The sequence below is a fragment of the Salmonella sp. SJTUF14076 genome, assembly GCF_015534835.1.
Taxonomy (GTDB): Bacteria; Pseudomonadota; Gammaproteobacteria; order Enterobacterales; family Enterobacteriaceae; genus Salmonella; species Salmonella enterica.
The window spans coordinates 115344-171275 of sequence record NZ_CP064675.1; the positions used below are offsets into that span (position 1 = coordinate 115344).

66 protein-coding genes and 1 pseudogene (2 of these 67 running past the window's edge) are annotated in these 55932 nt (G+C 49.0%); 33 read left to right on the forward strand and 34 right to left on the reverse strand.

What is annotated here, in order from left to right; all coding sequences use genetic code 11:
* The 6 genes from pcoD to HU143_RS23255 form a co-directional block, all read left to right on the forward strand.
* On the forward strand, window positions 1–411 hold the end of the coding sequence (pcoD, locus tag HU143_RS23230; protein ID WP_229692861.1) for a copper resistance inner membrane protein PcoD. It extends 468 nt beyond the left edge of the window; 411 of the gene's 879 nt are visible here — the last part of the coding sequence; its start codon lies off the left edge, out of view; its stop codon occupies window positions 409–411.
* Between the two features lie 54 nt (window positions 412–465).
* Entirely contained in the window at window positions 466–1146 is a 681-nt protein-coding gene (gene pcoR, locus HU143_RS23235) for a copper response regulator transcription factor PcoR (RefSeq protein ID WP_001188930.1), read from the forward strand.
* Window positions 1143–2543: a copper resistance membrane spanning protein PcoS gene (gene pcoS, locus HU143_RS23240; protein WP_001211180.1), complete on the forward strand. Its 1401-nt coding sequence runs from the start codon at window positions 1143–1145 to the stop codon at window positions 2541–2543. Before pcoR ends, pcoS begins: the two co-directional genes overlap by 4 nt.
* Window positions 2544–2760: 217 nt before the next feature.
* Entirely contained in the window at window positions 2761–3195 is a 435-nt protein-coding gene (gene pcoE / locus HU143_RS23245) for a copper resistance system metallochaperone PcoE (RefSeq protein WP_000723069.1), read from the forward strand.
* A gap of 376 nt (window positions 3196–3571) precedes the next feature.
* Entirely contained in the window at window positions 3572–4390 is an 819-nt protein-coding gene (locus tag HU143_RS23250; protein ID WP_000193209.1) for a DUF4942 domain-containing protein, read from the forward strand.
* Window positions 4387–5592, forward strand: coding sequence for a hypothetical protein (locus tag HU143_RS23255; RefSeq protein ID WP_001572381.1), 1206 nt, complete (start codon window positions 4387–4389; stop codon window positions 5590–5592). The genes HU143_RS23250 and HU143_RS23255 overlap by 4 nt, the downstream gene beginning before the upstream one ends.
* 279 nt (window positions 5593–5871) lie before the next feature.
* Here the strand turns inward: HU143_RS23255 and HU143_RS23260 are convergent, their stop codons facing one another.
* Genes HU143_RS23260 through HU143_RS23270 form a run of 3 tightly spaced genes read right to left on the reverse strand, consistent with a single transcriptional unit; the run spans window position 5872 to window position 8869 of the window.
* Entirely contained in the window at window positions 5872–7191 is a 1320-nt protein-coding gene (locus tag HU143_RS23260) for a DUF1173 family protein (RefSeq protein WP_000078514.1), read from the reverse strand.
* A gap of 22 nt (window positions 7192–7213) precedes the next feature.
* A complete protein-coding gene (locus tag HU143_RS23265) occupies window positions 7214–7381 on the reverse strand; it encodes a hypothetical protein (protein ID WP_000220758.1) in 168 nt (55 codons plus the stop codon).
* A 60-nt stretch (window positions 7382–7441) separates the two neighbouring features.
* Window positions 7442–8869 (reverse strand): DNA cytosine methyltransferase, encoded by a 1428-nt coding sequence (locus HU143_RS23270; RefSeq protein WP_000833382.1) that lies wholly within the window; start codon window positions 8867–8869, stop codon window positions 7442–7444.
* 214 nt (window positions 8870–9083) lie between these two features.
* Here HU143_RS23270 and HU143_RS23275 point away from each other — a divergent pair, with 214 nt between their 5' ends.
* The 6 genes from HU143_RS23275 to HU143_RS23300 all read left to right on the forward strand — a co-directional run bounded on the left by HU143_RS23275 (window position 9084) and on the right by HU143_RS23300 (window position 13080).
* Window positions 9084–9599: a thermonuclease family protein gene (locus HU143_RS23275; protein ID WP_001572389.1), complete on the forward strand. Its 516-nt coding sequence runs from the start codon at window positions 9084–9086 to the stop codon at window positions 9597–9599.
* Between the two features lie 2 nt (window positions 9600–9601).
* Window positions 9602–10498: a hypothetical protein gene (locus tag HU143_RS23280; RefSeq protein WP_000975182.1), complete on the forward strand. Its 897-nt coding sequence runs from the start codon at window positions 9602–9604 to the stop codon at window positions 10496–10498.
* A gap of 47 nt (window positions 10499–10545) precedes the next feature.
* Window positions 10546–10953: a hypothetical protein gene (locus HU143_RS24710; RefSeq protein WP_001572392.1), complete on the forward strand. Its 408-nt coding sequence runs from the start codon at window positions 10546–10548 to the stop codon at window positions 10951–10953.
* 694 nt (window positions 10954–11647) lie between these two features.
* On the forward strand, window positions 11648–11845 hold the full coding sequence (locus HU143_RS23290) for a hypothetical protein (protein WP_000710701.1): 198 nt from the start codon (window positions 11648–11650) through the stop codon (window positions 11843–11845).
* A 336-nt stretch (window positions 11846–12181) separates the two neighbouring features.
* Window positions 12182–12643 (forward strand): hypothetical protein, encoded by a 462-nt coding sequence (locus HU143_RS23295; RefSeq protein WP_000185304.1) that lies wholly within the window; start codon window positions 12182–12184, stop codon window positions 12641–12643.
* A 29-nt stretch (window positions 12644–12672) separates the two neighbouring features.
* Complete coding sequence (locus HU143_RS23300) at window positions 12673–13080, forward strand: hypothetical protein (RefSeq protein ID WP_000074418.1); 408 nt, start codon at window positions 12673–12675, stop codon at window positions 13078–13080.
* Between the two features lie 50 nt (window positions 13081–13130).
* Here the strand turns inward: HU143_RS23300 and HU143_RS24715 are convergent, their stop codons facing one another.
* The 3 genes and pseudogenes from HU143_RS24715 to HU143_RS23315 all read right to left on the reverse strand — a co-directional run.
* Window positions 13131–13658, reverse strand: coding sequence for a hypothetical protein (locus tag HU143_RS24715; protein ID WP_001027750.1), 528 nt, complete (start codon window positions 13656–13658; stop codon window positions 13131–13133).
* A gap of 166 nt (window positions 13659–13824) precedes the next feature.
* Window positions 13825–14211 carry a hypothetical protein gene (locus tag HU143_RS23310; RefSeq protein WP_181728339.1) on the reverse strand — a complete coding sequence of 129 codons (387 nt, stop codon included), beginning with the start codon at window positions 14209–14211 and terminating at the stop codon, window positions 13825–13827.
* A gap of 73 nt (window positions 14212–14284) precedes the next feature.
* A pseudogene (locus HU143_RS23315) lies at window positions 14285–16036 on the reverse strand (Tn3-like element TnAs1 family transposase); the annotation flags it as partial.
* A gap of 3 nt (window positions 16037–16039) precedes the next feature.
* Between HU143_RS23315 and HU143_RS23320 the strand changes: the two are divergent.
* Window positions 16040–16432, forward strand: a complete 393-nt coding sequence (locus tag HU143_RS23320; RefSeq protein WP_001351729.1) for a cysteine hydrolase family protein — start codon at window positions 16040–16042, stop codon at window positions 16430–16432.
* A gap of 137 nt (window positions 16433–16569) precedes the next feature.
* On the forward strand, window positions 16570–17454 hold the full coding sequence (locus tag HU143_RS23325) for a DMT family transporter (RefSeq protein WP_000058717.1): 885 nt from the start codon (window positions 16570–16572) through the stop codon (window positions 17452–17454).
* Between the two features lie 31 nt (window positions 17455–17485).
* Here HU143_RS23325 and tet(A) read toward each other — a convergent pair whose 3' ends face one another.
* Entirely contained in the window at window positions 17486–18685 is a 1200-nt protein-coding gene (tet(A), locus tag HU143_RS23330; RefSeq protein WP_001493765.1) for a tetracycline efflux MFS transporter Tet(A), read from the reverse strand.
* A 105-nt stretch (window positions 18686–18790) separates the two neighbouring features.
* Between tet(A) and tetR(A) the strand changes: the two genes are divergently transcribed.
* A complete protein-coding gene (tetR(A), locus tag HU143_RS23335) occupies window positions 18791–19441 on the forward strand; it encodes a tetracycline resistance transcriptional repressor TetR(A) (RefSeq protein WP_001493764.1) in 651 nt (216 codons plus the stop codon).
* A gap of 31 nt (window positions 19442–19472) precedes the next feature.
* On the opposite strand, the gene HU143_RS23340 is transcribed toward tetR(A), so the two are convergent.
* Complete coding sequence (locus HU143_RS23340; protein ID WP_000844627.1) at window positions 19473–19715, reverse strand: transposase; 243 nt, start codon at window positions 19713–19715, stop codon at window positions 19473–19475.
* Window positions 19716–19847: 132 nt separating this feature from the next.
* On the opposite strand from HU143_RS23340, the gene HU143_RS23345 reads away from it, so the two are divergent.
* On the forward strand, window positions 19848–20552 hold the full coding sequence (locus tag HU143_RS23345) for an IS6-like element IS26 family transposase (protein ID WP_001067855.1): 705 nt from the start codon (window positions 19848–19850) through the stop codon (window positions 20550–20552).
* 613 nt (window positions 20553–21165) lie between these two features.
* Here the strand turns inward: HU143_RS23345 and HU143_RS23350 are convergent.
* From HU143_RS23350 to HU143_RS23380, 7 genes are all read right to left on the reverse strand, one after another.
* Window positions 21166–21591 carry a hypothetical protein gene (locus HU143_RS23350; RefSeq protein ID WP_001043843.1) on the reverse strand — a complete coding sequence of 142 codons (426 nt, stop codon included), beginning with the start codon at window positions 21589–21591 and terminating at the stop codon, window positions 21166–21168.
* 253 nt (window positions 21592–21844) lie between these two features.
* Window positions 21845–22660 (reverse strand): HNH endonuclease signature motif containing protein, encoded by an 816-nt coding sequence (locus HU143_RS23355; protein WP_053276223.1) that lies wholly within the window; start codon window positions 22658–22660, stop codon window positions 21845–21847.
* 12 nt (window positions 22661–22672) lie between these two features.
* Window positions 22673–23083 carry a hypothetical protein gene (locus HU143_RS23360; protein ID WP_000985911.1) on the reverse strand — a complete coding sequence of 137 codons (411 nt, stop codon included), beginning with the start codon at window positions 23081–23083 and terminating at the stop codon, window positions 22673–22675.
* 101 nt (window positions 23084–23184) lie between these two features.
* Window positions 23185–23391, reverse strand: a complete 207-nt coding sequence (locus HU143_RS23365) for a hypothetical protein (RefSeq protein WP_000134171.1) — start codon at window positions 23389–23391, stop codon at window positions 23185–23187.
* 60 nt (window positions 23392–23451) lie between these two features.
* Window positions 23452–24777: a type II toxin-antitoxin system HipA family toxin gene (locus tag HU143_RS23370; protein WP_000088046.1), complete on the reverse strand. Its 1326-nt coding sequence runs from the start codon at window positions 24775–24777 to the stop codon at window positions 23452–23454.
* Window positions 24778–24781: 4 nt separating this feature from the next.
* Complete coding sequence (locus tag HU143_RS23375; RefSeq protein ID WP_024136327.1) at window positions 24782–25075, reverse strand: helix-turn-helix transcriptional regulator; 294 nt, start codon at window positions 25073–25075, stop codon at window positions 24782–24784.
* A 603-nt stretch (window positions 25076–25678) separates the two neighbouring features.
* Window positions 25679–26110: a hypothetical protein gene (locus tag HU143_RS23380; protein ID WP_011152969.1), complete on the reverse strand. Its 432-nt coding sequence runs from the start codon at window positions 26108–26110 to the stop codon at window positions 25679–25681.
* Window positions 26111–26443: 333 nt separating this feature from the next.
* Here HU143_RS23380 and HU143_RS23385 point away from each other — a divergent pair, with 333 nt between their 5' ends.
* From HU143_RS23385 to HU143_RS23395, 3 genes are all read left to right on the forward strand, one after another.
* The gene (locus HU143_RS23385; RefSeq protein WP_001151575.1) at window positions 26444–26785 is read left to right on the forward strand and encodes a hypothetical protein; all 342 of its coding nucleotides are present in this window, start codon (window positions 26444–26446) and stop codon (window positions 26783–26785) included.
* Between the two features lie 91 nt (window positions 26786–26876).
* Complete coding sequence (locus tag HU143_RS23390; RefSeq protein WP_000398480.1) at window positions 26877–27068, forward strand: DUF7706 family protein; 192 nt, start codon at window positions 26877–26879, stop codon at window positions 27066–27068.
* A 49-nt stretch (window positions 27069–27117) separates the two neighbouring features.
* Window positions 27118–27399 (forward strand): hypothetical protein, encoded by a 282-nt coding sequence (locus HU143_RS23395; protein WP_000077926.1) that lies wholly within the window; start codon window positions 27118–27120, stop codon window positions 27397–27399.
* A gap of 340 nt (window positions 27400–27739) precedes the next feature.
* Here the strand turns inward: HU143_RS23395 and HU143_RS24735 are convergent, their stop codons facing one another.
* The 8 genes from HU143_RS24735 to HU143_RS23430 all read right to left on the reverse strand — a co-directional run bounded on the left by HU143_RS24735 (window position 27740) and on the right by HU143_RS23430 (window position 34181).
* On the reverse strand, window positions 27740–27871 hold the full coding sequence (locus HU143_RS24735) for a hypothetical protein (protein WP_000374059.1): 132 nt from the start codon (window positions 27869–27871) through the stop codon (window positions 27740–27742).
* Window positions 27872–27961: 90 nt separating this feature from the next.
* Complete coding sequence (locus HU143_RS23400) at window positions 27962–29203, reverse strand: vWA domain-containing protein (protein WP_001053338.1); 1242 nt, start codon at window positions 29201–29203, stop codon at window positions 27962–27964.
* A gap of 428 nt (window positions 29204–29631) precedes the next feature.
* A complete protein-coding gene (locus HU143_RS23405) occupies window positions 29632–30207 on the reverse strand; it encodes a TerD family protein (RefSeq protein ID WP_000301242.1) in 576 nt (191 codons plus the stop codon).
* Between the two features lie 67 nt (window positions 30208–30274).
* Window positions 30275–30853: a tellurium resistance membrane protein TerD gene (terD, locus tag HU143_RS23410; RefSeq protein WP_000116677.1), complete on the reverse strand. Its 579-nt coding sequence runs from the start codon at window positions 30851–30853 to the stop codon at window positions 30275–30277.
* A 48-nt stretch (window positions 30854–30901) separates the two neighbouring features.
* Window positions 30902–31942, reverse strand: coding sequence for a tellurium resistance membrane protein TerC (gene terC / locus HU143_RS23415; RefSeq protein ID WP_000255079.1), 1041 nt, complete (start codon window positions 31940–31942; stop codon window positions 30902–30904).
* Window positions 31943–31964: 22 nt separating this feature from the next.
* Entirely contained in the window at window positions 31965–32420 is a 456-nt protein-coding gene (locus HU143_RS23420) for a tellurite resistance TerB family protein (RefSeq protein WP_000007448.1), read from the reverse strand.
* Window positions 32421–32442: 22 nt separating this feature from the next.
* Window positions 32443–33600 (reverse strand): TerD family protein, encoded by a 1158-nt coding sequence (locus HU143_RS23425; RefSeq protein WP_001054787.1) that lies wholly within the window; start codon window positions 33598–33600, stop codon window positions 32443–32445.
* Entirely contained in the window at window positions 33600–34181 is a 582-nt protein-coding gene (locus HU143_RS23430; RefSeq protein ID WP_042634303.1) for a TerD family protein, read from the reverse strand. Before HU143_RS23430 ends, HU143_RS23425 begins: the two co-directional genes overlap by 1 nt.
* 323 nt (window positions 34182–34504) lie before the next feature.
* Between HU143_RS23430 and HU143_RS23435 the strand changes: the two genes are divergently transcribed.
* The 13 genes from HU143_RS23435 (at window position 34505) to HU143_RS23495 (ending at window position 47913) form a co-directional block, all read left to right on the forward strand.
* Entirely contained in the window at window positions 34505–35563 is a 1059-nt protein-coding gene (locus tag HU143_RS23435) for an ATP-grasp domain-containing protein (protein ID WP_001035162.1), read from the forward strand.
* A 9-nt stretch (window positions 35564–35572) separates the two neighbouring features.
* The gene (locus HU143_RS23440; RefSeq protein ID WP_001285478.1) at window positions 35573–36715 is read left to right on the forward strand and encodes a phosphoribosyltransferase domain-containing protein; all 1143 of its coding nucleotides are present in this window, start codon (window positions 35573–35575) and stop codon (window positions 36713–36715) included.
* Window positions 36708–37481, forward strand: coding sequence for a hypothetical protein (locus tag HU143_RS23445; protein ID WP_001040059.1), 774 nt, complete (start codon window positions 36708–36710; stop codon window positions 37479–37481). The genes HU143_RS23440 and HU143_RS23445 overlap by 8 nt, the downstream gene beginning before the upstream one ends.
* 1 nt (window position 37482) lies before the next feature.
* Entirely contained in the window at window positions 37483–38562 is a 1080-nt protein-coding gene (locus HU143_RS23450) for a cysteine protease StiP family protein (RefSeq protein ID WP_042634304.1), read from the forward strand.
* Window positions 38562–39518 carry an HpcH/HpaI aldolase/citrate lyase family protein gene (locus tag HU143_RS23455; RefSeq protein WP_000797366.1) on the forward strand — a complete coding sequence of 319 codons (957 nt, stop codon included), beginning with the start codon at window positions 38562–38564 and terminating at the stop codon, window positions 39516–39518. Before HU143_RS23450 ends, HU143_RS23455 begins: the two co-directional genes overlap by 1 nt.
* A 10-nt stretch (window positions 39519–39528) precedes the next feature.
* Entirely contained in the window at window positions 39529–40737 is a 1209-nt protein-coding gene (locus HU143_RS23460; protein ID WP_000506887.1) for a DUF4236 domain-containing protein, read from the forward strand.
* 17 nt (window positions 40738–40754) lie between these two features.
* Window positions 40755–41222 carry a tellurium resistance protein TerW gene (gene terW, locus HU143_RS23465; RefSeq protein ID WP_001176767.1) on the forward strand — a complete coding sequence of 156 codons (468 nt, stop codon included), beginning with the start codon at window positions 40755–40757 and terminating at the stop codon, window positions 41220–41222.
* Between the two features lie 462 nt (window positions 41223–41684).
* Entirely contained in the window at window positions 41685–42323 is a 639-nt protein-coding gene (locus HU143_RS23470; RefSeq protein WP_001388628.1) for a vWA domain-containing protein, read from the forward strand.
* A 22-nt stretch (window positions 42324–42345) separates the two neighbouring features.
* Entirely contained in the window at window positions 42346–42987 is a 642-nt protein-coding gene (locus HU143_RS23475) for a TerD family protein (protein ID WP_000116681.1), read from the forward strand.
* Window positions 42987–43625 carry a vWA domain-containing protein gene (locus tag HU143_RS23480; protein WP_001253658.1) on the forward strand — a complete coding sequence of 213 codons (639 nt, stop codon included), beginning with the start codon at window positions 42987–42989 and terminating at the stop codon, window positions 43623–43625. The genes HU143_RS23475 and HU143_RS23480 overlap by 1 nt, the downstream gene beginning before the upstream one ends.
* An 85-nt stretch (window positions 43626–43710) precedes the next feature.
* Window positions 43711–44751 carry a TerY-C metal binding domain-containing protein gene (locus HU143_RS23485; RefSeq protein WP_001253653.1) on the forward strand — a complete coding sequence of 347 codons (1041 nt, stop codon included), beginning with the start codon at window positions 43711–43713 and terminating at the stop codon, window positions 44749–44751.
* Window positions 44751–46388 carry a PP2C family serine/threonine-protein phosphatase gene (locus tag HU143_RS23490; RefSeq protein WP_000081622.1) on the forward strand — a complete coding sequence of 546 codons (1638 nt, stop codon included), beginning with the start codon at window positions 44751–44753 and terminating at the stop codon, window positions 46386–46388. The genes HU143_RS23485 and HU143_RS23490 overlap by 1 nt, the downstream gene beginning before the upstream one ends.
* Window positions 46389–46413: 25 nt before the next feature.
* Window positions 46414–47913 (forward strand): helix-hairpin-helix domain-containing protein, encoded by a 1500-nt coding sequence (locus tag HU143_RS23495; protein WP_001284313.1) that lies wholly within the window; start codon window positions 46414–46416, stop codon window positions 47911–47913.
* 166 nt (window positions 47914–48079) lie between these two features.
* On the opposite strand, the gene HU143_RS23500 is transcribed toward HU143_RS23495, so the two are convergent.
* Window positions 48080–49162 carry a hypothetical protein gene (locus HU143_RS23500; protein WP_001232449.1) on the reverse strand — a complete coding sequence of 361 codons (1083 nt, stop codon included), beginning with the start codon at window positions 49160–49162 and terminating at the stop codon, window positions 48080–48082.
* Between the two features lie 360 nt (window positions 49163–49522).
* Entirely contained in the window at window positions 49523–49735 is a 213-nt protein-coding gene (locus HU143_RS23505; RefSeq protein WP_001285422.1) for an Hha/YmoA family nucleoid-associated regulatory protein, read from the reverse strand.
* A 170-nt stretch (window positions 49736–49905) separates the two neighbouring features.
* Here HU143_RS23505 and HU143_RS23510 point away from each other — a divergent pair, with 170 nt between their 5' ends.
* Window positions 49906–51081 carry a tyrosine-type recombinase/integrase gene (locus HU143_RS23510; RefSeq protein WP_000795947.1) on the forward strand — a complete coding sequence of 392 codons (1176 nt, stop codon included), beginning with the start codon at window positions 49906–49908 and terminating at the stop codon, window positions 51079–51081.
* 21 nt (window positions 51082–51102) lie between these two features.
* Here HU143_RS23510 and HU143_RS23515 read toward each other — a convergent pair whose 3' ends face one another.
* The 9 genes from HU143_RS23515 to HU143_RS23555 form a co-directional block, all read right to left on the reverse strand.
* A complete protein-coding gene (locus HU143_RS23515) occupies window positions 51103–51447 on the reverse strand; it encodes a hypothetical protein (RefSeq protein ID WP_001805195.1) in 345 nt (114 codons plus the stop codon).
* Window positions 51383–52288 carry a hypothetical protein gene (locus HU143_RS23520; protein WP_001198594.1) on the reverse strand — a complete coding sequence of 302 codons (906 nt, stop codon included), beginning with the start codon at window positions 52286–52288 and terminating at the stop codon, window positions 51383–51385. Before HU143_RS23520 ends, HU143_RS23515 begins: the two co-directional genes overlap by 65 nt.
* Window positions 52289–52297: 9 nt before the next feature.
* Window positions 52298–53260: a DNA replication terminus site-binding protein gene (locus HU143_RS23525; protein WP_000119427.1), complete on the reverse strand. Its 963-nt coding sequence runs from the start codon at window positions 53258–53260 to the stop codon at window positions 52298–52300.
* 90 nt (window positions 53261–53350) lie between these two features.
* The gene (locus HU143_RS23530; protein WP_000549069.1) at window positions 53351–53797 is read right to left on the reverse strand and encodes a hypothetical protein; all 447 of its coding nucleotides are present in this window, start codon (window positions 53795–53797) and stop codon (window positions 53351–53353) included.
* Between the two features lie 16 nt (window positions 53798–53813).
* Complete coding sequence (locus HU143_RS23535) at window positions 53814–54350, reverse strand: hypothetical protein (protein ID WP_000107168.1); 537 nt, start codon at window positions 54348–54350, stop codon at window positions 53814–53816.
* 73 nt (window positions 54351–54423) lie between these two features.
* Window positions 54424–54681 carry a hypothetical protein gene (locus tag HU143_RS23540; RefSeq protein ID WP_001371933.1) on the reverse strand — a complete coding sequence of 86 codons (258 nt, stop codon included), beginning with the start codon at window positions 54679–54681 and terminating at the stop codon, window positions 54424–54426.
* 7 nt (window positions 54682–54688) lie between these two features.
* Window positions 54689–55279, reverse strand: coding sequence for a hypothetical protein (locus tag HU143_RS23545; protein ID WP_000578892.1), 591 nt, complete (start codon window positions 55277–55279; stop codon window positions 54689–54691).
* A 44-nt stretch (window positions 55280–55323) separates the two neighbouring features.
* The gene (locus HU143_RS23550; protein WP_001004201.1) at window positions 55324–55599 is read right to left on the reverse strand and encodes a hypothetical protein; all 276 of its coding nucleotides are present in this window, start codon (window positions 55597–55599) and stop codon (window positions 55324–55326) included.
* A 263-nt stretch (window positions 55600–55862) separates the two neighbouring features.
* A protein-coding gene (locus HU143_RS23555) for a hypothetical protein (protein WP_046788424.1) crosses the window boundary here: on the reverse strand, window positions 55863–55932 show its end. The gene runs 887 nt beyond the window's last position; the window shows 70 of its 957 coding nt (coding positions 888–957); its start codon lies off the right edge, out of view; its stop codon occupies window positions 55863–55865.

Consider the following 55932-nt stretch of genomic DNA (forward strand, 5'->3'; position numbering starts at 1 on the left):
TTTGCTATCCTGCTGATGCGCAGAAACGAGCATAATGCACAGAGCGTCATTGTGATATCTGACTCCCTGGCAAAATTTGCCACGGCAGGAACGGTGATTGTTGTAGCCCTGATCCTGAGTGCGCTGGTCAACTATCTGTATATTGCTGAGGGTAACTTAACTCCCTTATTCAACAGTTCCTGGGGGAGGATATTGCTTGCCAAGACGGCTCTGTTTGTTCTGATGCTTCTTCTGGCTGCAGCAAACCGGTTTCACCTGGGTCCCCGGCTTGAAGTTATGGTCAGGGAAGGGAATTATGATCGCAGCGTTGCCCTGATGCGAAACAGCATCCTGACAGAATTCGTTGTTGCGATTATCATTCTGGGCGCCGTAGCGTGGCTCGGAATGCTTGCTCCGTCTCAGGTCAGCTAGGGGACAGCCAAAGCTCATGCGTGAGATTTTTACTTTCATATCAGCGAGTTGACCATGCAGCGTATTTTAATCGTTGAAGACGAACAAAAAACAGGTCGTTACCTGCAGCAGGGACTGGTTGAGGAAGGCTATCAGGCCGATCTCTTTAATAATGGCCGCGATGGTCTCGGGGCCGCGTCGAAGGGACAGTATGATTTGATAATACTGGACGTGATGCTGCCTTTCCTCGACGGGTGGCAAATCATCAGCGCACTGAGGGAGTCCGGGCACGAAGAACCGGTCCTGTTTTTAACCGCAAAGGACAACGTGCGGGACAAAGTGAAAGGACTGGAGCTTGGCGCAGATGACTACCTGATTAAGCCCTTTGATTTTACGGAGCTGGTTGCACGTGTAAGAACCCTACTGCGCCGGGCACGCTCGCAGGCCGCAACAGTCTGCACCATCGCCGATATGACCGTTGATATGGTGCGCCGGACCGTGATCCGTTCGGGGAAGAAGATCCATCTCACCGGTAAAGAATACGTTCTGCTTGAGTTGCTGCTGCAACGCACCGGAGAAGTGTTACCCAGGAGTCTTATCTCGTCCCTGGTCTGGAACATGAATTTTGACAGTGATACGAATGTGATTGATGTCGCCGTGAGACGTCTGAGAAGTAAAATTGATGATGACTTTGAGCCAAAACTGATCCATACCGTTCGCGGTGCCGGATATGTCCTGGAGATCAGAGAAGAGTGAGGTTCAAAATTTCCCTGACCACACGCCTGAGCCTGATTTTTTCTGCGGTGATGCTTACGGTATGGTGGTTATCAAGTTTTATCCTGATTAGCACCCTTAATGGCTATTTCGATAATCAGGACCGCGATTTTCTGACAGGTAAACTTCAGCTCACCGAAGAGTTTCTTAAAACAGAGACGTTCAGGAACAAAACGGATATTAAGTCATTATCAGAAAAAATAAACGATGCGATGGTGGGGCACAATGGCTTATTCATTTCTATAAAAAACATGGAAAATGAAAAAATTGTTGAACTCTATGCCAAAAATTCTGTTGTTCCAGCGGTCCTGCTTAATAAGTCGGGTGATATTCTCGACTATATGATCCAGACGGAAGAAAATAACACCGTGTACCGCAGTATCTCGCGGCGGGTTGCCGTGACGCCGGAACAGGGTAAAAGCAAACATGTCATCATTACGGTTGCCACGGATACTGGGTATCACACCCTGTTTATGGACAAACTCAGTACCTGGCTGTTCTGGTTCAATATCGGTCTGGTCTTTATTTCTGTTTTTCTGGGCTGGCTGACCACACGTATTGGTCTGAAACCGCTACGGGAAATGACCAGTCTGGCTTCCTCCATGACCGTACACAGCCTGGATCAGCGTCTAAATCCCGATCTGGCTCCGCCGGAAATCTCTGAGACCATGCAGGAGTTCAATAATATGTTTGATCGCCTGGAGGGGGCATTCCGGAAACTGTCAGATTTCTCGTCTGACATCGCGCATGAGCTGCGCACACCAGTCAGTAATCTGATGATGCAGACGCAGTTTGCACTGGCTAAGGAAAGGGATGTTTCGCATTACCGCGAAATTTTATTCGCTAACCTGGAAGAACTGAAAAGGTTGTCACGAATGACCAGTGACATGCTTTTTCTGGCACGTTCAGAGCATGGTCTGCTGCGGCTGGATAAACATGATGTGGATCTGGCAGCCGAACTGAATGAATTACGTGAGTTGTTCGAGCCCCTGGCAGACGAAACAGGAAAGACAATCACGGTTGAAGGAGAGGGCGTTGTTGCCGGAGACAGCGATATGCTCCGACGTGCTTTCAGTAACCTGCTTTCCAATGCAATCAAGTATTCTCCCGATAACACCTGTACAGCGATACACCTTGAGCGTGACAGTGACTGTGTGAACGTGATGATTACGAATACGATGTCCGGCCAGGTTCCCGCTAATCTGGAACGTTTGTTTGACCGGTTCTATCGCGCAGACTCATCAAGGTTCTACAACACGGAAGGCGCGGGGCTGGGATTATCAATTACAAGGTCGATCATTCATGCTCACGGCGGCGAGCTGTCAGCAGAACAGCAGGGGCGTGAAATTGTGTTCAAAGTGCGCCTGTTAATGGATTAATCCCGTTGTTCAGGAGAAACCTGGAAGGTGACAAAATTGTCATCATTCAGTCACGCGATAAACAGAGGCGGTTTTTTATAATTATTCATAAATCAGGAGCAGCGTGATAACACAATCACCTGGTTCCTGGAGTGATGATTAACCCGCCCTGAGATCAACTGCTTTCTCTGTTATAAGCCATTGATTGTTTGGGTATGTAAACACCGGAGACCCAACCATGAAAAAGATTCTCGTATCATTTGTTGCCATTATGGCTGCCGCTTCATCTGCCATGGCTGCAGAGACAATGAACATGCATGACCAGGTAAATAATGCACAGGCACCTGCCCACCAGATGCAGTCATCTGCTGAAAAAAGTGCAATTCAGGGAGACAGCATGACAATGATGGATATGAGCAGTCACGATCAGGCCGCAATGTCCCATGACATGATGCAAAACAGCAATTCTGCTGCCCACCAGGACATGGCTGAAATGCATAAAAAAATGATGAAAGCTAAACCCGGAGCTACCAACGAAACAGCAAAGTCATTTTCTGAAATGAGCGAGCATGAGAAGGCCGCAGCTGTACATGAGAAGGCGAATAATGGTCAGTCTTCCGTTGTTCACCAGCAGCAGGCTGATAAGCATCGCAGTCAGATCACCCAGAATTAACCCGCAGCTCCACTTGTTAGACCCTCATTTGACGCCGAAGTCACTGGCTTACGCTCCCGTCCGGGAGCGTTTTTTTTCCCATATATCAAACTTTAACTCTGAAGAGGTGGAAGTATCTGACCAACACTGTCACGTAACGCCAGATAACTACAAAAACACCTTTTTCCTCCTGTAAATTGCAGTTCCTGCAAGAACATCAAGGCATAATGTTGGAACAGCGTGTGATACACACTTAGCATCATGTTTTGTATGTGTTTTTTTAAAACTTTACAACTTTAAAGTCTTTTTCAGGTTAAAGGATACAACTTTAATGTCTCTACACAGTCCTACCTTTGCTCAAATCAAAATGTTCTGACATACCAAAATGGAGTGTAAAATGACTCAAAACCAGGGTTCTGAGCCAGTACCGGCGAGCCGGACAGGGCAGCTCATCAGCGCCCGGGATATGGCCATGCAGAAATTCGAAGAAGGGATGCGGTTAATCTCGGAAGCGTCGGAACTGTGCGGTCTCTCTCTCTTCACCAGCAGAATTATGCAGCCCAACGCATTTGGTCTTCCGTCGTCACTGGATCGCACCATCGAGGAGGGGCGTAAGGAAATTGACCGTAAAACGTGGAAAAGGCTCTTTGAAGAAACAGGTATGGACCGGTACTGGAACCATAAGCAAAAAGAAGCCTTTAACGAATCCCTTCGTACGGATCCGCCCGTCGCTTCCCTGGAGATTGTTAAGGGAACATTACAGCATGCACTGGCTAACAGACGAGACACCCTTGCAGAAGGTTTCGTTGATGTTCTCAACAAGCTTGACCGAAGTTTCAAAAGCAATGCCAGGCAATATACAATGCCAAAAAAGCTTGTTCTTCGGGGGATTTTTCCTGGTGTGAACGTGCTGAGGTACAACGGTTTCTCGCAGGACAATCACTTTTGTTTACGCGACTTTGAGAATATTGTATGCATCTGTTCTGATACTCCAACACCTGCAACCGGCGGTGGGCTGAGTATGGTCGACAGGCTGACGGCCATGAGAAATACAGAATTCACAGGCGAGGTCAGTGATGAGAATGGCTGGCGGTGTCGCCTGTTTGAGAATGGAAACGTTCATATTTGCATCGACAGTATCTCGCTTCTGAATGCTCTGAACGATCTTATCAGCATATATTTTGCAAACCAGCTTCCGGCCGCAGGAAAAAAATGATGATTGAAAATGATAAAGAAAAAAGCCTGAACGATGCTACCCCGCCAGAGGTGCAGAATGACATCCGCAGCGAATCCACTGAAAAATCAAAGGAAATGGGTCGTTCAAGGTACTCATCTATCGCGATGATCGATTACTTCAATGCAATCGAACGTCTGTGCAAAGAGAAAGAAATTAACCCGGAAAATATCGATCTGAGCTTCAAAGTTCACTGGCTCAGAAACGCTGTTGGCGGCTCGTTTGCAAGGTCACAGGAGATGTTCGCGGAGTACCAGAAGTATGTTAAAGAGGTTCCTGAAGAGGCCCGTTACCTGGATATACCCGATGAGGTAAAGGTTGCACTCGGCGATATTATCTCGTACATCACCTGGCACTACCGTAGAAGCTATACCGCAATACAGAATGATAGTGTTAAAAAAGCTGAAGCACGTAGCATGCAGCTGGAGGAGGAGGTAACGCAGCTGTTACAGCGGCTTGAGCAAAGCGCTACCGATATGGATGAGCTGAAACTTGAGAATCAGGCACTACAGGGTCGATTAGAGATCCGGGACAGTACCGTCAAGGAGTTAGAAACAAGGCTGAATGTTGCCGAAGCAGAACTCGAAACCTGCCATCACCAGTTAGATAGCACACGGCATGAATTGAGCCTCGCACAGCAGTCAAATGACTCACTCTCCCAGCAACTGGCTGAACGTAAAACAGAGATCGCTGGTCACCTTGAATATCAAAAAAAGCTGAACGAAGAGATCAACACGCAGCGTTCTGATAACGCCGGTCTTTCCAGACAATGCGACCAGTTAAGTCAGACTGTGTCAGATACAAAGGCAGAGAGGGACAGGTTTGAACAGGAATTGATTGCTGCACAGAACCTTTGTACTGAGCTGAAAAGTGCACTGTCCGGGAAAGAGGGTGACCTGGTGGCGGTGAATGCCGAGCTTACTGAACTCCATAAACTAAACGAGTCGCTGAGCGCCGACCTGAATAAAGTAACTTTGGTCAGCCAGGGCTATGAAGCGGAAGTGGCTGAACAAAGCAATGAACTCAAAACGCTCCAGGCCAAAGTAATGAAGCTGGAAGCTACCCTGGAGGCGGAGAAAACAATCTCAGAATCCCTAAAAGGCACCATTGATACATTAACTGGTGCAATGGCAGGGGGAGGTACTGGAAAGTCAAAACAGCCGCGTAGCAGAAAAACATCATGATAAATGAAGCCAGGTTGATACACTTCTCTGCATCCCCTGGCACATAAGAACTTCTGCGGACATTCAGCCCGTCCGCAGGAGTTTTCGTCCTTCAGTCAACAAATGCACTACCTTTTTTGAGTCTCCACTTTCCAGAGCAGAAAACACGTTACCGATTCTACCAACAGCTTGTATCTGAGTGATAACCCCAGTCTTGTAATCATCTAGGATCCCTGACAGGAAAGCGTTCAGTTTTGTCTGTTCGCTTAGCGAAAGCATGTAGGACATTTTTTCTCCATTTTAAGCAGGTGTGTCAGTTGAAAGAGGTTTGCGTGATTCTGGAAAATGAGGCAGCACCATAGTTTCAGATGCTGTGGTCGCATCCCAGTGCCACCATCCATAAGGCCCATATTCACGGTTGTAATAATCTTTTTTGAGTTGCTTTCGGGCCAGATAAGCAGGAGTGGCCATACCAAATACTTCCATCGGGAACGGCTTATCGCTTTTTGTGTCGAGCAGGTAGAAGTCAGGGAACACCTCACTAATACTCGCATCATAACGCATGGGCTTAACGTACTGCCGGTGCTCTGCATCCAGCTTTTCTGCAACAACCGCCTCATAGGAGGAGTCCAGAGGTATCCAGTTCTCGCTAACGTGCATCAGCACAATTTGATGAGCTCTTACAGAAGGGCCTCTGCCGGTTACCGCAGCTGGTGACGTCAACGCAAAGACAACTATTTTCGCCCCGGATTTCCATGCTGCGTACTCCGATGAAAATCGTTTCTTTACGCTATCCCAATGGACTTCTGAATTGAAAAAAATCAGCGGTAGCCCCCCAAAATTCCGCAGGGGTAAAAATTTAAGTGGCTTCTCATGCTTTTCAGCATCGTAGCGAGGTAAAACTGACAGGAGCATGAGACGTTTATCACTCATCGCCTGTGATGAAAGACGCTGAATTTGCGACTGAGCGACAGGTTGTTTCGGGTCAGGTACACCAATGAATAAATGGTCACCTATGCAGGCTCTGCCGGTACGAATTTGTTTAGCGGTTTCAAGCAGACGATACCGTACCAGTGAATCGTTACGTTTCCCTGCCATTTTCGGGTACCAGACATTCAGACCAGACTCTGTCCACAAAAGACTAAGCAAGCCCAGGAGGGTCATTGAGGCCTGACCTCCTTCTGGTCGCTGAACATGGGGCAGGGGAGGCACTTCTGATTTTTCAGGAGGATCTTTCTCTGTCATACCGATACCGAGCCTTACAGCCATATCACCTTCGGTTGTAATCCGGACCACACCACTCGCATATCCTTTCAGGCCGGTATGCCGGGCATCAAGGGAGAAGAATACACAGGAAGGATCATGCTCAATGCCCGTGTTAGCGGCTTTGACGAGAATAAAGGCATCACCGTTCGGTAAAGCACGAACATAAAGTCGCTTTTCTCCTTTTCCACGACATCCGCAGGTGATGACTGATTTTTGACCTGAGGTGTGGTGTGCCTTTTTAAGAGCCGACTGCCACCCTTTAGCAAACTCATCCTGCGTTTGAAAGTCAGGTGAATACCTTTTGACGTTTGGATCGTCGTCGTAAGCAATCATCACTGCGAATTTTTGGCTCATAGTAGTCTCCTAAACAGAAAGTTTAATATCCCAACCAGAGCAACACTTCCTGAGCGTCATACTGTTCCTTTACGCCCATGTCGCTAAAGAATTCTTCGAAATCTGTTTCGGGAACGCAATGCCTGGACAGTTCTTGTAATGCTCGTTCTTTAGATACCGTCTCACCTTCAGCTGATTCGAAATACGTCATGGTTGACCTCTGACATTATTACAACAATCTTAAGCATTTAAATTGATGAAGGAGCTCAGGTCAGCTGACTTCGTCGTAAAACTGCCGCAAGCGCTGGGAGGCTGCAAATTCAATTCGTGACTTCAGCAGTTTGGCGACGGCCGCAAAGACATCAACGACCACGGAGTTCCCAAACTGTCTGTAAGCCTGTGTATTGGACACAGGGATACGGAAAACACTTTCCCCGGGTTTATCGAAGCCCATTAGCCTGCTGCATTCACGTGGCGTTAGCATGCGTGGCCGACGGTCCATGTTGTATGTGTTATGGAAATCAGTTTCTCCCAGTTCATGAGACCAGCCCCGATCAATAAGAATTTCAGATCCGTCTTTCATATAGCGGCTTGAGAGGGTTCTGGTGACACTATTAACATTGGAAGGATCTACTAGTCCAAAACCAAAACCATTGCCTTTTGCCGCATGTTTCTTTGCATAGTTGTATAAGTACTCCCAGAGTTTAGGGGAGAGGATGTATTTACTATCTACGCTCGGATCCAGTAAATCTGAGAGAGAAGGGCGCTTGTCCGGATAAAAGTCTTTAATGTCTCTCAGAGTAAAACCGTCTTTCAGACGTAGGTCGCGGCGAAAACCAATAAGGACGATACGTTCACGGTGCTGGGGTCGGAAATGACGGCCATCGATGACTTTAGGATCATCCGCGCCCGTGCTTTCGCTGTTTGCGACGTCGTAGCCAAGCTCATCGAGCGTTTTCATGATGATGTTAAAGGTATTACCCTTATCGTGACTCTTCAGATTTTTTACGTTTTCCAGAACAAAAATTGCAGGTTGTTTTGCCCGGATGATCCTGGCCACATCAAAGAAGAGCGTACCCTGAGTGTCGCACTCGAAACCGTGTTTGCGACCCATAGAGTTCTTTTTACTGACACCGGCGATGCTGAATGGCTGGCATGGAAATCCCGCAAGAAGAACATCATGATCCGGGATAGAGGCATCGATAAATTTGTATGCCTCGTCATCAGTAACCTCGGGCCGGTTGCTAAGAGTGATGTCACGGATGTCTGAATTGAAGCGGTGCTCGTTCTCATCGCAATACCAGTTCGCCCGGTAAGTACGGCTGGAATAAGTATTCCATTCGCTCGTGAAAAGACATTTACCACCGATGGCATCAAATCCGCTTCGCAGTCCACCTATACCTGCAAACAGATCGATAAAGCTAAAGTGCCTGTCCTCATAATCAGCAGGTCGTGAAGGTATTAAAGTCTGTAGATAGCGTCCATCTGCGATACTCAGCTCACAATGCTCAGGTATGCATGTAACCTGACGTTTAAGGGATGCACGGGACCAATTACTGCCATTTTCATCATTTAATACCTGAGCCAGATATTTCAGGTCATAAATGGTCGAAGCTGTTAACAAAGTTTTGTGGATCAGAGATGGTGTTTTATCCACATCATTCAGGTCTGTCTCAAGATCATGAGTGTAACGTTTCATCCAAACTCTCTCAGGAATAATATCTTTGAGATAGATTAACACGCTTAATTTGGATTATTTTTTGGTTCAGGTTCTAAATTTATTGTGATTATTCTGCCTTTAAGTTGCAAAAAGATTGGTTTTAAGCCCGCCCATGAAATAATGACTTGTTAAAATACTGCCTGTAAATAGGCTTGTGGATACATGTCTGTACTCAACAAATCAAGGTGAAATGATGTTTTTTTTAACAAAGTTACTTTTGCCCATCATGATTGTTGTATTCCCAGTGGCGTCCTGGGGGAACTCAACAACTTTTGAGGCAAAGGTGGTTAAGATTGTTGACGGTGACACCATAACTGCGTTGGATGCTCAAAACACAACCATCAAAATACGGATGTATGGTATAGACGCTCCTGAATCTAAACAGGCTTTTGGCCAAAAAGCAAAACAGGCCTTAACCACAGCTATAGCAACTAAAATCGTTACCGTGATAGACCATGGTACGGATATCTATGGCCGTATGTTAGGTACCATCTGGTTAGATGGATATGATATCAATGCCTCTATGGTGGACAGTGGATATGCGTGGGTTTATCGGTTCGAAGATAACGCCATTGTCCCTGGCTATATCAAATATGAATCCGCAGCACAAAAGGAGGCAAAAGGGTTATGGGCAGACACCAACCCTGTCCCACCATGGCAGTGGAGACAGGCAAACGAAAAGCCCAGAAAGGTGAAAGAGAAGAAATAACCATGATGAAAGAGCCTCATCCGTTACTTCAGTTGGTACTAAACGATTCCGGTCGTCTAACCATGCCTGTTTATTATAGAGATCAACAGTATTGCCCGACTTGCCTTACAAAGGTGTTGAAGAGTGAGGATGGAAGTTTGGCGCACCTCGGGGAAATAAATCAAAATACATGTAGACCTTCTATTTCAGTAGTTGTGACAAAAGCAATTATTGAAATGTTATGTGACGGGGAAAAAATATATGTAAATCCAATACGACACCGAGGCCGGGTGCTGGCACCCTCAGTAATTTTTTCTCCCGACACTCACACTTTCAAACCGTTTATAAATACAGACTATCAGCCTGTGGGAGCAAACTGGAAAAGTGAAAAGGGATATAAACTCGGTCTGTTTTATCTCAAAGATCGAGCCAACTCTATCAATAAAGAGGAATTTGATTTCATTGCCGTTATAGACCCTGAGGCAATGCAGAAAGAATTTATTTCGGCCTGGTCTGAGGTTGATGAAAAAAATCCATTGGAAACGCTGAAGCAGATCTTACGATCTAAAAACAACTCTTCTTTATGGGTAAAATGGCCTGGCAAAATTGAGCATGCGCAAAAAGGAAATTACAACGAAAATTACTGGTTCGATTATCAATCTGATAATCAGGAAGTGAACTGTACGGTCTCTGTTGTAGGTATCGAAGGTAACAGTTCCGGTGAGACAATTTATAGATTGCAAACTTTGCTAAAGCGTAAGCTCAATGAATATCAACTGGTTCGGTCTTTAGGGACTATTATGCTTCTTGATAATACCGGGAATATGATTCCATCAAACCATCCTTATTTTGAAGTCATCTCAAAAGCATGTATAAATGGAGTGCGTGACTTTGTTCGTCAAAACCCGTGGGTAGTCTGACGGTCAACTATAAAGCATAATATAATTAGTAATAACAAGGAACAGACATGAATGAAAACTCAGTAATCTTAATAAGTTTATTTTGGTTTTTTTTGGGATCGAGTGTTGTAGCTGGTTTTATGGATGCATCATTATATTGCTGGATTTTTGCAGCCATAAGCGCATTGTTTCTTCTTTCGGTGATACAAACACCAAAGGAGTTAACGGTATCTATTAGTCATATGACAAGCAAAACGCTGATCTCAAAGACAGATGATGGATACACATTTAGCATTTCACCTTACGGAGACGGGTACCGCTTATCAGTCTCGCCTGAAAATCGTCACAATGGTACCCAAAGCTTTGACGGCTGGTTCCCACGTTTTTTTTCCGAACCACAGTATGCCAAATCATCTTTAACTAAATTTCTCGGTGAGTCCTTAGTATGGGAAGAAGATTCAAGTAATGCTCTATGAGATTACTTATTATAAATTTTTCTATTAATCTCCATGGAGTGATATATGAATTTGGCCTATTTTTTATTTTTGTCTATAACTGTTATGCTTACGAGCTTTATTATTAAATCACTTGTCGTATTGGTAAAGTTCAAATTACTTCGTGATGAACGTCTCGAATATACCAGCAATAAAAATATTGATGAGATGTACGATTTAATGAATGCGAAGGAAGAAATCCTCATAAGGCATCATAAGCAGATGTTGGCATTGCATCTTTCACTATTAATATTCGTTCTATTTATTGCTTACATTTACTAAAAATAATTTTATTCAACATTTCAACAAAGGGTTTTCAATGGAAAGCTTCGAAACTGAACAAATGATTCAATATGCTTTCTACATAAATATCGTAATAACGACTGGTTTGGCATGGTTTTGCTTGCGGTCAGGATTGCATTACAATTTTTTCAGAAAAGCAGAGAGTGCCAGAACAAAAGGGCTGAGTAGTACCTCTACTGAACACGGTCCAGCAATAGTGAGACTAAAGAAGCTACAAGCATTAGTAGATTTTATTAGTAACTGTGCTTTTCTAATCCTTTCAATTGGCACAGCTTATATTTTGTATGTTTGGAGCCACAGTTAACTCATACGAGGTAACTTCGGCAGGTAACAACTTCTAATGCAGGACTTTAATAACTCTAAGGGATTCTACATGAAAAAAGACGATCTAATTACGCGTTGTAAATTACTTAAAGGCGAACGCGATGAGTCTATCTTTACCATATTAATTGGGATAGTAGTAAAGCTGGGGCTGGTAGGCCTGGCATTCTATCTGTTGCTTGGTTCCACGATTGATTGGTCAAGCTGGAAAACTTATGCCGCCATGTTGATCTTGGGAGCATTTCTCTAAAATCTTGAACCTTTTTTCACTCATTACAAGCCATGACCTAGTGCGTAGATCATACGATCTTTAAACCTTATGTCATTGATTTATAAGTACATATAACAAAGATTATGTTAAATACTGTATGTATGTACAGCATCAACAGTTGCCCCCCTCATATTGAGGTAATTGCTACATTCATACCACTATTCTTCTTATAGTATCGACATCCTGAATTATTGCACCCTACTGCTTTGTCTTTAGCTGTTCCGAATTAAAATTCATTGCTCAATTTGGATCACATGACGATCAGCGTATTCCTTTGCTTTATCAAAGTTAAGTTTTTAAAACATAAGATATGTAATGACAAATTCTCAATCTGATTTTCCTTTGAACGATCAAAATTTTCAGGCAGATTTGCTGAAAATCAAAAAGGTTTTCGCCGACCTTATAACGCAGGCATCAGATGGTAAGATACCCATAAGGTCTTCTCATGTACACGGCTTACACCATTTCGAGGAGCTCTACATCCGGGCAAGAGCAGGCATGTGTTCGGTCCTGGGATATCCGGTCATGGTTGTTTCAACTATCTCAGTTAAAGAGCCCGGCACAGGCATTTTTAGAGCGCTTCTTGCAGAATTGAAATGTATTGCAGATGAACAAAATTACATTTTGAAAATTGAAAATGTACTGCCTCCCCTATTCCGCAAATACCTTATTCAAGAAGGTTTTGTTTTCCCAGGTGAACCTTGGATGTGTGGTTCCGGCTATTGGTTTAAGAACCCACAAGTACTTCATGAAAATATTGAGTTATTATCTGTTTAAGTCGATCTAACAATTTCACTGGAGCTAACATGTCCCCGGAATTGGTATCAGACATTGCAAGAGTGGCGCATGAAAAGCTACTTTCAATTTTAACGGAGTGCGGCATAGAGAAGACGGCAGGCACTTGCCTTTTTGCAAGCTATCTTGTGTGTTATTTAGCAAAAACTAAAGGTCTAGATGCTGTTGTCCGTGGGGGTAACGGTGCAGATGATGGCGGTATATTTATAGAGTGTGGTGGCTTTGGCCATTATTGGTGTGAGTTGAATTTCGAAGAAGTGCAATATTATATTGACATCACTTCCGAACAGTTTGGGTTTCATCCATACATAGTGAAACTCGCCAACGATATAACAGGATGGCCTCGATATATTCCTGGTGATCAGGAAACGGTCGATAGTCATTTAGAACAATTATTACGCGACGGCTATACAGAATAGGCTGCGTATACCCTATCGCAGCCTTTCAGGCTCTTAACCCTTGTGACCTGTTAACGGAACCACTCAGGATGACGCTGCCGATCAACTTTGATAACCTGCGAATTAAATTCAACGACATCCGCTGGAGTAAGCATTAATTCATCAGGATTTACAATAAATGGTCTTAAAACCACTTCGCCACCGTCTTCTTTTGCACCGTAGATATTAATAAGAAAGTGCAGTCGTTGATTTCCTTCAGCATTGCGTTGCCATTCTCTAAAAGTCAAAGTTTGTTTAATATAGTTTGTTAAAAGAAATGCGAATTCAGATTCTTCCGTTTGTGAGATACCGATTTTGTTAGACATTTTTTTTAGTATCTTTCCGAGCATGGACACACAGGCATCTAGACTTAACGATGTTGAAATTTTGGTCGTATTAAAATCCTCCTGCGAAAGTGAAATCATCCATGTATTATCTTTATGATAGTCGGTAATATAAATAAAATGAGATGTAAAAGGCGTTGAGTGATTGAACTCTCCTAAGTTCCATCCATACTGACTCACTGTATTTGAGCTAAGTTCTTTGTCGGTAATGTTCATAATTCATACCTTTCGATAAAGTCTGTAATGATAATTAGCTATCTCAAAGGACCAGAACAACTCTTGAAATAACCACACTCGAAGAATTTATCATATTGAACACCCCTACCTAATAACCTTGCCGACTTAATAAATCACAATAGCCCTCCCCTGACATTTTAAAATGCTACTTGAATTTTTGATAGCTTATGGTTGTTTTATGTTCTTTGTGATACGCATATGTCATCTTCTCTTTCCAGTACCAATCTTGTAGATCCTGCAAGTCTAGCCCATTTTTCTCACGTATGCTTTCGTGTAATTCGCTAAGCGCGAGTTTATCATTAGGTTTATAAATGGCTAATTTTTCTTCAAATAAATCCAGCCAACGTTTCCCCATCTTACGACGCAAAACAAACACCATCGTGATAAATGTAATGAAATGCACAGCAATTAGTTCCAACTTATGCGATTGCTGACCAGATAAAATTACTATTGTAACAACAGGGATGGCCGTATATAAAGCAATCAAAGCGACCATAAGTTGGTATGGTTTTTCCCGTATTACCATGTTCATGGGTAAACCAGAGGACGCTACTGCTTGCCAAAATCTTAAAGGGGAGCCCGCAGAATTCGGAAAAAATCGTACGCTAAGGTTTTCCGGGCATCCGTAAGGGCCGAAACTTCCCGTCTTCCAGTCTGCGGCTCTGCCGCCAGACGTAATCGCCGGTTAGGTTGATGTGCTCCCAGCCCAGCGGCGACAGGAATTGCAGCAGCTCGCCGTCCACCGGCTTGCCGGCCTCGACCAACCCCTGGGTGGCGCGTTCCAGGTACACCGTGTTCCACAGCACGATAGCCGCCGTCACCAGGTTGAGGCCGCTGGCCCGGTAGCGCTGCTGCTCGAAGCTCCGATCCCTGATTTCCCCAAGGCGGTTGAAGAACACCGCCCTGGCCAGCGAGTTGCGCGCCTCACCTTTGTTCAGGCCGGCATGCACGCGGCGGCGCAGTTCAACACTTTGCAGCCAGTCCAGGATGAACAGCGTGCGCTCGATCCGGCCCAGCTCGCGCAGGGCCACGGCCAGTCCGTTCTGGCGCGGGTAGCTGCCGAGCTTGCGCAGCATCAGCGAGGCGGTGACGGTGCCCTGCTTGATCGAGCTGGCCAGGCGCAGGATGTCGTCCCAGTGGGCACGCACGTGCTTGATGTTCAGGGTGCCGCCGATCAGCGGGCGCAACGTCGGGTAGGCTTGCACGCCCTGCGGCACGTACAGCTTGGTTTCGCCGAGGTCGCGGATGCGCGGCGCGAAGCGGAAGCCTAGCAGGTGCATCAGGGCAAAGACGTGATCGGTGAAGCCGGCCGTGTCGGTGTAGTGCTCCTCGATCCGCAGGTCGGACTCGTGGTACAGCAGGCCGTCGAGCACATAGGTGGAATCGCGGACGCCGACATTCACCACGCGGGTGCTGAACGGCGCGTACTGGTCGGAGATATGGGTATAGAACAGCCGTCCCGGCTCGCTACCGTACTTCGGGTTGACGTGCCCGGTGCTCTCGCCCCGGCCACCCGCGCGGAAGCGCTGGCCATCGGAGGATGAGGTCGTGCCGTCGCCCCAGTGGGCGGCAAAGGCGTGGCGATACTGGTGGTTGACCAGCTCGGCCAAGGCCGCCGAATAGGTTTCGTCGCGGATGTGCCAGGCTTGCAGCCAGGACAGCTTGGCGTAGGTCAGGCCGGGGCTCGACTCGGCCATCTTGGTCAGCCCGAGGTTGATCGCATCACCGAGGATTGCGGACAGCAGCAACGTCCTGTCTTTGGCCTCGGCCCCGTCCTTCAAGTGGGTGAAGTGGCGGCTGAAGCCCGTCCAGTCGTCCACGTCCATCAGCAGTTCGGTGATCTTGATGCGCGGCAGTAACTGGCTGGTTTGGTCGATCAGCGCCTGCGCCCGATCCGGCACCGCCGCATCCAGCGGGGTGATTTTCAGCCCTGACTCGGTGAGGATGGCATCGGGCAGCTCGTTGTCCTTGGCCAGGCGGGTGACGGTGGCCAACTGCTCGTCCAGCAGCTGCAAACGCTCTTCCAGGTACTGGTCGCTGTTCGGGTTGATCGCCAGGGGCAGGGCCTGCTCGCGCTTGAGTGCGGCGAACTTCTCGGCCGGCAGCAGGTAGTCGTCGAAGTCGCGGAACTGCCGCGAGCCCTTGACCCAGATGTCGCCGGAGCGCAGGGCGTTCTTCAGCTCGGACAGGGCGCAGATTTCGTAGAATTTCCGGTCGAGGCCTTCCGGGGTGATCACCAGCGGCTTCCAGCGCGGCTTGATGAAGGCCGTGGGTGCATCGGCCGGCACCTTGCGCAGGTTGTCGGCGTTCATCTCACGCAGGGTCTGCACGGCTGCCAGCACGCCTTGCGCGGCCGGCCCGTGCTGTTCCCCAACTTTTCGCTCGGCGAAGAGTATGAACATGCGCCGCCGGCGACGAATCGCCAAATCTCACCGTATCTCCCGAGCGGACGATTTCGCACCGGTCTGCCCGTCGAAGGGCTTGCGATCGAACGGGGCGACCTTTTCTATGCATGTCCGCGAGCCAGCGTCTTTTATGGCACGGCGCTCGACGCCGACCTTCGGACGCGCGGCGTAAGCACGCTTGTCATGGCCGGGATAAGCACCACCGGCGTTGTTCTTTCAAGCGTCGCCTGGGCTAGTGATGCGGACTACGACGTGCGTTTGGTCCAGGACTGCTGCTACGACCCGGATCGGGATGCCCACGAAGCTCTGTTGCGTTCCGGGTTCGGCGGACGTGTACAGGTCGTGTAATTTTCGGGCCTCGCATGATCGCGGCCATAGCCGCAGGTGGATTGGTGCGAGGCAGGGCCAGTCCAAGTCAGGGTGCGGTCATCGCGGCGCCTGCAACTCTCAAAAACCCATCGCCGTAGCGGAGGTCTTGTAATCGCATGTCATTACGCACGCCCGATTTATTGTTCACAGCGATAGCACCTGCCATTTGGGGCAGCACCTACATTGTCACCACCCAATACCTGCCGAACTTCTCACCGATGACGGTCGCGATGCTGCGGGCGTTGCCGGCGGGTTTATTGCTCGTGATGATCGTCCGACAGATTCCAACGGGAATCTGGTGGATGCGCATCTTCATCCTCGGCGCACTTAATATTTCGCTATTCTGGAGCTTGTTGTTTATTTCGGTCTACCGCCTGCCGGGCGGGGTCGCGGCGACGGTAGGCGCTGTGCAGCCGCTGATGGTCGTGTTCATCTCTGCCGCTCTGCTAGGTAGCCCGATACGATTGATGGCGGTCCTGGGGGCTATTTGCGGAACTGCGGGCGTGGCGCTGTTGGTGTTGACACCAAACGCAGCGCTAGATCCTGTCGGCGTCGCAGCGGGCCTGGCGGGGGCGGTTTCCATGGCGTTCGGAACCGTGCTGACCCGCAAGTGGCAACCTCCCGTGCCTCTGCTCACCTTTACCGCCTGGCAACTGGCGGCCGGAGGACTTCTGCTCGTTCCAGTAGCTTTAGTGTTTGATCCGCCAATCCCGATGCCTACAGGAACCAATGTTCTCGGCCTGGCGTGGCTCGGCCTGATCGGAGCGGGTTTAACCTACTTCCTTTGGTTCCGGGGGATCTCGCGACTCGAACCTACAGTTGTTTCCTTACTGGGCTTTCTCAGCCCGGGGACCGCCGTGTTGCTAGGATGGTTGTTCTTGGATCAGACGCTGAGTGCGCTTCAAATCATCGGCGTCCTGCTCGTGATCGGGAGTATCTGGCTGGGCCAACGTTCCAACCGCACTCCTAGGGCGCGTATAGCTTGCCGGAAGTCGCCTTGACCCGCATGGCATAGGCCTATCGTTTCCACGATCAGCGATCGGCTCGTTGCCCTGCGCCGCTCCAAAGCCCGCGACGCAGCGCCGGCAGGCAGAGCAAGTAGAGGGCAGCGCCTGCAATCCATGCCCACCCGTTCCACGTTGTTATAGAAGCCGCATAGATCGCCGTGAAGAGGAGGGGTCCGACGATCGAGGTCAGGCTGGTGAGCGCCGCCAGTGAGCCTTGCAGCTGCCCCTGACGTTCCTCATCCACCTGCCTGGACAACATTGCTTGCAGCGCCGGCATTCCGATGCCACCCGAAGCAAGCAGGACCATGATCGGGAACGCCATCCATCCCCGTGTCGCGAAGGCAAGCAGGATGTAGCCTGTGCCGTCGGCAATCATTCCGAGCATGAGTGCCCGCCTTTCGCCGAGCCGGGCGGCTACAGGGCCGGTGATCATTGCCTGGGCGAGTGAATGCAGAATGCCAAATGCGGCAAGCGAAATGCCGATCGTGGTCGCGTCCCAGTGAAAGCGATCCTCGCCGAAAATGACCCAAAGCGCGGCCGGCACCTGTCCGACAAGTTGCATGATGAAGAAGACCGCCATCAGGGCGGCGACGACGGTCATGCCCCGGGCCCACCGGAACGAAGCGAGCGGGTTGAGAGCCTCCCGGCGTAACGGCCGGCGTTCGCCTTTGTGCGACTCCGGCAAAAGGAAACAGCCCGTCAGGAAATTGAGGCCGTTCAAGGCTGCCGCGGCGAAGAACGGAGCGTGGGGGGAGAAACCGCCCATCAGCCCACCGAGCACAGGTCCCGCGACCATCCCGAACCCGAAACAGGCGCTCATGAAGCCGAAGTGCCGCGCGCGCTCATCGCCATCAGTGATATCGGCAATATAAGCGCCGGCTACCGCCCCAGTCGCCCCGGTGATGCCGGCCACGATCCGCCCGATATAGAGAACCCAAAGGAAAGGCGTCGTCGCCATGATGGCGTAGTCGACAGCAGCGCCGGCCAGCGAGACGAGCAAGACCGGCCGCCGCCCGAAACGATCCGACAGCGCGCCCAGCACAGGTGCGCAGGCAAATTGCATCAACGCATACAGCGCCAGCAGAATGCCATAGTGGGCGGTGACGTCGTTCGAGTGAACCAGATCGCGCAGGAGGCCCGGCAGCACCGGCATAATCAGGCCGATGCCGACAGCGTCGAGCGCGACAGTGCTCAGAATTACGATCAGGGGTCTGTTGGGTTTCACGTCTGGCCTCCGGACCAGCCTCCGCTGGTCCGATTGAACGCGCGGATTCTTTATCACTGATAAGTTGGTGGACATATTATGTTTATCAGTGATAAAGTGTCAAGCATGACAAAGTTGCAGCCGAATACAGTGATCCGTGCCGCCCTGGACCTGTTGAACGAGGTCGGCGTAGACGGTCTGACGACACGCAAACTGGCGGAACGGTTGGGGGTTCAGCAGCCGGCGCTTTACTGGCACTTCAGGAACAAGCGGGCGCTGCTCGACGCACTGGCCGAAGCCATGCTGGCGGAGAATCATACGCATTCGGTGCCGAGAGCCGACGACGACTGGCGCTCATTTCTGATCGGGAATGCCCGCAGCTTCAGGCAGGCGCTGCTCGCCTACCGCGATGGCGCGCGCATCCATGCCGGCACGCGACCGGGCGCACCGCAGATGGAAACGGCCGACGCGCAGCTTCGCTTCCTCTGCGAGGCGGGTTTTTCGGCCGGGGACGCCGTCAATGCGCTGATGACAATCAGCTACTTCACTGTTGGGGCCGTGCTTGAGGAGCAGGCCGGCGACAGCGATGCCGGCGAGCGCGGCGGCACCGTTGAACAGGCTCCGCTCTCGCCGCTGTTGCGGGCCGCGATAGACGCCTTCGACGAAGCCGATCCGGACGCAGCGTTCGAGCAGGGACTCGCGGTGATTGTCGATGGATTGGCGAAAAGGAGGCTCGTTGTCAGGAACGTTGAAGGACCGAGAAAGGGTGACGATTGATCAGGACCGCTGCCGGAGCGCAACCCACTCACTACAGCAGAGCCATGTAGACAACATCCCCTCCCCCTTTCCACCGCGTCAGACGCCCGTAGCAGCCCGCTACGGGCTTTTTCATGCCCTGCCCTAGCGTCCAAGCCTCACGGCCGCGCTCGGCCTCTCTGGCGGCCTTCTGGCGCTCCTGCTGCGGCGTCCGCTCGTGGGCCGTGGCGCGGGTCCGCGCGCCGGCCTCGTGCGCCTGGCGCTCGCGGGCGAGGTCCAGGGCGGCCGTCTTCACGTTCTGCCTTGCGCAGATGAGATAGGGGAGCCCGCAGAATTCGGAAAAAATCGTACGCTAAGGTTTTCCGGCACTGTTGCAAATAGTCGGTGGTGATAAACTTATCATCCCCTTTTGCTGATGGAGCTGCACATGAACCCATTCAAAGGCCGGCATTTTCAGCGTGACATCATTCTGTGGGCCGTACGCTGGTACTGCAAATACGGCATCAGTTACCGTGAGCTGCAGGAGATGCTGGCTGAACGCGGAGTGAATGTCGATCACTCCACGATTTACCGCTGGGTTCAGCGTTATGCGCCTGAAATGGAAAAACGGCTGCGCTGGTACTGGCGTAACCCTTCCGATCTTTGCCCGTGGCACATGGATGAAACCTACGTGAAGGTCAATGGCCGCTGGGCGTATCTGTACCGGGCCGTCGACAGCCGGGGCCGCACTGTCGATTTTTATCTCTCCTCCCGTCGTAACAGCAAAGCTGCATACCGGTTTCTGGGTAAAATCCTCAACAACGTGAAGAAGTGGCAGATCCCGCGATTCATCAACACGGATAAAGCGCCCGCCTATGGTCGCGCGCTTGCTCTGCTCAAACGCGAAGGCCGGTGCCCGTCTGACGTTGAACACCGACAGATTAAGTACCGGAACAACGTGATTGAATGCGATCATGGCAAACTGAAACGGATAATCGGCGCCACGCTGGGATTTAAATCCATGAAGACGGCTTACGCCACCATCAAAGGTATTGAGGTGATGCGTGCACTACGCAAAGGCCAGGCCTCAGCATTTTATTATGGTGATCCCCTGGGCGAAATGCGCCTGGTAAGCAGAGTTTTTGAAATGTAAGGCCTTTGAATAAGACAAAAGGCTGCCTCATCGCTAACTTTGCAACAGTGCCTAAATTTGCGCATGTAACGCTCCTGTATATGATGGATGAACCACTCTCGTTCAGGGTTATGGCGAAATGTTTATCGCCGCAGCGAGAGATTCAGTCTTGCTATCAATATTCCTGAAGGTTGTCCGCCTGATTTCAGGGTAAGCATTCATTCACTGGCCGGTTCTACCTTATTATTCATACAGATTAAAGTAGTTGTGCCTGCTACTGCGGTCACCTTCCTTGACAAAGTAAGCAAAGTTTGAAAAATTTAACACCGACGAAAGGCCATACCTTCGTTAGTGTGCGAAAGCCGCTTGCGAGCGACGGAATAGGTGAAAGCTTTAGTCAGGGTTAATTACCCTGTCTGCGGTGATGGGATGGCTCAGGCGTATATCATCACTCCTTCCAAAGTCCGTACACACTCTTTCAGCCTTTGCAGAAATGCAGGGGCTGTTTCATATCAGACAAGCGCAATGAAATTTTCAAATGCTTTCCAAAAATTCAAAGGCCTTAAGCTTTATCTGTATCTTACGGTCCCCGCACGGAAAGTAACTTTCCTGAACAGGAACCGCCTTGCCAGCCTTAACTTTCTAAACGGTTAAAGTTACACCAAGCTGTAAATGGTGAAACAGTTTTTGAAGCCCATGAAACACCGCTGTCGGAAAGATAACTAGCCCCAAGACGTCTAACTTCTTTTTGATGTAGAGCTAATTCTTTCGGATCGGCAATATCTTCCACCACGCTCATCATGGCCATCTGAACTCCGGGAGATGCCATTTTATAAGCTGTCGAGCTTGCAACTGAATTTTTCAGGATTGCCACTCTTTCTTTTTCTGGTCGTCCATTGTCAGACGTATTCGCATAAGTTGTACCGGCAATCAACAACGGAAGGCTGGCATTGGCACAGAAATGCATAACGCGTTTTTGCTGGAGCTGTAATTCAGTGGCTGCAAATGCTTTACCACATCCGAGGATTCCCAGAATCATAATTAAAGCTGTTTTATTCATAAAATTAAAACCGTCCTTTTTAGCTCTTTAACTGTTGCGGTTATCTCGGTGTGGATATTTCTGAAGTGTATGATACCCACTTACCTGAGACTGCCAGTATACTGGCTCAGGTATTAAACCTAAGAGGTCTGGTGCACCGGTTTTAACCTTTTCATTTCGCTTTTATCTTGTGCCAGGCTCTTGAGTCAGAATTTAAAGGTTTGTGGCATGCAGGTTTTACTGCCAGGTTTAGGCACAACCTGGCTGTCACCCTTCATTGGTCCTGAGCAAGGCCCTGGTATTCTGCCCAGCGTACGGCCAGCCGCTCTAAGTCCAGATCGTACACCAGCGGTGTGATTTTACGGCCTTCAAACAGCTCGCCCACCTCAATGCCTGGCTTAAAATGAACGGTCAGGGTGGCCGGATCTATGCCCATAAGATCGGCATCAAACAGCGCATGCATTGTTGGAGTCATCAGGATGCCATTAGACGGATTGTACCGGGTTCCATGTTCAATGTGTGCCGCATCCAGGACACCTCCATTAACCCAACCGGTTACCGCACAACGGCCTGCGAAATTCTCGATGAGCAGAGCTTTGAATTTACCCTGTGCCACGCCACTACGTTGCGTCACTACGCGCTCGCAGTGCTCACCCTGGATATCTACGTCAGGTTTCCGAATTGGCTCGCTGGTGGCCGTCTCAGCTTGTTTTAGGATGGAACGTGGATAGGCCAGGTTATATGCTGCGCCTGTGGTCATTTGCTCGATGACCGCAGGCGCATAACCTTCTGCTTCCAGCTTACGATATGCAGCCCGGTAGTCTCTTTGGGTTTTCAGCGGGTAAATCTTCCCGCCTTTACCATCGAAAGCGATAAACCAGAAATCGTCCGTGCCAGTTTCAAGATTTCTGCAACGTTTCAGATGCCATCCGCCTTCTCTCGCCCAGATGGTACGGTTATTTCTGGCATTCGTTTTGTCATACCCGTGCTCGTCAAGCCAGCTATCAAAGCTGGTCAGCCCCAGGTCCTGAACCTCCAGAGAAGGTACACGAATGACCTGCAAGGTATGGCGTGGTCTTGGCTCTCTCATCTTGATCTCTTCCTAGCGCTGGTCTGGGAAATACGGATATTGCGGGCCATATTCATAATCATGCGGGCCTGGCTCAACTTCCCAGAATGGACGGCCGCTAATTGTCTTTGGACCGCGCTCGTTTACGATGTCTTCTACATCCTGAATATTAAATGGCATCGTTGCCAGTAACAGCTGATCTTCGGGTGTCAGCGTCACAGTTGCACCGTCGATACGGCTGTAAAGGTCGGCAAACTGTTTACCTGCACCGTGCAACCGGTGCTCCGCTACACTTCTGATTGCGTGTAAGTCCAGCTCCGCCGCTTCCATGCGATCCACGTATAGTTTCATTTCTTTACGCAAAGCGCTCAGCTCACGGGTTTTAATAAATCCGTAGGCGTACCCACCCAGGGCGATAACTGCAATGATTGCTAAAATAGCCATTTATTTTCTCTTACGTTACTGCGGCCGCCGCTTTAGTCTTAATGTGAAGCCTGGGAATTCGCTGAATGAAGAATACGTTTTCACCCCCAGACCGACAGCTGTTAAGGCGCGATCCCAACACTCCATTTGTAAGTATCAGGCCCATCTTCTCCGCTGGTGGCATCAGCTACAATCTGTGCATAACGTTCTCCAGCAAGTTCTCTTACCATCTGATCCACGACCCATTGCAGATGATGCATTTCATCGGTTCCGCCGTAACGACAAGCCAACTCAATAGCCCGCTCTATTCTTTTTTGTTCTTCAGTCATACTGAATCCTCACGCTTACATCAGCTATTCTGAAAACATGCACACTATAAATTGCGGCTGTCATTTCTCAGCCAGGCGCCTGCATTGCTGCCTCATTCCATCAAAAATACTTTCCGCAAGCTGCTGGGGGAACTGGTCCGGAAGAAGCCCGCTAACACGTTCAATGACACCCGGGGTTCTGGCGATGATTTCCTCTATCATCGCCTCTGTCTGCTGTTTACTCAGGCCGGTTATCTCACCATGCCTGATCCAGTGGCGTCGTTGTATTCGATATATCTGGTAATAGTTGCTACTGCCACGTACGGCCATCGCCAGTTTGCACTTCTGCCAGGATATCTGATTGTTCCCATGACCGATCACCGGCCATGCCGACAACACATCATAGTTTGGTGTAAGGTGATAACGTCCCTGTGGCCCAATAGAAATACTGAAATTTTTAGCGTGGCCATCTGTTGCGGCCATCATCCAGAAAATTATCTGCGTCATAAAAAACTGCGCTTTGTCACGCTCAGCACGGTCTGAATTACTCAGAACCTCCATAATTTCCGATATACCTGGCCCGCCGTCCGCCTGATATTTTCGTAATGGCGAAACGCCCAGGGCCTGACACATATCCTCCTGGGGTAAACGAATGATCCATTGTCCGTCTCCTGACCATTTTCGGTCAAAACGTTCTACCACCAGCGCTTTCTGATCTTCAAAGTGAGCAATCTGCGTTCTTGCCACGGGGAGCCCGTACTGGCCGAGAAGTACCGAGCAGAGCCATTCATTTTCAACCGACGAGCTCATGTCGGCTTTCATGTTCCCCACAAGTCCGAGCGGTAGCTTGAATATATGCGTCGTTGGTGTATTACCCTCCGGCATACACCACCGATCTTCATGCCACAGTAGGGCTGTTTTCTCCTGAGCACCGGCAATAGATAAACGTAAGTCGTCGTTATCTTCTGGCCTGCCCGGTAGCAATGTCTCCGTGGTATTACGCAAAGTTGCCGCAATTTCTGATTCAGTAAGCGGGTGATACTTCACGGAATATAAATCAGTGGGTTCATCTCCGTCATGAAGCAGCTGTATCGCGCCCACGCAGTCTTTTCCCAGCTCCGTCAGCAGATCAAAAGGCTCCAGGCTATCGGCCTTGTAACGCATTGCCAGACGTCTGCGTATGCCTTCGCTGTCCGGCAGTAAATTATCAAAATAGTCACGTACCACATTTCCACGCCAGACCTGGTTCCCGGGAGTAAAAGGAAGGGACAATGACAGCGGCCTTCCCTGTTCGTCAGCAACCCATTCAGGAAGGTATTCTAAGCTGTCTACCCCTTTGCTTTTTTCCCAGTACCCGACTTTGATGCCGTTCATCCAAATTACCAGACGTTGCTGTTTCCGGCTCATATCGTTACCAATCCTCCTGTCGTGCAGGTGAGTTTGATTTAAGCATTTCTTCCGTCTGCTTCCTCTCTGAAGAGGTGGTTGCCGAGGAGAAGCTGATTTTTACGCCCAGGATGGAAAACACCTTGAATAGCCGTTCAATGCTCGCACTGGCAGGGTTGGCTTCCAGACGTGAGTATGTCTGTTGAGTGACGCCTAACCTTTCGGACAGGTCTTTTTGCGTCAGGCCATTCGCCTTGCGAAAACCAATGAGCAAGGGACGCAGCTGGTTGAGCGTGTTTAACGGGTAATCATTATTGATCATAAGCTGGCCTCAGTAGTTTCCTCTGATACACCTTGCAGGCTGTTTCCTAAACATACACCCTAAAAGCTGTAATATCAAATTAACAGCCTAAAAGCTGTTAAATAGGGCGTACAACTTTTAGGCTGTTACTATGTGGCAGCATAAATCTTGTTAGCGATACAACTTTATTGTCTCATCGCTCCTCTTTGCAACCAGCTACATACGATCATAAGTGACACAACATTAATATGAAGCGACATTCACCAAATGAACCTTCGTCATTTCAGATAGTTAGCTTACTTGCATGTCCTCATCCCATGAAGGGGAGGGCCTACCCATGGCATCGAGCAAAACTGACCACCCTGCCCTTATTAAGACCCCACATGCGGCAATGGTGCCCTGTCCACGCCGCCCGCGATTTTTGAGGAAATGGGAAGAAAATAAAAAGAAAACAAAAAGTTATCGGCTGAAGTATCGGCGCAGATCGGGAATCAGGCGAAGCCTGACAGCACGTTGGGGCCTGGCAGGGGGCTTGAGGGATGAGGACATGCAACTCTGATAGCCTTCCCGCCACGGGATCGGTTAAATTCGTATCCGGCCGGTGCAATTCCAACGGCCGCGTTACCAGTTCGCCGGGTAGCATGGCCAGCAAAGCCAGGCATCGAGCACCCGGGTTTCACTAACGGCCGCTGCATAGACGCCGGTATCCGGAAAGAAATAAACCGGGGTGGCGTTGTTCAGCTGGTCGCCTTCATCGGCCAGAGCGCCGATCACCTCATGAGGCTTCAGCAGCATATCCGTTAAATATTCATCCGGGTGGATGGCATTCAGCGATATGGCCATCTCCAGAAATTCATCCAGTGTGTGGCGGGTACGATACCCCCGGAAAACCTCGTATGAAGGCGTGACGCATTCACCATCCAGGGAACAGGCATCGTACCCGGCCAGCTGCTCTTCGGTGAGTCCGGAGGCATGCTTTGCCACAAGATTCGTAAACTGCTCTTTATCGTCCATCACAATCCTTACGCTGTAGGGGCCTGTTTGTGTTATCACTGCTTCCGGATTTTACATCGCACAACCCGGCAGGTATCCGGTCGCCCGGGCGTCCTTTGCGGTCATGTTAGCCTTTGGCCTGTATTACGACGAATCCCTTTCACTACACGGGCTCGCAGGGTGACACCTCCCCTTTTCACCGGAAGCGAAAGAGGAAGAACAGTTTAACAGCCCGGATCCTCAATAATTTTTGCATAACGGACTAAATGACCGGTTTATGCAGCCCCTGTTACTTACTGTCGCGGTAAGGATAAAACCCTGGTTATGAAACAGAGTTTGTATCGACGTTTAGGTTTTGGTTGAATGAGTAACTCTAAGCAACCGGAATATGACATGGCCAAAGTACAAGGGCTCTTTGTTGGATACCGAAAATTTGCTGTTGATCGCGAGTGGCTTCGGCAGCAGGAAGAACAACGTTATCGGGATCGCCAGCGACAATTTGATGAATGGTCCAGAAAATGGGTCACTGTAACTAGGCTAAAAGAGACTCGTTTATGGACTGACGGAGCCATCAGGCGATGGCTGGGTGAACCTCAGCAACAGGGTAAATATAAAGTTTTCCCCGTTGAAGCGGTTTTGGCTGCTGAGAAGTTGAATGAGTTTCAGCTCTGGCTTAAACCCCGGCTGGAAAAGAAACGTGCCCAGCATCACCACTTTTTAATTCCATTTCTGTAAAGTAGAAACAACGACAGTTCCGGCTGCATTCAAGGCTTCGGCATCTGGTCAGAAGTAAAGCGCCATTTTTCATTATAAGGGAGGTTAGATTGTGGAAGGTATTGAGACACTGAGTTTGCGGCTTGATGAGAACGAAACTATGGCCCTTGCTCAATTTGTTAAACGTCTGAGCTGGAGCGATCTACGTGGTTGTGCTGTGAGTGACGAAGAAGCCTGGGTAATGAAAAGCGCAGTTGATAAATTACAACAGGCGTTAAGGGAAGAAGGTTATGCGCCTCGATGATGCAGGCTTCGTGTTATTTTCCGATGACAAATTTTCTTAAGGACTAAGTATGAGCCAGCACTGGTATGAGGTGAAAAGCAATCAGGGAATTGTTCAGGTGATGTTAGGCTGGGATCCACCTTTGCAGTGGTTTCATATGTGCATTGATTATGACATTAATGCAGCAGAAGACCCACTCTATACTAATCTGGCTGAACCTGATCCCTACTACGTTACTCCGGAATATCTGCAATTTGTACTTGAACGCTTCGAAATAACGGATATTGTAATAAAGCCCGATACCTCTGGGCTTTACGAAGAATTATTAATGGATCAGCTTTTAGACCGATAGCTAAGCTGCCAGCAACAGACGTGCTGGCATAATCGTCACTTAACTGTAATGTCAGATACTTCAGGTACAAATGTCCGGACTCGTTTGAAACCTATCCAAAACTGTAAATATATTTTCGTTATAATATAACCTTAATTGAATTGCTTTCTAACAGTTCCCACTCTTCTTTTCTAAGTACATTTTTAATTATTGTTCCATTGGCAAGCGTCAGCTCATACTCCCTGTCACTATAAATAAGGTTTTTATTTTCGACTCGTCGAAAGCTGGTAATGGCAACCTTTCTTTATCCACCTAACGAATAATTATCTTTGATTTCTGCGAACATTTAAACTCCCGTATATTAACGTCTTAAAGACAACTGAACCTTCTCGGCCCTTTCTGCGCCCCGACTAATGATACTATCGTAGTTGTCGATTTCATCATCAGTTGGTGATTCTTCAGCTATCCATTTCAGGTACTTGATGCGGTCCATATGCTCCTCCCTGTACGATTTCCAGTGAACAAAGGCTCTACAGTATTAAGCTGCTGTAGAGCTCCTTTAACCATGCGAAAACTGTGCGTATTACAGGATGCCTAACCTTTTTGTTTCATCGATCCACGGTCTGAATTCTTCCAGTAAATTATCATATAACTTTTCATCGCTGATCGAACCGAAATCATCCATGGCAAAGAAGTGGGTGTTATCAACCCGGCGGTCAGTAAAGTCATCCAGATTTTTGAGGATACCGTAGCTTGAACCACCCAGGCCGACAAACTTCCAGAAGATGGGGTAGTTGGCAGAACGCCGGATTGCATCTTTAATCGCCCGGGTCTTGCTGATCCCGCCATCGGTAATAAATACAACATATACCGGGATTTTCGAGTCCTTAAAGTAGTCGACAATTTCTTCCATCACAGGGGGCTCATTGTTTGTCCCACCAAGTCCCGGCAGGTTCTCCCAGGCTGAACGCTTTCCAGACCCGCGAATGGACTGAATATATGTGTCCAGGTTGTCCAGTGTGACGTTTGGATACTTCTTGTGCTTCTCTCCAAATCCCCAGACATCCATTTCACCGTCGTCGTCGAACTGGGCGGCAAGAACGGCGATGCGGTCCAGCACAGACTGAACGTTGCCCTTACTGAACTGGCCACTCATTGAGCCGGATGCGTCAAGTACAAATGCAACCGCTGCCTCAAGGGTGTCCAGTTTATTTTTAGTGAGACTGACCGAGGCTTTTTTAGCGAGGCTTACGAGGCGCGGAGATCTGGTTTCAAGTTTCTTTTCCAGACTGATACGAGCAGGCTTTGCTGGCTGCGGAGCTGGCTGTGCGACATCAACGCCAAAGCTAATGGCCAGAGGCTCAAGACCACCGTTGAAACCCTGCCCGAGCGCACGAAGCTTCCAGGCGCCATTGTGCCGATATACTTCACCCAGGATGATTGCTTTCTCACTGCGGCCCTGAGTCTCAGCCTGAAAATCAGCGATACCAGGAGCCTGAATGCTCAATAAACTGAGCCCACTGATAGTATCTTCACCATCAATGACAACGGTGATCGCAATCTTACTGACGTTCGCCGGAACACGATCCAGTGCTATCTCAATGCTGGACTGCTGAGAACCGGTAACGAGCTTTACTGCCCCTTCAGGAGAAGACAGATTATTATAAAAGATAAAGTCAGAATCGCCGGTTACCTTTCCCTGAGCATTAAGCAGGAAGAGGCAGGTATCGGGTTCGCCTTTAAAGCCGGATTTGGCAGGGTACTGAAGATTCAGCCTGATCGCAGATTGCTGAAGCGGTATGTTTTGTCCGGATTGTAGATTCACATTAACTCTCCTGATTTTTGATTATTTTTAAAGCGCAGCGCTTATATATGTTCCCCAGGCTTAGTTCAGGACGCTGGATTTCTGGTGAGGCGTATATATGGTGTGACACCATATTTCATCACGCTGAAGTTTCTATACCTGTTGAACTGGAATTTTGATTGACCGGGTATCTTATGTTCCAGATCCCGTTCCTTCATAAACCGCAAAAGTAACATATATCAGAGGGGCATTCTGTTGATAAAAGGCACGGAATACCGGCTTTAACCAGCAACCAGAGATAAATCCGTTTCCTGCCTTTAAAAGGCTCAGGTCTGAATTAACATGACCTGCTTTCTGAAATTTCCAGTCCCCTTTCTACTACTCCCTCCTGAAAGCGGATCGCAACCAAAAAAAACCCCGGCATTGCCGGGGTATGATTCAGCGTTGTTTTAGATGTTAACGCCGTGCTGGGAGGCAAGAGCCGCCAGGCCACCGGCAAAGCCCTGACCGACAGCTTTAAACTTCCACTCAGCGCCATGACGATACAGTTCACCGAAGACCATAGCGGTTTCGGTTGAGGCATCTTCAGACAGATCGAAACGGGCAATTTCCGTGCCGTTGTCGTTGTTGTAAACGCGCATGAAGCTGTTGCTCACCATGCCGAAGTTTTGTTTACGCGCTTCTGCATCATAGATGGTAACGGCAAACACCAGTTTTTTGATATCTGCTGAGACTTTGGTCAGATCGATTTTGACCTGCTCATCGTCACCGTCGCCTTCACCGGTACGGTTGTCGCCCTGGTGCTCTACCGCGCCATCAGGGCTGGTTTTGTTATTGAAGAAAATGAAATGCGCATCTGACAGCACTTTACCGTCTTCGCCTACTGCGAACACGGAAGCGTCCAGGTCAAAAGCCTGACCGTCAGTTACACGGGCATCCCAGCCGAGGCCAACCATAGCGATATTCATGGTTGGTGCTTCTTTGGTCAGAGATACGTTGCCGCCTTTTACGAGAGAAACTGCCATTTTTAGCTCCTGCAAACAGTTGAATGAGGGCTGCATTAACAGCCCCGGGTGAAAAGTTACTTTTCGATCAGGACGCGTTAATGCCGTACTGAGCACATACAGATGCCAGACCACCAGCATAACCCTGGCCCACTGCGCGGAATTTCCACTCACCATTGTGGCGATACAGCTCGCCGAACAGCATGGCAGTCTCAGTGGACGCATCTTCGGTCAGATCGTAGCGAGCGACTTCAGTCTGGTTATCGTCATTGACCAGGCGAATAAACGCACCGGATACCTGACCAAAGCTCTGGCGACGAGCCTGAGCATCATGGATAGTGACAACGAAGATGATCTTGTCAACATCAGACGGGACGGCGTCCAGTTTAATTTTCAGCGATTCATCATCACCATCACCTTCACCGGTACGGTTATCACCGGTATGGGTTACGGAACCGTCAGATGACGTCAGGTTGTTATAGAAGATGAAATCTGAATCGCCGCGCACTTTGCCATTTGCGGCCAGCAGGAATGCTGAAGCATCCAGGTCAAAGTCCTGACCGTCTGTTGAACGCGCATCCCAGCCAAGGCCCACCAGGACGTTTTTCATTGACGGAGCTGCTTTACTCAGGGAGACGTTCCCGCCTTTGGAAAGAGAAACACTCATAAAATAACCTCTTCGATTAGTAATTGTTCAGGTTAACACTTCAGGGGATCAGCTCCCCTTTTCCTCAGATTCAGGTTTGCCCGGGAACATGACGCTTGCGAGAATGCCCAGCGCCAAAACACCCAGTACAACATACAGGCTGGTTGTCGCCGCGATGCTGTAACCATGATGCCAAATGTGATCGGTCGCATTCAGGCCCAGTTTTGCCGCGATGAAGAACAGCAGCACGATAACGGCCTTCTCCAGATGAACCAGGTACTGTTTCAGTGCTTCAAGGACAAAGTACAGAGTACGCAGGCCCAGGATAGCAAACATCATGGCACTATAGACGATAAGCGGTTCACGACTGACGGCAATGATTGCCGGTACCGAGTCAAACGCAAACATAACATCCGAGAGTTCAACCACGGCCACACACAGGAACAGAGGGGTCGCATACAGCGCCGCCTTTTTACCACGGCCAATGGTGACATCGCTGTTTTCTGGTTTCGCCAGTTCGGCATCCACTTCCTTCTGGTTAAGCAGGAAAGCATGACCTCTGAGCTTCGGCCAGATAGGGAAGAAGCGTTTAACCATGCGGTAAGCCAGATGCTGGGAATAATCCTCAATTTCATCATCGTCATCACCGCTTTTAAGCATCATGACCGCCGTCCAGGCGACGATGATAGCGAAGACAACTTCAACATACGGCCCCAGACTCAGCAGGCTCGTACCGATGGCGACAAAGATGCCCCTGAAGACGATGGCACCAATGATCCCCCAGTAGAGAACACGGTGGCGGTAACGATCAGGAACGGCGAACCAGGAGAAGATGGCCATCATGACAAACAGGTTGTCGACCGACAGCACTTTCTCCAGCGCATAACCCGTTACAAACAGGCTGGCAACCTCAGCACCGTGGTGGATGTAGAGGAAACCGGCAAATGCCATCGCAACCACAACCCAGAATACGGACCAGAGCGCCGCACTCTTCAGGGAAATGGGCTTGTCATCACGGTGCATAAACAGGTCAATAAAGATGGCACCGACTGAAAGCGCAATGAAAACAATGACCGTTTCAGTCGGGAAGCCGATGTGTGTGGAAACCATATTTTACCCTTAGGGATGTGGATCAGAGGCCAAATTCAGCCGGGTCGAAGCCCAACGCGATAGCGATCTCGCGGGAGGCCAGTTTCTCGTCCTGATCGAAGTTACCGTCACTTTTCGCAACGGCAATACCAACACGTAAGGCCAGCTGAGCGGCCTCAGGCTGATCTTTCAGCGCCAGGATGTATTTCATGGTTTCGCCCTTGCCGATTTCAACATCGAAATCGAAGCTTGAAACCAGTTTATTGAAGAACTCGATCACCTCATTGGTATCGAAGACCTTCAGCTCTTCTGAAGAGCGAAGAAAGCCCATCATTTTCTGCTTTTCTTCCGAACTCACGCCGTCACTCGATACGGCAATACGGGCACATACAGCAACGGTGCCGTGCATAAATTTTTTGTTTTTGAAACGACCAACCTGGCGGGTCAGTTCGTCCCGGCCAGAGTTAATGGCACCTTTTACCTTGTCGAAAAAGCTCATACCTGTTTCCTTTGTTGCTGTGTTATTTAGAACCGGCGCTCCAGCGAAATCCCCAGCCAAATGCCCGGTCCATTTCGTCCTGGCCTTTGAAGTACTGGTTAATTCGCTCGACTTTAATTGCGCCGTTTTCGTTTACGAGTCTGGCAATGGCGCACAATGTGCGACGGTTTTCACCTTCGGTCAGGCGGGTCTCAATGGGCGGTTGATCCGGCACATGAATGGTGACCACACCATCAGTCTTGTCCCAGCTGGGAACACCTTCATAAATAAAGGCGTAAATCAGCACTTCGCGGATATGCTTCCATTCACGTCCATTGATATGCAGCCACTCGCCGTCTGATACATCACCCGTCCGGTCATCGCCCTTGAGCTGAACATACGGTTCATCGCGATAATTACCGAATGCATTACCGAGCGCCTGAATGACCGATTTATACCCGTCCTGAAGCTCAACAAAGGCCCCCAGATCCAGGTCGATTCCTTTGGAGCCGAACATGCCTGCAAAGCCTGATTTGCCGCTGCCCCGGTGCCAGTTCAGGTTGATCCGGATTTCACCGAAGTTATCCCGTTTGGTCAGGCTGATTGCAGGCTTCTCTTTTGTCAGCGATACCTTGCTCAGGCTGATTTTTGTCTCAACTGGCGGAGGGGTTACAACCGGAGGAGTCGGGGCTGCGGGAGCCGGTTCGTCGGCAATATTTACGCCGAAATGCTCTGCCAGCGGTTTAAGTCCACCGTTGAACCCCTGCGCAACGAAGCGGAATTTCCAGTCATTATTACGACGGTAAAATTCACCCAGAATTAAGGCTGCTTCCTGACGGCCGCTCAGTTCGACACTGCCGCTAACCAGGCCGGTAGCCCCTTGCTCCACGTCGATGGAAAGATTACGAAGACCGGACACCGTCTGCCCACCGTCACAGGTCACGGTGAACGCAATTTTCTGGACATCAGGTTTCAGCCGGTTGAGCGCGACAGTAAAGGTTGAGTACTGGCCTTCACTGACCAGGCTGACGGTACCATCATCGTTACGTGGCTGACCATAAAACACCATGTCCGCATCACCCTGCACCTTCCCGTCGGCATACAGGCGAAACGCCGAAGCATCCACCTGGCCGCCCGAGGTGATCCGGACCCGCAACTCCTGGGCTGGAACGGGGGCATTGCCCCCCGGCGTCAGGTTCATTAGCGAATAACCGCTGAAACGATATCGGAGTGCATATCGTCAATTGTGCGGCCGCGACAGGCATGGCCAAGGGCGGTAAAGTCCCAGTTGCCGTTATTACGGCGCAGCGAAGAAATAACGATCCCGGTATGTGAGCCCTGCTCAGTCAGCTTGTAGCGAGCCAGCTCTTTGCCGGTTTGATCGACAACGCGGCAGAACGCGTTTTCGACGTCATTGAACGACTGACCACGGAAGCTGTTTACCGTAAACGCCAGGTATTCAACGTTTGCAGGCAGTCGGGAGAGGTTGACCTTAATCACCTCATCGTCACCGTCACCCTCACCGGTCAGGTTATCGCCACTGTGCACAACAGCGCCGCAGGTGGATTCCAGTTTGCGGAACCAGATGGTGTCAATTGTTTTACCGGTGCTGTCCATTAATACGCAGCCAGCATCGAGATCGATTGAGTCGTTGCCTCCAAACAATCCTCCAAGAAGACCTTTTTTCTTAACCGGATCCCAACCGAGACCGAATTGAAGCTGGCTTAATGCTGAAGATTCTTTGCTGAGTGATACCGTCTGGTTCTTACTTAATGAAACCATGTTTTATTCCTTAAAATGGTAATGACCGAGACAATCAAAGGTATATTTAGTAACTGACGAAGAAAATCATATCATGATGAAGTTCTCTGACAAGGGAAATTTTGGTAGTTTTCTTCAAAAACACAAAAATAAATCCTTTTCATGGTGTTCATTTTTCTATTTTTAATTTAAATATCAATACGTTATAAGGCACTAAAAAAAACACTGACGCACTCCATAACCACTGAAGTTATTAATCATATTATGATTGACATGTAGCGTAGACACTCATAGACTCACTTCTCAATCATAAATTTGCATGGCGTTCCGGATAATTAAAAAAAATGAACAAGAAAATTTGGTTTATGGAAGGTTTGTCCTCCCAGCGAGATATTATTCAGGGGGTAAAATCATTTGCACAAAAAAATAATTTTGCTATTACCGTATTTGCCTCCCACCGTAACGAAAGACATGAAATTCTTTCCGTTGCCGATTATTCTTTGACTGAACCTGAAGATCCTCAAAAACGTCTTCAGTTTATTCAGGAAACCATTCAGACCTACGGCATCCACCATATTCATACTGGCCGTAACAGCCAGTGGTTTGAAGAACACCGTTCAGCCATTGAATCGACCGGAGCCACCCTTACTACCGGTGCAACAGGCGTCGACTGGTTAACTCTGGCTGACGAAAAAGTTACTTTTGCTCAGTTTATGGAGCAAAACGGGCTCCCGGTCGTACCGTCCTGGCGGGTGAATACGCTGGCAGAATTAAAGACGCACCTCGCGGCCCCGCCGTTCTCGGACAGCCCGGTATGCGTGAAGCCGGTGACGGGTATCTATGGCATGGGATTCTGGCGCTTTGATGACAGTGCTTCGCCCATGGCCGTCTTTAATCATCCCGAACATCGTCTGGTCAGTCCGCAACAGTATATTGCAGCAGCATCGGCTTCTGAGTCGTTTAAACCCCTTGTTTTGATGCCGTACCTGCCAGGCCCGGAATTTTCCGTCGATATCCTCGCGGATAAGGGCGAAATACTCGCAGCCGTGGGACGCCGTAAGGAAGGGGCTATCCAGTATCTGGTAAACGAAGGAAGCGCCTGGGAACTGGCTTGTGACTGCGCCCGGGTTATGAAGGCCGACGGGCTGGTGAATGTTCAGACGCGAAACGATGTGAATGGCAACCCGGTGCTGCTTGAAACCAACATGCGTCCGTCAGGCGGGGTGGGTTATACCCTTCACAGCGGGGTGAACCTTCCCGGGTTGTTTGCTGCCTTTAAGCTCGGTCTGATGTCTGAAGATGCGGTGATCCAGAGCGCCAGAAATACCTTTTCTCCGGTTGCAGTGAGATCCATCACAGATGTCATCGTTTACCCGGAATCACTCTCTAACCATCTGAATTAAGGCGTGTTTATGTCTGATACCCTCGAAGATATGATTTATCGCCGTACCCTCTCATGCGGTACGATACAGGTAACCCGCGACCAGGGTGATGTTTCGCTCGATGACCTGTTTGATATCGCTGAAAGACGTAACCCGAAACGCGCCTTTCTGTTTGTCAGCAAAGTACTCGGCAGGCACATTCCCGTGCCACCCTCAGTCATGCGGCAGGCCTACAGACAGCTTGCCAGCCAGTTCCCCGCAACGCTGACAGGGCCCGTACTTTTTATCGGTATGGCTGAAACCGCCGTTGGGCTAGGGGCCGGTGTGTTTGATGAAGTGCGCCACCAGCATCGTGAATCTGTCTATCTGACCTCTACCCGTCACCCGGTTGATGGCACGTTACTTTGCGAGTTCAAGGAAGAACACAGCCACGCCACCGATCATCTGATCTATCTGCCAGATGATGAAGAGAAAAGACGTCGTGTTACCAACGCACGAACGCTGGTTTTGATTGATGACGAGGCAACCACCGGTAATACCTTTATTAACCTGCTTTCTGCCCTGCGTAATACCGGCAAGCTTCAACATATTGAACAGGTTATCGCCGTTACGCTTACCGACTGGAGTAGCAACGCCCTGTCGGAGCGCACATCCTTGCCCGTCACTTCGGTTTCGCTTGTAAGCGGTCAGTGGGGATGGACCCCATTACCTGATGCACCTGTCCCGGACATGCCGAAAGTCAACGTAACTTCACGCGGAGAATGGGACATCCTGGGAAAACAGTCCTGGGGTCGACTGGGGATGCTCGCACCTGCGGCCGATCTCGGCCATGAGGTCTCCGTCCGCAAGGGGGAACGTATTCTGGTTCTCGGGACCGGGGAATTCGTCTGGGAGCCGTTCCTGCTTGCTGAACGGCTCGAAGCTGCCGGAGCACAGGCACTTTATGGTTCGACCACCCGCTCCCCTATCGCCGTTGGTTATGCCATTGAGTCCGCCATTTCCTTTACGGATAACTACGGGCTGGGCATCCCCAATTTTGTCTATAACGTCGCCCACCAGCAGTTTGACCGTATTCTTGTGTGTACTGAGACACCCGCAGAAAGTATTGACACGCAGCTTCTTAAAGCCCTGGCTGAGGTTGCGCCCGTCGTGGAGATTGTTACCTATGAATAAACCCGTTGTTCTGAGCGACCTTGACGACACGCTCTTTCAGACCCGTCGTAAAATGGTGGACGAGCTGGCCCTGGAGCCATTCCGTACCGGTGCCGTTGATCGCACCCTGAATCCACGAAGCTTTATGACGGAAGAACAGTCCATGTTGGTGGACTGGCTCCTGGAGCAGGCTGAACTCATACCTGTTACCGCCCGGGGAACTGAAGAAATCAGCCGCGTCCGGATCCCTTTCCACTCCTGGGCAATCACCACGCACGGGGCCGTCATTCTCACGCCTGAAGGCAAACCCGACGAGGAGTGGAAGGCCCATATGCTTGGCCAGCTGGCTCCCTACCAGGAAAAGCTGACATCGATGCAGCGTCTGATCACTGAAATGATGGACGCAAAAGGGATCAATGCCTGGGCAAGGCTGAACTTCGAATACGGTGAAACGGCGGTTTATATGGTGATGAAGCACCGCGACAGCACCCGCCTTGACGAGCTTAATGCCATTGCAGATGAGATAGAAACGGTGTTTCCGACCGAGGGCTTCTACATCCACCGCAACAGTAATAACGTGGCCTGGCTTCCCACCCCGGTTGAGAAAGGGCTGGCAGTCAGATGGCTGCTTGAAAAACTTCGGGCTGAACGCGGAGTCTTCCCCGTAATTGGCCTGGGCGACAGCCTGAGCGATCATCGTTTTATGAAACTGTGCAGCTGGTTTGGCATCCCGCGTCAGAGTCAGTTTGCAGATGCCATTTCACAGCGAATTTTTGGAGAAAATTAAAATGCAGCCACATGACACATTTACCGGCTCATACCAGCCCGGTGACGTGGAATTTCTGCTAAAGCCGGTTGTCATTGAGATGACGCCGGTTGAGCAAAAAGAAGAGCTGATTCAGTCAGGGAAGAAACATTATTCGGACATGCTCAGTCAGGAGCCAGCGCCAACACAATGGCATCTTGATTTGTTTCACCGGGCGCTGGATCGGGGCGCAGAGAGACTTGCAAAAGAAGTCACACAGCTCGCTATTGCTCTGGCCAAACGCTTTGGTGATGAGCCCATTGTACTGGCCAGTCTTGTCAGGGCTGGCGTGCCGCTCGGCGTTATGCTGCACCAGGCCCTGCGTGACATGGGGAAAACCTCATGGCATTACGGTATCAGCATTATCCGGGATCGTGGAATTGACGGTGCAGCCCTCGACGTCATTGAAGAGCGGCATGGTACCAGCGGTATTGTCTTTGTTGACGGATGGACAGGTAAAGGCGCAATTACCGGAGAGCTTGTACGCGCACTGAAAGATCGCCCGGGCTATCCTGAGCAGCCGCGACTGGTTGTCCTGGCCGATCCCTGTGGCTGCTCCTGGCTTGCAGCCAGTGATGATGACTGGCTCATTCCTTTTGGCATCATGGGTGCGCCGGTGTCAGGCCTGATCTCCCGGTCAGTGTGGTCCTCTGAAGGATTACACGGGTGCATGGTTTGCGAGCATCTCAGTGAATTCGAATGCAGCCGGATGCTTGTCGATACCGTCGCTCATTTCCGTAAGAAGTTAACCCCGTCATCCCTCGCTCCCCTGAGCTGGAATACGGAGTCAGCCCGGGTCTTATGGCAGACAAGTCGCGACGTTATCGCGTTCCTGGCCGATGAATTTAAAGTGGACAGCGTCAATCGTATAAAACCCGGTATTGCTGAAGCAACCCGGGCTGTATTACGTCGGGTACCGGACCATGTATTTGTGCGTTCTATTGACGACTCGGACGTTGCCTTGCTTGTAGGGCTTGCTCGTGAAAAGGGAATAGTTGTTACAGAAATGGGGGGAACCCTCGGCCAGTATCGGGCTGTAACCATTATCAAGAAGGTACTTTGATGAAAAATCGTCTTTCTCCCTGGAATCTGGGAGCCACGCTATACATGCCTGCAACACGGGAAGATATTGCTGATGCCGTCCTGCACGGGAAAATCCCGGGTTTGCGCTCTCTGGTGATTTGCCTGGAGGATGCTGTCAGTGAAGCAGACATCCCCGTCGCCCTCAAAAATCTGGAGCACCTGCTGCACGAGCTCAGTAACAGCATGCATAGCCTGGGTAAAAATGACTGGCCTCTGGTGTTCATTCGCCCCCGGCATGCCGAAATGGGCAGATGGTTAAAAGCGCATTATGATCTTTCCGCTGTCGACGGGTTTGTGTTGCCGAAATTTACCCTCAGTTCGTTAGCTGAATGGTGGGATATCATGGGCGGGACTCACCTGTGCATGATGCCAACGCTGGAAACAGAAGACGTCTTTGACGTGGTTCAGATGCGGGAGCTGGCCACCCGTCTGGTGGAACATCCCTGCCACGACCGCATTATTGCGCTTCGAATCGGCGGCAACGATCTTATGAACGTTGTGTCGCTTCGCCGTCCCCGGGACCTGACGCTGTATGACAGCCCGATGGGCTACGTCATCAAAATGCTCGTTTCGGTCTTCGGCCCGCGTGATTTTGCCCTGACCGCGCCCGTATGTGAGCATATTGACGATCATGCCGTAATGGCCAGAGAGCTGGCTCTTGATATGGCACATGGGCTTGTTGGGAAAACGGCCATTCACCCGGGTCAGATAGAGGTCATTCAAAACGCGCTGATGGTCACTCAGGGTGAGCATTCTGACGCTCTGCGGATCCTGAACTCTACCCAGGCCGTGTTTAAGTCGCAGGGAGCAATGTGTGAACCCGCCACACATCGCCGCTGGGCGGCTGGCATTCTGGACAGAGCTCGTTTTTATGGGTTACAGAACGAGCAAAGCGCTGATGGAATCAGATTACTTACCGTGACCCAGCATCATTAAGGAAATCATAATGGGGTTCAGATTCAGAAAGTCGATCAACATTATTCCTGGTGTTCGCCTCAACCTGAGTAACGGTGCACCGAGCCTGAGTGTCGGGCCGAGAGGTGCTTCCGTTTCTTTTGGAAGCCGGGGGACCTATGCCAATCTGGGCTTGCCCGGTACCGGGCTGAGTTACCGTACCCGGCTTGATCGGGCCGCGCGTTCCGGAGGTGGGAACCGGACGGCTACCGACCCGGGGCTCAGACAGGCGCTTGAGGAGGAAGCCGCTGATCTCATGTCAGCGGTGACCGCAATCCGTAATATTCACGAGCTGACGCCGGATCCTAAAACAGGCATCAGCTGGGCAGAGCTGGAAGCAGTATACCTGCATAACAGAACGTCGCCTTTTCAGGTTCCGGCACCGGTGCGTCCAGAAAAGCCAGACTATCTTGCATTGCCGGAAAAGCCTGCCGAGAGCGAAGGCATTAGTTTTCTGGGTAAATGGTTTGAATCGGAATCAGCTAAAGCTGAGCGCCACGCCGAAAATCTTCGCCGGTGGCAGCAGGAGCTGATTGATGTGGAGCGTGAGAATACCCTTCGACAGCACCGGTACCAGCAACAACGGACGGCCTGGGCCGAACAGTATGCAAACTGGAAGTTTGAGGCTGAAGAACATGAAAAACGGCTCGCCACGGCTCAGGCAGATGCCCGGCAGCAGTTCCGGACAGACGCCGCGTTTTTCGAATCATACCTGGCGGGTGTGCTGGCAGAAACTGAATGGCCGCGTGAAACGCTTGTTGCATTTGAAGTAAAGCCGGAGCTATCAGCAGTCCTGCTGGATGTTGATTTAGCTGAGATTGAAGATTTCCCTGATAAGATTTACGGCGTTAATGCCCGGGGCACGGAGCTGACGGAAAAAGCCATGACGCAAAAAGCCGTACGCGAAAACTATGCCCGCCACGTCCATGGCTGCTTGTTCCGCCTGGTCGGTATCGTTTTACATACGCTACCGTTCGACAACGTGATTGTGTCAGGCTTTACGCAACGGGTCAGTAAGCGGACCGGCTATCTGGAGGATGAGTATATCCTGTCCTGCAAATGCAGTCGCAGCCAGATGTCGTCAGTAAATTTTGCAGGCTTAGAACACATTGATCCGGTTGAAGCGTTAGGCGATCACCCGGTTATTCGAAAGATGAGCAGTACCTTCATTTTTCAGCCTATTGAACCACTAACCCTTTAAGCAGGCTAAATCTTACGATGCAATTAAATACCAGACAGGCCCGGATTTTTAAGCTTGCCAACTTACTGGGCACCGGCAAGCCCGTTTCCGCTGCCGACATTATAACCAGTCTGGAATGCTCAGAGCCGACATTAACCCGGGCACTCAAAGAGCTACGCGAGTCATATTCTGCGGAGATCAAATACAGCAAGGCAGGTCATTCCTACCATCTCGTTAATCCGGGCCAGCTGGATAAAAAGACCCTTCGCCGGATGAATGAAGCGCTCGCACAGAATGCTGAACTGAAAACCGGTGAGTCCACAGGGAAGGTCGTACTCGATAAGGATAAAAAAACAGCCGTGTCATTATCGCTACGCATGCGGATTTTAAGAAAAATTGACCGTCTGGCTGCGCTGAGTGGCTCGACCCGAAGTGAAGCGGTAGAGAAGCTGGCTCTGCACTCCGTTGATGAACTGATAAAAGAATACAGCGCTAAAAAGTCCTGACGCTAAATCTCAGACCGGGGTGAAAACCCCGGTTTTGTCATATTTCACCTCTGTATCTGCGTGACGGAGTTTTGATCTATTCTCCTCCCGCAATGTCAGCAGCGCCTTTCTGCCTACAAAACCTGGTGTCTTGACATCCTCTTGTGCTACACATCAATCTTTGGGCGATTTACACTCCATTCATGCAGATCTGTGATGTATGATGATTTTCATACATAAGAAAGTTTATTTTTGCCGGAGTTTTTTTCAGAAATTTATATTCCAGTACGGTCTGAATTTTTTTCTCTGATAAGAGGCCATTCACATGTCGGTAATTCAATGGTGGTTAACTTATTTCTTTAATGCCGCTTCTGAGTATTTAATCTCCACCCGACAGATGTCGTGCCGTTTTATCAAATCTACAAACTCTGGCCTCTTCCTGAAACTACTCTCCTCTTCCGATCTCTTAAGAAGGAATTACATTTGAGACGCTTACCCGTATATCTGCTACTCGACACGTCCGGCTCTATGCACGGAGAGCCTATCGAAGCGGTTAAGAATGGCGTTCAGACGCTGCTTACCACGCTGAAACAGGATCCGTATGCACTCGAAACGGCTTACGTGTCAGTGATCACCTTTGATTCTTCAGCCCGACAGGCAGTCCCCCTGACAGACCTCCTGAGTTTCCAGATGCCAGCACTAACAGCCAGCGGCACCACCTCTCTTGGCGAAGCGCTTACCCTGACGGCCAGCTCCATTGCCAAAGAAGTACAGAAAACGACGGCTGACACTAAAGGTGACTGGCGTCCCCTTGTATTCCTGATGACGGATGGAAGTCCGAATGATGACTGGCGTAAAGGCCTGAATGACTTTAAAGCGGCCAGAACCGGCGTTGTTGTGGCATGTGCAGCCGGGCATGATGCCGATACCAGCGTCCTCAAAGAAATCACTGAAATCGTGGTTCAGCTCGATACAGCTGACAGTTCGACGATTAAAGCTTTCTTTAAATGGGTCAGTGCGAGCATTTCGGTAGGCAGTCAGAAAGTGGAGTCCAGCAAAAAAGAAGTGATCGGTCTTGAAGACCTGCCACCGCCGCCGCCAGAAGTAAACGTGGTCTTATAATTTTATTAATTAAGGGGATGTCATGTCTGTCAGTCTGAGCAAAGGCCAGGGCGTAAGCCTGAAAAAAAATGAATACGATCTCTCGTCCGTTACTATCGGCCTGGGTTGGGATATTAATGAGGAAAAGAAAGGTTTCCTCGGCGGGATCTTTGGTAAAAAAGAAGAAGAATACGACCTTGATGTGATCGCTTTCCTGTGTAATTCAGCCGGAAAGGTGACCGATCTCGGCAATGTGGAAAATGGTAAACCAACGCTTGTGAATGGCGATATCATCTTTTTCAACAGCCTTCGCCATAAGTCAGGAAATATCTGGCTGACGGGCGATAACCGAACCGGAGCCGGTGATGGTGACGATGAGCAAATTATTGTGCGCCTGAATTCCCTTGACGCTCAGTACGAGAAAATTGTGTTCATCGTTCAGATCTACAATGGTGAAAAGCTCCAGCAGCACTTTGGTAAAGTTCAGAATGCCTTCATCCGGGCAGTAGATGCCCGTAATATTGAAATGGCACGATTCGATCTTTCTGGCGGACCCGCCTTCGCCAGCCAGCGCTCCATGGTTTTTGCCGAGCTGATACGCGAGGCTACAGGCTGGAAACTCAGGGCAATTGGTGAGCCTTCAGAATCAGATTCGTTTGTCTCGCACCTGAGGAATTACATGTGATGCGCCGCCTGCCTGTTTACCTTGTTATCGACACATCCGGCTCGATGCGCGGTGAGTCCATCCATTCCGTTAACGTTGGAATTCAGGCGATGCTTAGCGCTCTTCGCCAGGATCCCTACGCCCTCGAAAGCGTTCATATCTCCATTATCACCTATGACAATGAGGCGCGTGAGTTCATTCCTCTCACGCCGCTGGAAGACTTCCAGTTTTCTGACATCGTTGTGCCAAGCGCAGGCGGGACGTTCACCGGTGCTGCCCTTGAATGTCTGATGCAGTGTGTTGAACGGGATGTACGTCGCTCAGATGGTGATACAAAAGGAGACTGGCGTCCTCTGGTATTCCTGATGACTGATGGAACCCCTTCTGATGCCCTGGCGTACGGTGAAGCGGTAAAAGCGATTCGCGGCCGGGGATTCGGATCCATCATTGCCTGCGCCGTTGGTCCTAAAGCAGGCCATGAGCACTTAAAACAGCTCACCGATAAGGTTGTGTCTCTGGAGACGCTAGATTCAACCGCGTTTGCAGGTTTCTTTAAATGGGTATCGGCCAGCGTGTCTTCCGGCAGCACAAGCGCGGGGATCAATAACGGAACTGATACCCTTCCCCCTCCTCCACCAGAAATCCAGCTGGTGCTCTGACAGACAGAAAGGTGCTGCTTTCCGGGCAGCACCTTTCTGTACAGCAACGTTTTCTGCTGGCCGTACCAGCCGTACGAGGAAAATTATGAGACGCCTTCCCGTGTTTTTTGTCCTGGACTGTTCAGAGTCCATGATTGGTGAAAACCTGAAAAAAATGACTGATGGTCTGCAAATGATCATCGGAGATTTAAGAAAGGATCCACACGCACTTGAAACAGCCTGGGTTTCGGTAATCGCATTTGCCGGTGTAGCCCGTACGATTGTACCTCTTCACGAAATTGCCTCGTTCTACCCTCCCCGCCTTCCCGTTGGCGGCGGTACGAGCCTTGGGGCCGCATTGCGTGAGCTGACCGTACAAATTGATACCCAGGTCAGAAAAACCACTCATGAGGCTAAAGGCGACTGGAAACCCGTCGTGTATCTCCTTACCGACGGACGTCCGACTGACGACACAACCGCAGAAGTGAAGCGCTGGAAGGATCACTACGCGAGTAAAGTGAATCTCATTGCCGTTGGCCTGGGGCCGTCAGCGGACCTGAATACCCTGCGGCAACTGACAGAGAATGTCATGCTGTTCACCGAGTCTCAGGAAGGGGACTTTACCCGCTTCATCAAATGGATCACAGCCTCGGTTACGGCGCACAGCCGCAGCGTCGGAGACGACAAACAACCTGAGCTCAGCCAGACTGAATACATAGTCCGGCTGGCCAAGGACGAGCCAGTAAAAGCGTACGACGAAAACTGCGTTACGCTTACCGGCCGTTGCAGCAAGACCCGTCGTCCGTATCTGATGAAGTATGAACGGCCACCAGCAAGGATTTCCGGGCTCGATTTCAGCCTGAACCTGAACAGCTTTAATATTGCCGGATGCTATCCCATCGATGAAGACTATTTTGCATGGTCAGATGCCACCGCTACCGGTTTGCAGGTAAACACCAGCGAACTGCATGGCGTACCGGGTTGCCCTCACTGCGGTAATGCCAGTGCGTTTGCCCTGTGCTCATGCGGAAAATTGCTGTGCATTGACGGCCCGGATGACGTGATCTGCCCGTGGTGTGAAACAGGTCTGTCATTCAGCAATGATGGCGGAAACACTAACTTCGACGTAAACAGAGGGAGAGGTTGATGTCGCAAAATGTTTTACTTGAAGAGAAGATTATCCGCTTAGTGCTGTCTGAGCTGGGCCACCCTGTAGAAGGTGAGCGGCTTTTTCTTCTATCGCACGACCCTTCCCTTACTGAAGAGATTATGCGGCTTAAAGAGCGGATTGAGAGCCTTGCACAGGGTTTATCTGCGCGGGTTAGCGAAGGTTATAACGACGCAGAGATCGCCCCCTCGTCAGCATCCAGCCTTTCCGATCAGCAACAAACGGTCGTAAGTGATGCTGATAACCCGGGCATTGACGCTACCGATACACCATTACTGCAACCCCTGCCAGAAAATGAACCTCATCCTCCGTTCTGGAAGCTGATGCCTTATTACGAATTTGATAAACCAGCACAGAGGGAAGACGAAAACCTGTCTTCCCTGGTATTAAAACCCGGGCAGATACCGACAGGCCAGCAGCGGGCCGGATTAGCTGTGCCACCTGCCGTTCCCCCGAGAGCTAAAATAGTTATTCCCAACGCCCGCGCAGGCGAACGTTTCTCTTCGCCGGTTGCTATAGTTCTGGATGAGGGCCAGCAGGCTACTGTCAGGGACGTTGTCTTTCCCAGGAACATTGGCCTGACCTTTGACAAAGAGCATAAGTTGCTGACAGGTACACCCACCGAAAGCGGCGATATAGAGCTTTCAGTACTCTGGTCATGCGCTTCGCACGACGAATGCGAAACAAAACAGCTTTTTATAGTCAATCCCGATCCGAGAAGCCTGTGGAAGGTGGTAGAGCCACCAGCAGACGCTTCCTACCCTAAGTCCCATCTGGACGCTGCTGGCCTGGTCAGGGGTGACATACGTATTGCTGCCGCCAGTCGCCGGGGACGATCTCATGAGCATGCCGGGAGCTTCAGAGATGACGACTTCTATATCAACCACTGCCAGGAAACAGGATGGTCTGTCATGCTGGTCGCAGACGGGGCCGGTAGTGCGGTAAATTCCCGGGAAGGCTCCCGGATTGCAGTCCAAACGGCTGGCGATTACCTTTTCAATCAGCTCAGTGGTTTGAAAGGCGTCCATCTAAAGCAGCACATCACGGCGTGGGAAGGGAGCGATCAGCAGGCAACCATAAACGCCATGCTTCATCATTTTAAACAGGCAGCTACGCTCGCGGTCAACAGTATCCAGAACGAAGCCATTTGTGCAGAACAACCTGTGAAATCCTATTCAACAACCCTACTGGCAACTGTAGCGCTACGAACTGATAACGAGCTGTTTGCGGCTGCATTCTGGCTTGGTGATGGTGCGATAGGTGCATACAGCCCTTCCGGTAAAGTCAGGATACTGGGAAATCCCGATAGCGGAGAATACGCAGGACAAACCCGCTTTCTTGACCAGAGCATTATCGCAGACCCCTCGTTTAGCGGCCGCATCAGCGTGGGTAAATGGAATGATGTATCTCACTTGATCCTCATGACAGATGGCGTATCAGACCCTCTGTTTGAGACAGATAACGGGCTTCGCAGTGACGAAAAATGGACCCGTCTCCTTGATGAGCTCATCCCTGTCCTTACAGACGCCAGTATTGCGCCTGAGAGGTTAGGCGACTGGCTTAACTTTTTCTCCACAGGGAACCACGATGACCGCACTATTGCGGTGTTGTGGTAAGGGATACGCTTCTTCGGTGATCAATATGGCAAATATTGTTACGTGCAAAACAAAGGACGGCGAAACAGTCCAGTATGTTGACGAGGTAATTGGTTCGGGCTCGATGAAGGATGTTTACTTCTCGCCTGATAAATCATACGTCGTCGCTTTTTATCATAAACCGCAGAACGAGCAGGCCCGGGATCGGATTGATATGATCACCGGACGCTACAGGCAAAACATTTTTGGCCAGTCCGGAGGTGAATACTGGAAGGACCTGTTTTGCTGGCCGACCCACGTTGTTGAGCATGGGGATAAAATCGGCATCGTGGTTCCAACCTACAAAAGCTACTTTTTCTTTAAATACGGCTCTAAAAACGATGATTTTCTTGGCATAAAAGGCCGTGAAAAGGAAGGCAAATGGTTTGCCAGCGCCAGCAACCAGAATAAATTTCTCGACCCACGTGAACGAGGCAATACGCTTACCTATCTCAAGGTCTGTCTGCTGCTAACAAGAGCCGTCAGAAGGATGCATGCGGCAGGTCTCTGTCACAGCGATCTAAGCTATAAAAACGTGCTTATCGATCCAGAAATGGGACATGCCTGCATCATTGACGTAGACGGCCTGGTTGTCCCTGGAAAGTATCCTCCCGACGTCGTGGGCACCCCGGATTTTATCGCTCCGGAAGTGGTGAAAACCAGCCATCTTTCCAAAGAGGATCCGAACCGCGTATTGCCAAGCATTTCTACTGACCGTCATGCGCTGTCGGTGCTTATCTACATGTATCTGTTCTTCCGTCATCCGCTACGTGGCGGAAAAATACATGACATGTCGGATGAAGTACGTGATGAGACCTTATCTATGGGTGAGAAGGCACTCTTCATTGAACATCCGACAGACAAAAGCAATGCAGTCAAAGTCAGTCAGCTATCCTCCTTTTCACTGCCCTGGGCTGACCCGGAGAAAATTCCTTACACCATCATGGGCCCTTATTTGACGCCTTTGTTTGAACGCGCCTTTATTGATGGCTTACACGATGCCAATAAACGCCCGACCGCCGATGAGTGGGAAAGTGCCCTGGTTAAAACAGTCGATCTGATACAGCCCTGCCAGAACAAGGCGTGTGAACAGAAATGGTACGTTTTCTCAGGTAAGACAAAGCCGGTTTGTCCCTACTGCGGTACGCCATACAAGGGTAAATTACCGGTTCTAAATTTATATTCATCCCGAAAGGAAGGCAGTTATCGTCCTGACGACCACCGGTTGATGGTGTGGAGCGGGCAGTCAATCTATGCGTGGCATGTGAATCGCCTCATTGCGCCAAATGAGCGCACAACCGATGCACAAAGGAAACGAGTTGGGTATTTTGTTTTCCATAACGATCAGTGGTGGTTAGTAAATGAAGGCATAAATGGGCTTATGTCATTACCGGATAAACGACAGATTGCCATTGGGGAAAAAATTGAACTGACGAATAACGCTCAGTTTGTTCTGTCAAAGGAGGAAGGCGGCAGGCTGGTCGTCGTTCAGTTAGTTGAAAACTAACGGACGCCCATTACGACTAAAACGTTCTGGCAGCATACTGAACCTGTTTAATGAATCACTATATTAAGCAGTGTCAAATTTAAGCTGCCAGAAAAAACTGACTGTCTGTGCCGGATATGCGGTACACCGCCTGCGGCAAGGGTTTAATGCGCAAAGCCCAAGTTATTTATAAAAGTGAATAATTTTGTGACTCTACCCTGCCGCTCTTCTTTCCAGTGTCATGGTTTTTAACATCTGAAATACTGACATTGTTAAGCCGGTGATTGTAAAAGGCGATGCGGACAATCTCATGAAGATATTCAAGTTCGTTTTGTGTCAAGGACTGGCCTTCCTGGGTTTTTGAAATCATTTCCTGCCAGCAGATCAGTCTTTCGTAACTGACATGTTCGCTGTTTTCCAGGCAGTGCAACCTGAAATAGCGAAGGAACAAAGGAAATTCATCGGTCTGAGCGATGTCATAAGCCCGAACCGTTAACCGACACAGACATACAATCGTATCCTGCTGTAACCTGACTAGCGCGTTATGACTGCCCGGAAGGATATCAGGCAATTTCATCTTACAGTCAGCAAGGCGCTGAAGAAGAGGCCCTTCCTCTGAAGGCTCCCGTCCCCGATACTCCTGAAGAGGTTCAGATTCAAGTTCATGCATTAATGGATGATATAGCCATTCCCGGGAACTGGTCTCATCAATGATCAGGCTTTCAATGCACTCACTGTATGTTGTTTTACGTCGCCCGAGCTGCACCTGACTGATTTCATATTCAATATCAGGAAGATCGATACGCAATGCGGCAACTCTTTCGGAAGGATGAAGATGGTCAAAGGTTAACTTCTCTGAAATGCTGCGATCCCTGTCCAGAAAGACGGCCACACATAAATCATTAACCTTTACGAACAGATCAGCTGTGCCTCCGAACATACTGCCGCTTCCACTAACCTCATTCAGTGAAACCGGCCCACCATCGTCGCCAGCGAGAAGATTTGGGAAACCAAGAACCTGGTGCTCGTTGATGACTTCAATAATCTTTCCCCGGATGGCTTCCATCAGACCATCACAGTCACCGGCTACAGCTGTACTGTGTGAGAAATGCCAAAGCTTGACCTCCCCCTGCTTTGCTAACAGATCAGTTTTGCAAGCGGGGCAGATGCAGTTACAGTCAATACCCCGGCTGACCTCTGTAATATCTAAAAAGAGTCCTGATTCTCGCTGGAGTCCAAATGGAATACCAAATGTATAACTCTTACGCATGGCTGCACCCCGTTTTTGATAATGATTCAAACTATATCCGAAATAACGGAGGAGGATTTCTGTAAAACGTATTAAAAGAAATGATTTTTCCGTCTTCCAGATTAATGTTTGACAAAAATCAAATGAGAGCCTTACAAATATTGAGAGAGAAGTTTAGGTAAAGTAACTTTTATCACTTCTAATAAAATGAAGGAGAATATCGGATGTATTTAGCAGTGGGCTTGGCTTATGATTAAAGTTTTTCTCCGAACTTAATAAACAACTTTAAAAGACAGGCTATTACAATGCCTTTAGCCCCGAAAGGGGCATAAACTATTTTCAAATCTAGGCACAGTCTTTTTGTTGTGCCAATATTAATAATTACTCGCGAACAAAGGTCCACACACTCGCAGGAACTTTGTCATATAACTTTTTCATTGTCAGTTCGGCTTTACGATGATCATAAGCACCAGAAATTTCAAGAGAGGCGACACCCGAGTTTTTTTCACATAACCTTTCAAATACTTTTTCGAGCGTTTCGAACGAACTACACTTACGGAATTTCATTAAATAAGACTGCTTTGTGTCAGACATAATCAACCTTCTTTAGACAGGCCTCAACTGGCCAGGGATAATCTTAATATCATTTTTCACTTAAGCCTAACGATTTCACAACCTTTTTCGTTGTTTCCACCCTGTTCATAACCAGGTACATGAGTGCTAAAATGACCTGTAATTAAAACCAGTGTATCCCGGTGAGCAGGATGAAGAATCAATCAGTGATCAGACAGTTTTCGGAAAGCGAATTGCATCAGCAGCTGGAAACGTTCGGCAACCATGATAAACAGCTTTCACGCTTGATCCGTTACTTTTCCCATCTGAGATACAACACTGCTAAAACCTATCTGCACTGGCTACGAGTATGGAACGAATGGTATCTGGCGAATGCCCGGTTGCATACAGACTGGCCAGTAAGTTCGCTCCCCGTGTCTGAGGACGCTCTGCTTGCGTTTATGGGGCATCTTGAAGGCAAATTGTCACGAAGCAGCATAAACAGCTGTCTTCAGGCCTTAAATAGTATCCATAAAAAAGGGCTTAACCTGCCCGGGATTATTACGTCTGAAGCATGGTACATGCTGGAAGCCTTAAAACAATCGGAAGCCCGGAAGCGAAAGACGACTAAACAGGCAACTCCCTTTCTTATTGGCGATCTCAAGGCTCTGATAAAGTTACGCAGTACTACAAACTCAGTTCGTAAACTTCGTGACCTGTGCCTGATCTGGACAGGCTTTGAAACACTGCTCCGTTCATCCGAAATTCGACGTATACGTCTGAAAGATCTGTCTCTGGATAGTATGACCGGTGAATTTAACCTGACGGTATACCGTACAAAAACGAACATTAGTACACTTCTTACCTACCGGCTGACACGTCAGTTAACTAACTGCCTCTTGAGATTGATGAACCTCGTGAAAATGGATCAGCACAGTCATCCGGATGAATTCCTTTTCCAGGCCGTAAATTTCCATGATACAGGCTATATGCCACCCGGCTGGAAGCTTCGGAGTAAGGGGAATGAGCTATCTGAACTTCTTAAAAGGCATAACCTACCCTATCGTGCTAAGCAAAGTCTTCTGAACGATGAAGATGAAGAAGACACTGTGGACGATGCCGGTATGCTCAGCAAAAATTCCCTTTTACGAGCATTTAAAGAGATGTGGAATGAGCTTTATCCAAATGAGACTAAAACTCGTTACTGGACAGGGCACAGCGTTCGTGTAGGCGGAGCGATACAGCTAAATATTGAAGGTTACTCGCTACCACAGATTATGGAAATGGGGAACTGGTCGAATGAAGAAATGGTTATGCGCTACATTCGTAATATTGAAGCTGGTAAAAAAGCAATGATCAAGCTTATGCGAAATGCCTTTGATGAATAGCGCCCTCACGGGCGCATAACTTTATTTTTTCTTGAACGGGTTAAGTCTGGTGAGATTAGAGAGTGCCCCTCCCGGAGGCAAAATTCCCGTTCTTTTATATTTGTACACGCCATTTAATTTCATTGTCTGGATTCCAAGATTAATAAGCGTGACAAGTTTAAGGGTATACAGAAGTGTAAATTGTGGAGCAACCTGAATAAAAACCAATAACAAGCCTGCACACATTACACGTAGCCATGCCGCGTACTCCATGCTCAGCGGACGCTTGAAATAGAATCTTTCGAGCAAATCAACTGTCTTATTACTGATCCACGCCGCCGCCACGGAGAGTAACAACACGATGCACACCATAATGCCCAGTTCCATTTTCACTCCCTTCTCTTTTAGTCTCTTTAAGTTGAGGCTTAGCCACAGTAGTTTTGTTTTTTGCTTTTTTCTTAGGTTTGGTATGATGAAACAGAAAACAATCCACCATTACCCAACCATTTTTATATCGAGCCACCAGCATCTTCTGGCTGGGGTAATGAGCATGAAACAGCATTTTCACGTCCATGGTGCCCATCAACGACTGTTTGCGCTTTAGCTCATCCTCAGCCATCTGAAATTCTTGTAAGAATTCTGAAGACAGACGCTGACGCAGGATTCTTATGGCACTGGAGTTTTCATCATTCTTTGCCAGATGCCCGAAGCGTACTAGTGCCTTGTGGGTTATCTGGATGGGTCCCAGATGAGAGCTGAGCTGTTCGTACTGCCAGAAGTAGGTCAAATCCACCTTAACCCAGCTGATGCTGTCCAGCAGAGCCTCGTTCATGATGGTTCCGGACATTGGTACCATTGTCAGCCTGGCCAGACGCATATGTATGTAGTCCGTAAGCAACCTCAGCGACTCAGGAACGTTTTTATTGAGCAGGAGATGCTGAAGCACCGGGGTTGCGGTCTGCCAACACAGATTGCGCCCGTCAGGCAGGAAAGCAAACTTTTGATCGTCAGGCGCAGAGTTCGAAGCGTTTTCCTTACGAAGCAAAAAATAATGGCCGCACAGCAGCTCTGCTCTTACCTGGTCCTCGTCAGGGTCATGTCGGGCTTTACTTAGATCAACGGTAAGCACAACGCGGTTAATCGCATCAGCGTGATATTTTTTTACCCAGACGCAGACACGATAGAGACGCTCATCGATTTTCTGGCTGGCTGTGGAAATCCATTGCATTGTTGTTCCTTAATTTTCGGGGCTGACAATGAAAATGCCCAGCTCAGCCCCCGGCACGAGTTCTGTATATTTCAGGCTCAGCTTCCGTTGGTTGGACGGGCCCTGGCTGTTTTCAGGAGCCCAGTCAGAGAGCGTTTTTAATTGAGGTATGTTGCCTGCTGCGAAAATGGGCAAGGATGCTTTTACTACTGAATAATCAGTCTCAGCATATTTATTCCCGTTTCGTTCCTGCCCTTCAGGCCTAAATGCAAAAATGTGAGCAATCGGAACAGGGAAAGAGTTAGTTCGACAAAGGCGATAAGATTCGCCCTGCTTCAGTGGGTGAAATTCAAGACGGTGTAAAGCCTTATCGATATTAGACACGACATTCAAATTGGTAGTTGCTACATTTTTTACTTCTGAGGCTCTCCTGCGCTCCAACAAACTCACAAGTTGCTCTGCTGTTTTAACTTCCTGGTTTCGGTTTAGCCGCCATGAAAAAGTAACTTTTTTAAGCTGGGACTTGATGAAAAGGACATTTCTTGTTGAGTGCATAGCGACAAGGCCCGGGAGCTTCTTGTGCACTTTATCAAAACGGACATTCTTTTTATTATCGATACGCCTCATTGCCGCAGCAAAATCATTTTTTGCTTCATTTATAGATGTGATCAAGCTTTCGAGAAGATCTGCTCTTTCTGGGACAATGATAAGACCCGGGTATTTAGTGGTCACTTTGGTGGAATCATGACTTAATGACTCTATGTCATCCACACAGATGTCAGTAAGTGCCTGAATAATTTCCTCAACCGAAGCATCGTCTTTAACACTAACCCTGATGGGTTTAACCTGCTTCAGTCGCTCTTCTGTTCGAGATACGGTGGAGACAGTCATCAGGTTTGCCATCAGCGGGGGGGTGTTCGAAAGAAAACACTTAAGCGAGTCGATACGTTCCAGAATCTGGTCACGAAAATAGGGCAAATCGTCATAACTCATACGTTTCTCCAGGCTCATGTTATTTCAAATCAATTTTGCTGCCCTGGCTGACCTTGCAGAACATAAATGTCATGTAAACCTCTAAAGAAGTCATTTTGAAACAGCTTTCACAGCATGCGATTTATGTTCGATAGGGCTCATGAACAAAGGATGATAATGGAGACGCCATGGATAGTGGATAGTCTTACCCACCTGGGTGATCCGATTGAGGCGAAAACGACCATTTATACAGTCAACTGACCAAAGCCCGGGAGAAACTAACCTCTTCCAGCGGTAAAAAGAGAAACCTGCAACACAGAGGTCATGCTCCAGGAAATGTTGAGTTTCGACGACGCGAACTTTTATCAAAAACCCCAGCATTGGCGAAAACCAGATCAACAACCATGTTGGCGGCAGGATGACTTTGTTCAGGAGATGATCTGTCATAAGCAAGGCAGATAACATCAGAAAACTGATAGTCAACCACAGGGCCATCCAACCGGCCCATACGCGGCTCTGACAGGGTTTCCATTCGAGAAGAAAAAGTTTTTTATGCATTCTGCCCCGCCTAATTTTAATGTATTGCCGAAGTATGCTGCATCATGATGGTGGTGCGGGGAAAGATTTCAAACTTCCACAATTCTGAAGCCGTGTTCCAACCATGAAAGATCCCGTCTCCACAGCGAGTGTTAAAAGCAAGAATTTCATCCCTGACCTGGTAAGCGAGCACTTCTGGCATATCAATAAATTCAGGTAAGGAAAGAAGAATCCCATGGATAACTTCTCCGGTTAACTTACTCATAACCTCTTCCTCAGACAGGGCAGCGTCCGGGAACAAACACGACGGAAGTGAAAAACAACATAGGTCAAGACCAAGAGCAGCCCTTCCTGCGTCGTAGCCTTCTTCATTAACGACAAAACGAAAGAATTTTTCAGCCTCACCCAGTAATGTTGACGGTCCTTCAGACGGAACTTCAATACCACTGAAGACTTTATCGGTCCAGTTGGTAAATGGACTGGTGAAAACCCAACAAATTAAGGATAACGCCAGCTCTTCCTTAAACATACGTTCAGTGCCGGTTGTTCTGGAAAGTTGCTTTTGAGTACTCATGTTTTACCTGTTGCATGAAATTATTGATGTTATATAAACACAACCGGCATTTTATCTAATAGGTTTGAAAACACTAAAAATCGCAAATGCTGGTACCTTTCTGTTTTAAGAGATTTTCAAGGTAAAGTGAGGCGAGATCAATTGGCTGGTTCTCTTCAAGACAGGCTCGCACAAGATCTTCAATAGAGACCGAATCAACCCCCCTTCCCTGTAAAATTTCTTTAGCAGATGCCAGCGTTTTATGAACGCTTCGACTTAGTTGTAATCTGACTTGTGTGCGGGTATCAAAAAGACAATCTTCTGTGACACTTTGTGAAACGGTTCTACTCATTGAAAAATCACTCCATTTCTGGGATCGAATGAAAATTAACAGCTATAGATGTATCAGGTTTCCCATTTTCTACGATACTCAACCACGTACGCGCTGAGATTTGTTGTTCACAGACGAGTATGTAACCTGTTCCCTGTTGATGATGTAGCTCAAGAGCTTTTAGGATAGGCCCTGAATGAGGTCCGAGAGCATCACGCGTGTGAATAAGCGTTTGCTCTGGCAATACGTTGCTAAGCATAGACAGCAGAACATTACGCTCATCCTCATTATCCGACAAAACAAGAATTATACGAAAACCCGTTTTTATACGAAATCTGATCTCTGAAACTAACTTTCTTAATCTTAATTTATATATGACCAGGCGGAATCGAGTCATCAGTAAAGAAACCACTGTGAAGATAACGATTACTGCGCCATATTTTGACCTGTAGAACCACCAGTTAAGGCCTCCAGCAACTATCAGGATTAACATTAAAATTAAACTCCCATAGAAAAAAAGTGCTGGGTAGCGAGTTGTCTTTCCTTCAATTAGTGCTGAGGCAAATATCAAAATGGATATTCCGTAAATTACCCAGTCAAAAATACTTTCTCCAATCATTCTTTAGTGAACATCCTTAAAAGTGGAAATGTAGGTTTATGGGTTTATGCATTTTCCTGATGGCCTTGACAACCAAGGATTTCACAGAAATTGTCACAGTGTGAAGCTGTAACAAAGCGCTCTCCACGTTCGAATCGCTCAACCAAATCCTTTCTTACTTCACTTCCAGGTTTCTGGAAGATGTACTCAAGCTGGAGATCCTCGGCCGTAGAAAGTAGTCGTTCTATGCTGAAATCAACATGGTAAAAGCAAAACTGATTATCAACCGGGGGAAAGTTGCTTTTGGTACTGTTCTCGTTTTTGGATTTTAGTTCATTCATGAGCTCTCCTTGGTTGAGAACAGTATACAAATCTCTTTAGGGATTTTTTTTCGTTAATAGCACTTTTTTGAGTTTAAAGAGTATGTTCATACCAGAGCATTAGAGGCTACGAAAAGGATAATGGAATTAGAAAGATAGATTTTAAGTGGTGATGTAAGGTGGGATAGGTAGAAGAGGAGTAGACGCTTGTAAGCGAGGCAAAAAAAAGGCACGGAAACCGTGCCATAAGAGTATGTGAGAAAAAATCAAAATCAGGGAAAGAATCAAGCAGCTTGTGAAACTGAATCTCCAACTGCAAGATTTAAATTTCTTAGGTTATCGAAAACTTCAGAT

What these genes read in the sequence shown, in the direction of transcription:
- pcoR (WP_001188930.1), top strand. Translation starts at nt 466, where the DNA reads ATGCAGCGTATTTTAATCGTTGAAGACGAACAAAAAACAGGTCGTTAC.
- pcoE (WP_000723069.1), top strand. Translation starts at nt 2,761, where the DNA reads ATGAAAAAGATTCTCGTATCATTTGTTGCCATTATGGCTGCCGCTTCA.
- HU143_RS23250 (WP_000193209.1), top strand. Translation starts at nt 3,572, where the DNA reads ATGACTCAAAACCAGGGTTCTGAGCCAGTACCGGCGAGCCGGACAGGG.
- HU143_RS23255 (WP_001572381.1), top strand. Translation starts at nt 4,387, where the DNA reads ATGATGATTGAAAATGATAAAGAAAAAAGCCTGAACGATGCTACCCCG.
- HU143_RS23260 (WP_000078514.1), bottom strand. Translation starts at nt 7,191, where the DNA reads ATGAGCCAAAAATTCGCAGTGATGATTGCTTACGACGACGATCCAAAC.
- HU143_RS23265 (WP_000220758.1), bottom strand. Translation starts at nt 7,381, where the DNA reads ATGACGTATTTCGAATCAGCTGAAGGTGAGACGGTATCTAAAGAACGA.
- HU143_RS23270 (WP_000833382.1), bottom strand. Translation starts at nt 8,869, where the DNA reads ATGAAACGTTACACTCATGATCTTGAGACAGACCTGAATGATGTGGAT.
- HU143_RS23275 (WP_001572389.1), top strand. Translation starts at nt 9,084, where the DNA reads ATGTTTTTTTTAACAAAGTTACTTTTGCCCATCATGATTGTTGTATTC.
- HU143_RS23280 (WP_000975182.1), top strand. Translation starts at nt 9,602, where the DNA reads ATGATGAAAGAGCCTCATCCGTTACTTCAGTTGGTACTAAACGATTCC.
- HU143_RS24710 (WP_001572392.1), top strand. Translation starts at nt 10,546, where the DNA reads ATGAATGAAAACTCAGTAATCTTAATAAGTTTATTTTGGTTTTTTTTG.
- HU143_RS23290 (WP_000710701.1), top strand. Translation starts at nt 11,648, where the DNA reads ATGAAAAAAGACGATCTAATTACGCGTTGTAAATTACTTAAAGGCGAA.
- HU143_RS23295 (WP_000185304.1), top strand. Translation starts at nt 12,182, where the DNA reads ATGACAAATTCTCAATCTGATTTTCCTTTGAACGATCAAAATTTTCAG.
- HU143_RS23300 (WP_000074418.1), top strand. Translation starts at nt 12,673, where the DNA reads ATGTCCCCGGAATTGGTATCAGACATTGCAAGAGTGGCGCATGAAAAG.
- HU143_RS24715 (WP_001027750.1), bottom strand. Translation starts at nt 13,658, where the DNA reads ATGAACATTACCGACAAAGAACTTAGCTCAAATACAGTGAGTCAGTAT.
- HU143_RS23310 (WP_181728339.1), bottom strand. Translation starts at nt 14,211, where the DNA reads ATGAACATGGTAATACGGGAAAAACCATACCAACTTATGGTCGCTTTG.
- HU143_RS23325 (WP_000058717.1), top strand. Translation starts at nt 16,570, where the DNA reads ATGTCATTACGCACGCCCGATTTATTGTTCACAGCGATAGCACCTGCC.
- HU143_RS23345 (WP_001067855.1), top strand. Translation starts at nt 19,848, where the DNA reads ATGAACCCATTCAAAGGCCGGCATTTTCAGCGTGACATCATTCTGTGG.
- HU143_RS23350 (WP_001043843.1), bottom strand. Translation starts at nt 21,591, where the DNA reads ATGAATAAAACAGCTTTAATTATGATTCTGGGAATCCTCGGATGTGGT.
- HU143_RS23355 (WP_053276223.1), bottom strand. Translation starts at nt 22,660, where the DNA reads ATGAGAGAGCCAAGACCACGCCATACCTTGCAGGTCATTCGTGTACCT.
- HU143_RS23360 (WP_000985911.1), bottom strand. Translation starts at nt 23,083, where the DNA reads ATGGCTATTTTAGCAATCATTGCAGTTATCGCCCTGGGTGGGTACGCC.
- HU143_RS23365 (WP_000134171.1), bottom strand. Translation starts at nt 23,391, where the DNA reads ATGACTGAAGAACAAAAAAGAATAGAGCGGGCTATTGAGTTGGCTTGT.
- HU143_RS23370 (WP_000088046.1), bottom strand. Translation starts at nt 24,777, where the DNA reads ATGAGCCGGAAACAGCAACGTCTGGTAATTTGGATGAACGGCATCAAA.
- HU143_RS23385 (WP_001151575.1), top strand. Translation starts at nt 26,444, where the DNA reads ATGGCCAAAGTACAAGGGCTCTTTGTTGGATACCGAAAATTTGCTGTT.
- HU143_RS23395 (WP_000077926.1), top strand. Translation starts at nt 27,118, where the DNA reads ATGAGCCAGCACTGGTATGAGGTGAAAAGCAATCAGGGAATTGTTCAG.
- HU143_RS24735 (WP_000374059.1), bottom strand. Translation starts at nt 27,871, where the DNA reads ATGGACCGCATCAAGTACCTGAAATGGATAGCTGAAGAATCACCAACT.
- HU143_RS23405 (WP_000301242.1), bottom strand. Translation starts at nt 30,207, where the DNA reads ATGGCAGTTTCTCTCGTAAAAGGCGGCAACGTATCTCTGACCAAAGAA.
- terD (WP_000116677.1), bottom strand. Translation starts at nt 30,853, where the DNA reads ATGAGTGTTTCTCTTTCCAAAGGCGGGAACGTCTCCCTGAGTAAAGCA.
- terC (WP_000255079.1), bottom strand. Translation starts at nt 31,942, where the DNA reads ATGGTTTCCACACACATCGGCTTCCCGACTGAAACGGTCATTGTTTTC.
- HU143_RS23420 (WP_000007448.1), bottom strand. Translation starts at nt 32,420, where the DNA reads ATGAGCTTTTTCGACAAGGTAAAAGGTGCCATTAACTCTGGCCGGGAC.
- HU143_RS23425 (WP_001054787.1), bottom strand. Translation starts at nt 33,600, where the DNA reads ATGAACCTGACGCCGGGGGGCAATGCCCCCGTTCCAGCCCAGGAGTTG.
- HU143_RS23430 (WP_042634303.1), bottom strand. Translation starts at nt 34,181, where the DNA reads ATGGTTTCATTAAGTAAGAACCAGACGGTATCACTCAGCAAAGAATCT.
- HU143_RS23435 (WP_001035162.1), top strand. Translation starts at nt 34,505, where the DNA reads ATGAACAAGAAAATTTGGTTTATGGAAGGTTTGTCCTCCCAGCGAGAT.
- HU143_RS23440 (WP_001285478.1), top strand. Translation starts at nt 35,573, where the DNA reads ATGTCTGATACCCTCGAAGATATGATTTATCGCCGTACCCTCTCATGC.
- HU143_RS23445 (WP_001040059.1), top strand. Translation starts at nt 36,708, where the DNA reads ATGAATAAACCCGTTGTTCTGAGCGACCTTGACGACACGCTCTTTCAG.
- HU143_RS23450 (WP_042634304.1), top strand. Translation starts at nt 37,483, where the DNA reads ATGCAGCCACATGACACATTTACCGGCTCATACCAGCCCGGTGACGTG.
- HU143_RS23455 (WP_000797366.1), top strand. Translation starts at nt 38,562, where the DNA reads ATGAAAAATCGTCTTTCTCCCTGGAATCTGGGAGCCACGCTATACATG.
- HU143_RS23460 (WP_000506887.1), top strand. Translation starts at nt 39,529, where the DNA reads ATGGGGTTCAGATTCAGAAAGTCGATCAACATTATTCCTGGTGTTCGC.
- terW (WP_001176767.1), top strand. Translation starts at nt 40,755, where the DNA reads ATGCAATTAAATACCAGACAGGCCCGGATTTTTAAGCTTGCCAACTTA.
- HU143_RS23475 (WP_000116681.1), top strand. Translation starts at nt 42,346, where the DNA reads ATGTCTGTCAGTCTGAGCAAAGGCCAGGGCGTAAGCCTGAAAAAAAAT.
- HU143_RS23480 (WP_001253658.1), top strand. Translation starts at nt 42,987, where the DNA reads ATGCGCCGCCTGCCTGTTTACCTTGTTATCGACACATCCGGCTCGATG.
- HU143_RS23485 (WP_001253653.1), top strand. Translation starts at nt 43,711, where the DNA reads ATGAGACGCCTTCCCGTGTTTTTTGTCCTGGACTGTTCAGAGTCCATG.
- HU143_RS23490 (WP_000081622.1), top strand. Translation starts at nt 44,751, where the DNA reads ATGTCGCAAAATGTTTTACTTGAAGAGAAGATTATCCGCTTAGTGCTG.
- HU143_RS23495 (WP_001284313.1), top strand. Translation starts at nt 46,414, where the DNA reads ATGGCAAATATTGTTACGTGCAAAACAAAGGACGGCGAAACAGTCCAG.
- HU143_RS23500 (WP_001232449.1), bottom strand. Translation starts at nt 49,162, where the DNA reads ATGCGTAAGAGTTATACATTTGGTATTCCATTTGGACTCCAGCGAGAA.
- HU143_RS23505 (WP_001285422.1), bottom strand. Translation starts at nt 49,735, where the DNA reads ATGTCTGACACAAAGCAGTCTTATTTAATGAAATTCCGTAAGTGTAGT.
- HU143_RS23510 (WP_000795947.1), top strand. Translation starts at nt 49,906, where the DNA reads ATGAAGAATCAATCAGTGATCAGACAGTTTTCGGAAAGCGAATTGCAT.
- HU143_RS23515 (WP_001805195.1), bottom strand. Translation starts at nt 51,447, where the DNA reads ATGGAACTGGGCATTATGGTGTGCATCGTGTTGTTACTCTCCGTGGCG.
- HU143_RS23520 (WP_001198594.1), bottom strand. Translation starts at nt 52,288, where the DNA reads ATGCAATGGATTTCCACAGCCAGCCAGAAAATCGATGAGCGTCTCTAT.
- HU143_RS23525 (WP_000119427.1), bottom strand. Translation starts at nt 53,260, where the DNA reads ATGAGTTATGACGATTTGCCCTATTTTCGTGACCAGATTCTGGAACGT.
- HU143_RS23530 (WP_000549069.1), bottom strand. Translation starts at nt 53,797, where the DNA reads ATGCATAAAAAACTTTTTCTTCTCGAATGGAAACCCTGTCAGAGCCGC.
- HU143_RS23535 (WP_000107168.1), bottom strand. Translation starts at nt 54,350, where the DNA reads ATGAGTACTCAAAAGCAACTTTCCAGAACAACCGGCACTGAACGTATG.
- HU143_RS23540 (WP_001371933.1), bottom strand. Translation starts at nt 54,681, where the DNA reads ATGAGTAGAACCGTTTCACAAAGTGTCACAGAAGATTGTCTTTTTGAT.
- HU143_RS23545 (WP_000578892.1), bottom strand. Translation starts at nt 55,279, where the DNA reads ATGATTGGAGAAAGTATTTTTGACTGGGTAATTTACGGAATATCCATT.
- HU143_RS23550 (WP_001004201.1), bottom strand. Translation starts at nt 55,599, where the DNA reads ATGAATGAACTAAAATCCAAAAACGAGAACAGTACCAAAAGCAACTTT.